The 44852-nt window shown below is 74.1% G+C and carries 38 protein-coding genes; 16 read left to right on the top strand and 22 right to left on the bottom strand.

From position 1 onward, the window contains the following. Nucleotides 1-303: 303 nt before the first annotated feature. The 3 genes from nadE to K7G60_RS27555 form a co-directional block, all read right to left on the bottom strand. The gene (nadE, locus tag K7G60_RS27565; protein ID WP_225803653.1) at nucleotides 304-1134 is read right to left on the bottom strand and encodes an ammonia-dependent NAD(+) synthetase; all 831 of its coding nucleotides are present in this window, start codon (nucleotides 1132-1134) and stop codon (nucleotides 304-306) included. 65 nt (nucleotides 1135-1199) lie between these two features. After that, the gene (locus tag K7G60_RS27560; RefSeq protein ID WP_225803652.1) at nucleotides 1200-2384 is read right to left on the bottom strand and encodes a sulfite oxidase; all 1185 of its coding nucleotides are present in this window, start codon (nucleotides 2382-2384) and stop codon (nucleotides 1200-1202) included. 46 nt (nucleotides 2385-2430) lie between these two features. Next, a complete protein-coding gene (locus tag K7G60_RS27555) occupies nucleotides 2431-4539 on the bottom strand; it encodes a regulator (protein WP_263986389.1) in 2109 nt (702 codons plus the stop codon). A 155-nt stretch (nucleotides 4540-4694) separates the two neighbouring features. Here K7G60_RS27555 and K7G60_RS27550 point away from each other — a divergent pair, with 155 nt between their 5' ends. Next, complete coding sequence (locus tag K7G60_RS27550; protein ID WP_225803650.1) at nucleotides 4695-5918, top strand: GNAT family N-acetyltransferase; 1224 nt, start codon at nucleotides 4695-4697, stop codon at nucleotides 5916-5918. A gap of 21 nt (nucleotides 5919-5939) precedes the next feature. Here K7G60_RS27550 and K7G60_RS27545 read toward each other — a convergent pair whose 3' ends face one another. Genes K7G60_RS27545 through K7G60_RS27525 form a run of 5 tightly spaced genes read right to left on the bottom strand, consistent with a single transcriptional unit; the run spans nucleotide 5940 to nucleotide 10793 of the window. After that, the gene (locus tag K7G60_RS27545) at nucleotides 5940-7529 is read right to left on the bottom strand and encodes a molybdopterin-dependent oxidoreductase (RefSeq protein ID WP_225803649.1); all 1590 of its coding nucleotides are present in this window, start codon (nucleotides 7527-7529) and stop codon (nucleotides 5940-5942) included. A gap of 56 nt (nucleotides 7530-7585) precedes the next feature. Beyond that, the gene (locus tag K7G60_RS27540) at nucleotides 7586-8488 is read right to left on the bottom strand and encodes an amino acid ABC transporter permease (protein ID WP_225803648.1); all 903 of its coding nucleotides are present in this window, start codon (nucleotides 8486-8488) and stop codon (nucleotides 7586-7588) included. After that, a complete protein-coding gene (locus K7G60_RS27535; RefSeq protein WP_225803647.1) occupies nucleotides 8485-9150 on the bottom strand; it encodes an amino acid ABC transporter permease in 666 nt (221 codons plus the stop codon). Before K7G60_RS27535 ends, K7G60_RS27540 begins: the two co-directional genes overlap by 4 nt. Nucleotides 9151-9160: 10 nt before the next feature. Then, a complete protein-coding gene (locus K7G60_RS27530; RefSeq protein ID WP_225803646.1) occupies nucleotides 9161-10009 on the bottom strand; it encodes a glutamate ABC transporter substrate-binding protein in 849 nt (282 codons plus the stop codon). Nucleotides 10010-10037: 28 nt separating this feature from the next. After that, nucleotides 10038-10793: an amino acid ABC transporter ATP-binding protein gene (locus K7G60_RS27525; protein WP_225803645.1), complete on the bottom strand. Its 756-nt coding sequence runs from the start codon at nucleotides 10791-10793 to the stop codon at nucleotides 10038-10040. A gap of 228 nt (nucleotides 10794-11021) precedes the next feature. Between K7G60_RS27525 and K7G60_RS27520 the strand changes: the two genes are divergently transcribed. Next, entirely contained in the window at nucleotides 11022-11480 is a 459-nt protein-coding gene (locus K7G60_RS27520; protein WP_225803644.1) for a Crp/Fnr family transcriptional regulator, read from the top strand. Between the two features lie 87 nt (nucleotides 11481-11567). On the opposite strand, the gene K7G60_RS27515 is transcribed toward K7G60_RS27520, so the two are convergent. Further along, nucleotides 11568-11723 carry a hypothetical protein gene (locus K7G60_RS27515; RefSeq protein WP_225803643.1) on the bottom strand — a complete coding sequence of 52 codons (156 nt, stop codon included), beginning with the start codon at nucleotides 11721-11723 and terminating at the stop codon, nucleotides 11568-11570. A gap of 8 nt (nucleotides 11724-11731) precedes the next feature. Here K7G60_RS27515 and K7G60_RS27510 point away from each other — a divergent pair, with 8 nt between their 5' ends. Next, entirely contained in the window at nucleotides 11732-12184 is a 453-nt protein-coding gene (locus tag K7G60_RS27510; RefSeq protein WP_225803642.1) for a hypothetical protein, read from the top strand. 92 nt (nucleotides 12185-12276) lie between these two features. Then, on the top strand, nucleotides 12277-13638 hold the full coding sequence (locus K7G60_RS27505) for a carboxyl transferase domain-containing protein (RefSeq protein ID WP_225803656.1): 1362 nt from the start codon (nucleotides 12277-12279) through the stop codon (nucleotides 13636-13638). A gap of 37 nt (nucleotides 13639-13675) precedes the next feature. On the opposite strand, the gene K7G60_RS27500 is transcribed toward K7G60_RS27505, so the two are convergent. From K7G60_RS27500 to K7G60_RS27485, 4 genes are all read right to left on the bottom strand, one after another. Beyond that, nucleotides 13676-13999 (bottom strand): plasmid stabilization protein, encoded by a 324-nt coding sequence (locus K7G60_RS27500; protein ID WP_225803641.1) that lies wholly within the window; start codon nucleotides 13997-13999, stop codon nucleotides 13676-13678. Between the two features lie 65 nt (nucleotides 14000-14064). Further along, nucleotides 14065-14532, bottom strand: coding sequence for an ATP-binding protein (locus tag K7G60_RS27495; RefSeq protein ID WP_225803640.1), 468 nt, complete (start codon nucleotides 14530-14532; stop codon nucleotides 14065-14067). Next, nucleotides 14525-14950, bottom strand: a complete 426-nt coding sequence (locus tag K7G60_RS27490; RefSeq protein ID WP_308082363.1) for an STAS domain-containing protein — start codon at nucleotides 14948-14950, stop codon at nucleotides 14525-14527. Before K7G60_RS27490 ends, K7G60_RS27495 begins: the two co-directional genes overlap by 8 nt. Before the next feature lie 77 nt (nucleotides 14951-15027). Then, complete coding sequence (locus K7G60_RS27485) at nucleotides 15028-16236, bottom strand: serine hydrolase (protein ID WP_225803639.1); 1209 nt, start codon at nucleotides 16234-16236, stop codon at nucleotides 15028-15030. 194 nt (nucleotides 16237-16430) lie between these two features. Here K7G60_RS27485 and K7G60_RS27480 point away from each other — a divergent pair, with 194 nt between their 5' ends. Together K7G60_RS27480 and K7G60_RS27475 are read left to right on the top strand one after the other, a co-directional pair. Further along, nucleotides 16431-16820 (top strand): hypothetical protein, encoded by a 390-nt coding sequence (locus K7G60_RS27480; protein WP_225803638.1) that lies wholly within the window; start codon nucleotides 16431-16433, stop codon nucleotides 16818-16820. Between the two features lie 127 nt (nucleotides 16821-16947). Beyond that, on the top strand, nucleotides 16948-18339 hold the full coding sequence (locus tag K7G60_RS27475) for an MFS transporter (RefSeq protein WP_225803637.1): 1392 nt from the start codon (nucleotides 16948-16950) through the stop codon (nucleotides 18337-18339). 221 nt (nucleotides 18340-18560) lie between these two features. Here K7G60_RS27475 and K7G60_RS27470 read toward each other — a convergent pair whose 3' ends face one another. The 3 genes from K7G60_RS27470 to K7G60_RS27460 all read right to left on the bottom strand — a co-directional run bounded on the left by K7G60_RS27470 (nucleotide 18561) and on the right by K7G60_RS27460 (nucleotide 20660). Continuing rightward, nucleotides 18561-19088 carry an SAM-dependent methyltransferase gene (locus K7G60_RS27470; protein WP_225803636.1) on the bottom strand — a complete coding sequence of 176 codons (528 nt, stop codon included), beginning with the start codon at nucleotides 19086-19088 and terminating at the stop codon, nucleotides 18561-18563. A gap of 175 nt (nucleotides 19089-19263) precedes the next feature. Continuing rightward, a complete protein-coding gene (locus tag K7G60_RS27465) occupies nucleotides 19264-19962 on the bottom strand; it encodes a 4'-phosphopantetheinyl transferase (RefSeq protein WP_225803635.1) in 699 nt (232 codons plus the stop codon). Beyond that, nucleotides 19959-20660: a GNAT family N-acetyltransferase gene (locus K7G60_RS27460; RefSeq protein ID WP_225803634.1), complete on the bottom strand. Its 702-nt coding sequence runs from the start codon at nucleotides 20658-20660 to the stop codon at nucleotides 19959-19961. The genes K7G60_RS27465 and K7G60_RS27460 overlap by 4 nt, the downstream gene beginning before the upstream one ends. A gap of 161 nt (nucleotides 20661-20821) precedes the next feature. On the opposite strand from K7G60_RS27460, the gene K7G60_RS27455 reads away from it, so the two are divergent. Next, on the top strand, nucleotides 20822-22546 hold the full coding sequence (locus K7G60_RS27455; protein WP_263986391.1) for an FAD-dependent monooxygenase: 1725 nt from the start codon (nucleotides 20822-20824) through the stop codon (nucleotides 22544-22546). Here K7G60_RS27455 and K7G60_RS27450 read toward each other — a convergent pair. Both K7G60_RS27450 and K7G60_RS27445 read right to left on the bottom strand, forming a co-directional pair. Continuing rightward, nucleotides 22523-24172, bottom strand: a complete 1650-nt coding sequence (locus K7G60_RS27450) for a glycosyl hydrolase family 8 (RefSeq protein WP_225803632.1) — start codon at nucleotides 24170-24172, stop codon at nucleotides 22523-22525. The genes K7G60_RS27455 and K7G60_RS27450 overlap by 24 nt on opposite strands. Nucleotides 24173-24280: 108 nt before the next feature. Next, nucleotides 24281-25333, bottom strand: coding sequence for an AI-2E family transporter (locus tag K7G60_RS27445; RefSeq protein WP_225803654.1), 1053 nt, complete (start codon nucleotides 25331-25333; stop codon nucleotides 24281-24283). A gap of 272 nt (nucleotides 25334-25605) precedes the next feature. On the opposite strand from K7G60_RS27445, the gene K7G60_RS27440 reads away from it, so the two are divergent. The 3 genes from K7G60_RS27440 to K7G60_RS27430 all read left to right on the top strand — a co-directional run bounded on the left by K7G60_RS27440 (nucleotide 25606) and on the right by K7G60_RS27430 (nucleotide 31669). Further along, nucleotides 25606-26583, top strand: coding sequence for a hypothetical protein (locus K7G60_RS27440; RefSeq protein ID WP_225803631.1), 978 nt, complete (start codon nucleotides 25606-25608; stop codon nucleotides 26581-26583). Between the two features lie 119 nt (nucleotides 26584-26702). Further along, nucleotides 26703-28565, top strand: a complete 1863-nt coding sequence (locus tag K7G60_RS27435) for an HSP90 family protein (protein WP_225803630.1) — start codon at nucleotides 26703-26705, stop codon at nucleotides 28563-28565. Between the two features lie 2 nt (nucleotides 28566-28567). Further along, nucleotides 28568-31669 carry a hypothetical protein gene (locus tag K7G60_RS27430; protein ID WP_225803629.1) on the top strand — a complete coding sequence of 1034 codons (3102 nt, stop codon included), beginning with the start codon at nucleotides 28568-28570 and terminating at the stop codon, nucleotides 31667-31669. A 142-nt stretch (nucleotides 31670-31811) separates the two neighbouring features. Here K7G60_RS27430 and K7G60_RS27425 read toward each other — a convergent pair whose 3' ends face one another. Next, a complete protein-coding gene (locus K7G60_RS27425) occupies nucleotides 31812-32627 on the bottom strand; it encodes a sulfite exporter TauE/SafE family protein (RefSeq protein ID WP_225803628.1) in 816 nt (271 codons plus the stop codon). 84 nt (nucleotides 32628-32711) lie between these two features. On the opposite strand from K7G60_RS27425, the gene K7G60_RS27420 reads away from it, so the two are divergent. Further along, a complete protein-coding gene (locus K7G60_RS27420) occupies nucleotides 32712-33479 on the top strand; it encodes a helix-turn-helix domain-containing protein (protein ID WP_225803627.1) in 768 nt (255 codons plus the stop codon). Between the two features lie 145 nt (nucleotides 33480-33624). Here K7G60_RS27420 and K7G60_RS27415 read toward each other — a convergent pair whose 3' ends face one another. Both K7G60_RS27415 and K7G60_RS27410 read right to left on the bottom strand, forming a co-directional pair. Continuing rightward, nucleotides 33625-34899: a glycoside hydrolase family 16 protein gene (locus K7G60_RS27415; RefSeq protein WP_225803626.1), complete on the bottom strand. Its 1275-nt coding sequence runs from the start codon at nucleotides 34897-34899 to the stop codon at nucleotides 33625-33627. 122 nt (nucleotides 34900-35021) lie between these two features. Beyond that, nucleotides 35022-36203 carry an alginate lyase family protein gene (locus tag K7G60_RS27410; protein WP_225803625.1) on the bottom strand — a complete coding sequence of 394 codons (1182 nt, stop codon included), beginning with the start codon at nucleotides 36201-36203 and terminating at the stop codon, nucleotides 35022-35024. A gap of 256 nt (nucleotides 36204-36459) precedes the next feature. Between K7G60_RS27410 and tpx the strand changes: the two genes are divergently transcribed. Further along, on the top strand, nucleotides 36460-36960 hold the full coding sequence (gene tpx, locus K7G60_RS27405; protein ID WP_225803624.1) for a thiol peroxidase: 501 nt from the start codon (nucleotides 36460-36462) through the stop codon (nucleotides 36958-36960). Nucleotides 36961-37093: 133 nt separating this feature from the next. On the opposite strand, the gene K7G60_RS27400 is transcribed toward tpx, so the two are convergent. After that, on the bottom strand, nucleotides 37094-37513 hold the full coding sequence (locus tag K7G60_RS27400; RefSeq protein WP_225803623.1) for a Fur family transcriptional regulator: 420 nt from the start codon (nucleotides 37511-37513) through the stop codon (nucleotides 37094-37096). Nucleotides 37514-37711: 198 nt separating this feature from the next. Here K7G60_RS27400 and katG point away from each other — a divergent pair, with 198 nt between their 5' ends. From katG to K7G60_RS27380, 4 genes are all read left to right on the top strand, one after another. Then, nucleotides 37712-39937 carry a catalase/peroxidase HPI gene (gene katG, locus K7G60_RS27395; RefSeq protein WP_225803622.1) on the top strand — a complete coding sequence of 742 codons (2226 nt, stop codon included), beginning with the start codon at nucleotides 37712-37714 and terminating at the stop codon, nucleotides 39935-39937. A gap of 227 nt (nucleotides 39938-40164) precedes the next feature. Then, the gene (locus K7G60_RS27390; protein WP_225803621.1) at nucleotides 40165-42972 is read left to right on the top strand and encodes a hypothetical protein; all 2808 of its coding nucleotides are present in this window, start codon (nucleotides 40165-40167) and stop codon (nucleotides 42970-42972) included. Nucleotides 42973-43243: 271 nt separating this feature from the next. Then, a complete protein-coding gene (locus K7G60_RS27385; RefSeq protein ID WP_225803620.1) occupies nucleotides 43244-43759 on the top strand; it encodes a toxin-antitoxin system HicB family antitoxin in 516 nt (171 codons plus the stop codon). Nucleotides 43760-43852: 93 nt separating this feature from the next. Beyond that, the gene (locus tag K7G60_RS27380) at nucleotides 43853-44695 is read left to right on the top strand and encodes a DUF4097 family beta strand repeat-containing protein (protein WP_225803619.1); all 843 of its coding nucleotides are present in this window, start codon (nucleotides 43853-43855) and stop codon (nucleotides 44693-44695) included. Nucleotides 44696-44852 lie beyond the last annotated feature (157 nt).

Below are 44852 nucleotides of genomic sequence, written 5' to 3'. Positions count from 1 at the left end.
GTCCGGGCCTTCGACCGGGCGCAGCGCCTGCAGTCGGGGCTCGCCGGGCGGCCGAAGACCTCGATGCGCTCGCCGTCGGGGCGGGCGTGGTCGAGGGGGACGGGGAAGCGGTGGTCCGTGAGGACGAGGCCCGGCTGCCGGTAGGTGGTCACGCTGCTCCTGCTCCTGTTCGGTACGCCCCCGCGCGGACAGTGGATCACACGGCGCGGGTGTTCCGGGACAGGCCCCTTCCCCGTCGCCGGCGCGGTGGAGGTCGCCCCGGGCCGGGCCGTCCGGGGACGGCCCGGCCCCGCCGGCGGGCGCTCAGGGGGCGATGGGCAGCTGCCGCTTGTGCTCGGTGAGCTCGTAGCGGCGGACGATCGTGGCGTAGGCGTCCTCCGCGACCGGCTTGCCCTCCAGGAAGTCGTCGATGTCGTCGTAGGTGACGCCGAGCGCGTCCTCGTCGGCCTTGCCCGGGTCGAGGGTCTCCAGGTCGGCGGTGGGGGTCTTCCACACCAGCTCGGTCGGCGCGCCCAGTTCGTCGGCGATCGCGCGGACGCGCCGCTTGGTCAGGCCGGTCAGCGGGACGACGTCGGCGGCGCCGTCGCCGAACTTGGTGAAGAAGCCGGAGACGGCCTCGGCGGCGTGGTCGGTGCCGACCACGAGACCGTCGTGGGCGCCGGCGACCGCGTACTGGGCGATCATCCGCTGCCGGGCCTTGATGTTGCCCTGCACGAAGTCCTGGTGGTGGGCGTCGCGGAAGGTCGTCCCGCCGGCGAGGCAGGCCTCCAGGGCCGCGTCGCTGGCCGCCTTGACGTCCACGGTGAGGACCCGGTCGGCGCGGATGAAGCCGAGGGCGGTCTGGGCGTCGTGCTCGTCGGCCTGGACGCCGTACGGCAGGCGCATCGCGTAGAAGGTGGCGTCGTGGCCGGCGGCGCGGGCCCGCTCCACGGCGAGCTGGCAGAGCCGGCCGGCGGTCGTGGAGTCGACGCCGCCGCTGATGCCGAGGACCAGCGAGCGCAGTCCGGTGGAGGTGAGCCGCTCGGTGAGGAAGGCCACCCGGCGCTCGATCTCGGCCTTCGGGTCGAAGGTGTCGGCGACCTGGAGGTCCCGGGCGATCTGCTGCTGGAGGGCGGTGGACGCCGGGTCGGTCACGGAAGTCTCCTCGTCAGGGTCGGTCGGCGGTGTACCCGCTGGTACGGGGTGCACCGACGTCGACTCTACGCGCCGCCCGCCGGGGTCATGGACGCGTCCCGGGAGGAGGGGGCGGACGGGGCCGGGCCGTCCGGGGTGCACAGGACCTCGACCCGCTGGACCAGGTTGTTGGCGAAGCCGCCGCGGTTCCACGGGGCGGTGAGCGGCTGGACGTTCCCCTCGGCGTCGGTGGCCCGCACGGTCAGGTGGCGCAGGCCCGGCGTCGCGTTCCAGGTGGTGTGCCAGGCGGACCAGGCCCAGGGGTGCGCAGGGTCCCGTTCGGTCTCGGCGTCGGTCCAGGCCGCCCCGCCGTCCTCGCTGACCTCGACGCGGGCGATCGGGCCGTGCCCGGACCAGGCGCGGCCGGTGAGCGGCACGGGGCCGGGGCGCACGACGCGGGTGCGGGACATGAAGTCGGGGAAGCCCGGCGGCACCATCAGGGCCCGGGGCGCGATGAGCGTGACGGGCTCCCCCGGTTCGTCCGCCTCCTGGCGCAGGCGGTAGGCGACGCTCTGCTGGAAGCCGGTGTACGGGGTGTCGGTGAGCGTGATGTCGTGGAGCCACTTCACGTGCGCCATGCCGTACCAGCCGGGGACGACGAGCCGGAGGGGGCTGCCGTGCTGCGGCGGCAGGGGCGCGCCGTTCATCGCGTACGCCACGAGGACGTCCCGGGCGGGGTCGGCGGCCGTGGCCAGGGGCAGGCTCCGGCGGTAGTCCTGCTCGACGCCCCGCTCGACCCCGTGGTCGGCGCCGGTGAACACCGCGTCGGCCGCGTCCTCCGCGATGCCCGCCTCGGCGAGGAGCGCGGCGAGCGGGACGCCGGTCCAGTCGGCGGTCCCGACGGCCTCGACCAGCCAGGGCTGGCTGACTGGGCGGGGGGTGAGCCGGGCCCGGCCGTTCCCGGCGCACTCCAGGGTGACCCGGCGGGTGACGGCGGGCCGGGCGCGGAGCGCCGCCAGGTCCAGGTCGAGCGGCCGCAGGACCCGGCCGCCGACGGTGAGCCGCCAGCCGTCCGCCTCGGTGGCGGGGATGTCGTAGTGCACGAGGACGTAGTGGAGTCCGGGCGGGGTGACGTCGTACCGCAGGGCTTCGAGGGGCAGCCCGTGGTTGCGGGCGGCGAGGGCGAGCTCCTGCGCGGTGACGCCCTCCTCGGGGCCGGCCACGCGTCCCGGTGTGCTGATGTCGCTCAGACCACTCAGGGATCCGTCCATGCCCCCATGGTGCGCCGGGGCGGGGGGCCCGGCACGTCAAGCCCCGTCAGTCCTGCCGGGGGCCGCCCAGGGCGCGGTCGAGGCCGTCCTGCGGGAGGCCGGTGAGGGCGCGGACGAAGATCTCCTCGTAGGCGGGTTCGCCGATCGTCGCGCGGACGGTGTCCGCGTACTTCTCGTGCAGGGCCCGCAGGCCGAGCAGGCCGCGCCGGGGCTGGCCGGTGGAGCGCCAGTACGCCTCGCCCGTGCCGCTCACGTCGGCGGCGCGCTCGCCGTCCCCGGCGGCCGCGAGGGCGGTGGCGAGGACGTCGAGACCGAGGGCGACGCCGAGGCTGGCGCCGAGGCTGCGGGTGCCTTCGAGCATGGCGCGGGCGTGGCCGGAGGCGGCCGCCGGATCGCCCTCCAGGAGGCCGGTGAGGGCCAGCTGGTACTCGAGGGCGGTGCGGGTCCAGTGCTCGTCGAGCTCCTCGCACCGGGCGCGCAGCCGGAGCGCCCGCTCCCGGGCCTCGGCGAGGCGGCCGAGGCCGGTGAGGGCGAAGACCCGCACGAGCCGGCAGCGGAGCAGGGCGGCGGAGTCGGCGGGGCCGCCCCGGGCGGCGTCGAGGACGTGGTCCACGACGACGTACGCGGCCATGGGCCGGCCGGTGGTCAGGGCGAGGAGTCCGGCGAGGGCGGCGGCGTCGAGGGTGAGGTCGCCGGGCCGGCCGCGGTCGCCGGGCGGAGCCCCCTCGTGGGGCGGGGACTCGACGTGTTCCGTGTACCTGGCCTCGCGGGCGCAGCGCTCGCTCACCTCCTGCGCGGCGCCGGACTCGCCCTGCAGGGTCAGGGTGACGCCGAGGGCCCACAGGGCGCGGGCGCGGGCGCGGCCCCGGGTCCCGCTGCGGAGGAGGGCCCGTTCGAGGCCGTCGCGGGCCTCGTGGAGGCGGCCCCGGCAGGACCAGGCGAAGGCGACGGAGCCGACGAGGTCGAGGGCGGCGTCGGGATCGGTGCGCAGCAGCCGGTCCAGGGCGGTGCGCAGGTCGGTGTGGTGCGCGTCGACGGTCCGGTACCAGCGGAGTTGGCGGGCGCCGTGCCATGCGGTCTCGGCCCGGCGGGCCAGATCCCGGAAGTGGGCGGCGTGCCGTTCGGCGACCGTCGCGGTCTCGCCGGTGCGGTCCAGCCAGGTCGCCCCGTACTCGCGGATGGTGTCGAGCATGCGGAGTCTGCCGGCGGCGTCCGGCGGGCGGACCACGGAGGAGCGGACGAGTCCGTCGAGCGCGTCGGGCAGGGTCGTGCGGTCCAGGGGCCCGCCGGCGCAGACGGCGGTCGCGGAGGCGAGGTCGAAGGGGCCGCGGAAGACGGAGAGCCGGGCCCAGAGGAGGCGTTCGAGGGGGGTGCTCAGCTCGTGGCTCCAGCCGATGGCGGCGCGCAGGGTCTGGTGGCGGCTCGGCCAGACCCGCTCGGGGTGGGCGAGCAGGTCGAAGCGGGCCGCCGGCGGGGCGTCGAGGCGGGTGCCGAGCTGGTCGCGGACGGCTTCGGCGCCCTGGAGGCGGATCTGCGCGGCGGCCAGCTCCAGGGCGAGCGGGATGCCCTCCAGGCGTACGCAGATCTCGCCGGCGGGCCCGGCGGCGGGGAAGTCCTCGCCGGCGGCCCGGCGGAGGAGTTCCAGGGCGTCGCGTCCGGCGGGCGGCAGCGGGTCGAGGGCGACGACCCGCTCCCCCGGGACGCCGAGGGGGCGGCGGCTGGTGGCGAGGACGGTGAGTCCGGGGGCGGCGGCGAGGAGTTCGGTGACGAGCCGGGCGCAGGGTTCGGCGAGGTGCTCGCAGGAGTCGAGGACGAGGAGCAGCCGGTCGTCGGCGAGGCGGCGGCCGAGCCCGGTGCCGGCCATGCCGGGGGTGTGGTCGGCGAGGTCGACGGAGTCGGCGACGAGCGGGACGAGGAGCCGCTCGCCGTCCAGCTGGGCGAGGTCGGTCCACCAGGCGCCGTCCGGGTGTCCGTCGGCGGCGCGGTGCGCGGCGCGCAGCGCGAGCCGGGTCTTCCCGACTCCCCCGACGCCGGTCACGGTGACGAGGCGGTGGTCCGCCAAAGCGGCGGACACGCGCTCCAGTTCCGTGCGGCGTCCCACGAAACCGGGGTTCTCGTCCGGCAGATGTCCACGCACGGGAGCAGTCTCCCTCATGCGCGGCCCGAACGGACGGGCCGAGCCGGTTCGTTACGCTGTCGATCTCCGTTCCGGACCGGCCGTAATTCGTTTGACCCGGTCGCGGGGCGCGGCTGCACTGTGCGGGGGCGCCACGGACGGTGGCGCCGGTGTTCCGGGAGGCAGCAGTACCGATGAAGATCCGCCCCACGACCGACCAGGACCACGAGGTCTTCCTCGACACGCTGCACACCGCGTTCGGGCTCTTCCCCGAGACGCCGGCCGAGGACGGTGGAGGGGTCTGGTGGTCGGCGTTCGAGATGGAGCGCGGCCTGCTCGCCCTGGCGGAGGACGGGCGGCCCGTCGGCACCGCCGCTTCGTACTCCTTCGAGCTCACCCTGCCGGGCGGGGCCCTCGTCCCGGTGGGCGGGGTGACCGCCGTCGGCGTGCTGCCCTCGCACCGACGCCGGGGCGTGCTCGGCGCGATGATGCGGCACCAGCTCACCGAGCTGCGGGCCCGGGGGGACCTCCTCTCCGTACTGCTGGCCTCCGAGGCCACGATCTACGGCAGGTTCGGCTACGGTCCGGCGACCTTCACGCAGCGGCTGACCGTGCCGCGCAGGCGGGCCGCGCTCGCCGTTCCCCGAGCTCGCGGGACGGCGGACGGCGCGGACACGGGCTCGATCGAGGTGCTGCGGCGCGCCGACTGCGCGAAGGTCCTCGAAGAGGTCTACGACCGGTACCGCCGCGCGCAGCCCGGCGCCCTGTCCCGGCCGCACCGCTGGTGGGCCCTGCGGGCGGGGCAGCCCCCGATCGCTCCGGCGCCGCGTCACGTCGCCGTCCACCGGGACGCCGACGGGATCCCGGACGGTTACGTCAGTTACGCCGTCGGCGACGACCGCACCCTGACCGCCGACGAGACGATCGCCACCGACGACGCCGTCTTCACGGCCCTTGCCCGGTTCGTGCTGGAACACGACCTGGTCAGTACGGTCGTGCTGAAGCACGTCCCGCCGGAGCACCCGCTGCGCCTGCAGCTCGCGGACCTCCGCGCCGGCGAAGTGGGCAGCCCCGACGACTGGCTCTGGGTGCGGCTGCTCGACGTCCCGGGGGCGCTGACCGCGCGCGGCTGGTTCTCGGACGGCGAGCTCGTCCTCGACGTGGACGACCCGTTCCTCGGCGAGCACGGCCGGTACCTGCTGACCGTCCGGGACGGCAAGGCCGAGTGCGTCCCGACGGACCGGGAGCCCGATCTCTCCCTGGACGTGCGGGACCTGGGCGCGGTCTACCTCGGCGGCACCGCCCCGAGCACCCTCGTGCGCGCCGGACACGTCCGGGCCCACCGCCCGGGCGCGGCGGTCCTCGCCGACGCCCTGTTCCGCGGTGACCGCACCCCGCACTGCCTGCACTGGTTCTGACCGCGCGCCGCCCGGCCGGCGTCACGCCCCTTCGACCGTGACGTCGACCGAGTGCCACCCCTGGGCTCCGTCGGGCATGGTGCCGGTGCGGTGTTCCGGCTGGGTGGTGCCGGTGCCGTCGGTGGCGCGGACGGTGAGGGTGTGGCGGCCGGGGGTGGCGGTCCAGGGGTGAACCCACTGGCGCCAGGTGTCGGCGCTGTCCTCGGCCGCGAGCCGGGCGTCCTGCCAGGGGCCGTCGTCGATCCGTACCTGGACCCGGTGGATGCCGCGGCGCTGGGCCCAGGCGACCCCGGCGACCATGACGGTGCCGGCGGCGGGTCGGGCGAAGGGGCGGGGGGTGTCGATGCGGGACTGCGTCTTGACGGGGGCCTGCGCCGCCCAGCCCTGCGGGACCCAGTAGGCGTCGTACGCGTCGAAGGTGGTGAGCTCGATCGACTCGATCCACTTGCAGGCCGACACGTAGCCGTACAGGCCGGGGACGAGCATGCGGACGGGGAAGCCGTGGGCGAAGGGCAGGGGTTCGCCGTTCATCCCGAAGGCCAGGAGGGCGTCGCGGCCGTCCATGACGGCTTCGACGGGGGTGCCGATGGTCATGCCGTCGACGGAGCGGGCGACCAGCTGGTCGGCGGGGCCGCCCTCGGAGGGCGGACGGACGCCGGCCTCGCGGAGCAGGGGGGCGAGGGGGACGCCGAGCCAGCGGGCGTTGCCGACGAGTGAGCCGCCGACCTCGTTGGAGACGCAGCAGAGGGTGATGTCCCGTTCCGCCGTCGGCCGGGCCGTGAGCTCCCGCAGGGTGAGGGTGCGTTCCGCGCGGACGCCGCTGCCGTGGAGGCGCAGCCGCCAGCGGTCGGCATCGACCCGGGGGACGACGAGCGCGGTGTCGACGCGGTAGAAGTCGTGGTTCGGGGTGACGAAGGGGCTGATTCCGGGGACGTCGAGCTGTGCTCCGGCGGGCACGGCCGGCGCGGGGGAATCGGGCCGGGGCAGGCGCAGGGCCGCACGGGAGGCTGCGGCGTTCTCCTGTACGGGGCTGCCGGCGGCGCGGCCGAGGGCGGCGGCGCCGGTCGCGGCGAGGCCGGTGGAGGCGGCGACGATCAGGAAGCCGCGCCGGTCCGCCCGGGCGGTGCCGGGCCGGGGGGTGAGGAGCCGGCCGGTCAGGACGTACAGGAGGAGCGCGCCGGCCGCGGCTCCGGCGAGGGAGGGGACGGCGTCCAGGGCGGTGTCGGAGTCGGGGCGGGTGACGGCGGCGAGGGCCCCGAGGAGGCCGAAGGCGGCGACGACGGCCGTGCCGAGCGGGCGGTGGCGCAGTGCGAGCAGTCCGACGGCGAGGGCGAGGAGGGCGAGGACGAGCACGATGCCGAGTTGGAGGACGGTCTTGTCGCTCTCGCCGAAGGCGCGGATGGCCCATTCCTTGACGGCGGCGGGGGTCCGGTCGACGACGGCGCCGCCGACGGCCGGGACGGGGCTCGCCTCGGGGCGTACCCGGGAGGCGACGAGGTCCGCGACGGCCAGGGAGACGTACGCCGAGACCAGGCCGCCGAGCGCGGCGAGGAGGCGGTCGGTGCGGGTGGGTTCGTGGTGCGGCGCGGGCGGGGTGCCGGTGGCGTTCATGGTGGGTGTTTCGGCATGCCCGGCCGCCTGGACGGGCCGCGTCACCCGTACGGGTCTCAGTGCGTGTCGGGGTGCTCGCCCGGTGTCGCCAGTTCCTCCACCGCCTCGGCTCCGACGACGGCGCCGGTGGACTTCTTGCCGCGGCGCAGCCGGCGTTCGAGCCAGGAGGCGAAGGTGGTGAGCGCGAAGTTGAGGGCGATGAAGATCACGGCGACGACGGTGAAGCAGGCGATCGTGTTGGCGCCGTAGTTGGCGCTCATCGGGCGGACGGAGGCGAGGAGTTCGGAGAAGCCGAGCATCGCGCCGCCGAGGGCGGTGTCCTTGACGATGACGACGAGCTGGCTGACGAGGGCGGGCAGCATGGCGGTGACGGACTGCGGCAGGAGGACGTGGGCCATGGTCTGGCCCTTGCGCATGCCGATGGCCTTGGCGGCGTCGGTCTGGCCGGTGGGGAGGGCGAGGATGCCGGCGCGGACGACCTCGGCGAGCACGGAGGCGTTGTAGAGGACGAGGCCGGTGACGACGGCGTACAGGGGGCGGGTGTCCGGGCTGATGTCGGTGAACTCGGAGTAGGCGGCGTTCGCGAAGAGCATCAGGATCAGGACGGGGATGGCCCGGAAGAACTCGACGACGGTGCCGGCCGCGGCGCGGACGGTCCGGTGGTCGGAGAGCCGCAGGATGCCGAGGAGCGCGCCCAGGGGCAGGGCGATGACCATGGCGAGCGCGGCGGCGATCACGGTGTTCTTCAGGGCGGGCAGGATGTACGTCTCCCAGACGCGGGCGTCGGTGAAGAAGGGTGCCCACTTGGACCATTCGAGCTGGTTCTTGTCGGCGAGGCTCGCCACGACCCACCAGATCACGGCGGCGAACGCGAGCAGGAACAGCACGGTCCACAGGATGTTGCGGCGCCGGGCGCGCGGGCCGGGGACGTCGTAGAGGACCGTCGGTGTGTCCTTCACCGCTTCACCGCCACCTTCTTGGCCACCCAGCCGAGGAAGAGGCCGGTGGGCAGGGTGAGGCAGAGGAAGCCGACGGCGAAGATCGCGGAGATCAGGATGAGCTGGGCCTCGTTCTCGATCATCTCGCGCATCAGCAGGGCCGCTTCGGCGACGCCGATGGCGGCGGCGACGGTGGTGTTCTTGGTGAGGGCGATGAGGACGTTGGTGAGGGGGCCGACGACGGAGCGGAAGGCCTGCGGGAGCACGATCAGCCGTAGCACCTGGGTGAAGTTGAGGCCGATGGCGCGGGCGGCCTCGACCTGCCCGAGGGGGACGGTGTTGATGCCGGAGCGCAGGGCCTCGCAGACGAACGCGCTGGTGTAGGCGGTGAGGCCGAGGACGGCGAGCCGGAAGTTGATGGTGGTGAACCGTTCGGCGCCGAGGGTGACGCCGAGGGTCTGGAAGAGGCCGAGCGAGGTGAAGACGATGATGACGGTGAGGGGGATGTTGCGGACGATGTTGACGTAGGCGGTGCCGAAGCCCCGCATGAGGGGGACGGGGCTGACGCGCATCGCGGCCAGCAGCGTCCCCCAGACGAGGGAGCCGATCGCGGAGTAGACGGTGAGCTGCACCGTCACCCAGAAGGCTCCGAGCAGGTCGTACCCCTGGAGGAAGTCGAACACGGCGGCCTGCTCACTGGACGACGACGCCGATCTTCGGGGCGGGCTCGTTCTGGTAGCCGGCGGGGCCGAGGTTCTTCTTGACCGCCGCTTCCCAGGAGCCGTCGGCGACCATCTTCTCCAGGGCCGTGTTGATCTTGCCCTTGAGGTCGCTGCCCTTCTGGACGCCGATGCCGTAGTTCTCGTTGCTCATCTTGAAGCCGCCGAGCTTGAACTTGCCCTTGAACTCGGGCTGCGAGGCGTACCCGGCGAGGATCGAGTCGTCGGTGGTGACGGCGTCGATGACCCCGTTCTCCAGTCCGGTCAGGCACTCGGAGTAGCCGCCGTACTCCTGGAGCTGGGCGTCGGGGGCGATCTTGTCCTTGACGTTCTGCGCGGAGGTCGAGCCGGTGACCGAGCAGAGCTTCTTGTTGTTCAGGTCGGACGGCTTCTTGATCGAGTCGTCGTCCGCCCGGATCAGGACGTCCTGGTGGGCGAGGAGGTAGGGACCCGCGAAGTCGACCTTCTCCGCCCTCTTGTCGTTGATCGAGTACGAGGCCGCGATGAAGTCCACGTCGCCGCGCTGGAGCAGCGTCTCGCGGTCGGCGCTCTTGGCCTCCTTCCACACGATGTCGGACGGCTGGTGGCCGAGCTGCTTGGCCACATAGGTCGCCACGTCGACGTCGAGGCCGGTGTAGGTGCCGTCGGGGGTCTTCAGGCCGATGCCGGGCTGGTCGAACTTGATGCCGACGGTGATCTTGTCGCCGTCGCCGTGGTCTCGGGGCGCGCCGGCCGCGGCGTTCGCGAATCCTGCCGAGGTGACGGAGAGGACGACGGCCGCGGCGGCCGCCACGACGGCCCTGCTGGTCCTGAGCGGGTTCATGAGGATCACCCCTGGGGCTGCTGACAGGTCAGTGGTGGAGGATCTTGGAGAGGAAGTCCTTGGCCCGGTCGCTGCGCGGGTTGCTGAAGAACTCGTCCGGGGTCGTCTCCTCGACGACGCGTCCGTCGGCCATGAAGACCACGCGGTTGGCGGCGGAGCGCGCGAAGCCCATCTCGTGGGTCACGACCACCATCGTCATGCCGTCCCGGGCCAGCTGCTGCATGACCTCCAGGACCTCGTTGATCATCTCCGGGTCGAGGGCCGAGGTCGGCTCGTCGAAGAGCATCACCTTCGGGTCCATGGCGAGCGCGCGGGCGATCGCCACGCGCTGCTGCTGACCACCCGAGAGCTGGGCCGGGTACTTGTCCGCCTGCGAGGCGACGCCGACCCGGTCGAGGAGGGCGCGGGCCCTCTCCTCGGCCTTCTTCCGGTCCTTCTTGCGGACCTTGATCTGCCCGAGGGTCACGTTGTCGAGCACCGTCTTGTGCGCGAAGAGGTTGAAGGACTGGAAGACCATGCCCACGTCGGCCCGCAGGGCCGCCAGTTCGCGTCCTTCGGCGGGCAGCGGCCGCCCGTCGACGACGATCTCGCCCTGGTCGATGGTCTCCAGCCGGTTGATCGCCCGGCACAGCGTCGACTTCCCCGAGCCGGACGGCCCGATGACGACCACGACCTCGCCGCGGTGGATCGTGAGGTCGATGGACCGGAGGACGTGCAGGGTTCCGAAGTGCTTGTCGACCCCGCGCAGTACGACGAGCGCGTCGCCGCCGTCCGGGACGGGCATGGCACCCTCCTGGGTCACGCCCCCCGCTTGCCGCTCCCTCCCAGGTTCATGCTCCGCCCTCCACCCGTCCGGCGCACTCCGGGCGGGGGACGCGCGGAGGGTGAGCGCACGGGCACGCTGCGGGACGCCGGTCCGGGGACGGCTCCGCCGGACGGTCCGGAGCCTGCGCGGGGCGGCGGTCGGGCCCACACTGGGGGTGGGAGCCGAGTGCGCGAGGAGGGACCCGCCATGAGCAGCGCCGCCCCCAAGGTCAGCACGTTGCCGCCGGAGCACCGGGAGCGACTGATGGCCTTCGCCGAGGACGTGTACTTCGAGTCCGGTCACCGCCTGTTCGAGGAGCAGCAGCACGCGGACCGGTTCTGGATCGTGAAGACGGGCGCGGTGACCCTCGACGCGAAGGTGCCGGGCCGGGGAGCGCCCGTGATCGAGACCCTGCGCCACGGCGAGCTGGTCGGGCTCTCCTGGCTGTTCCCGCCGTACCTGTGCCAGTCGGGGGCCGAGGCGATGACGCCGGTCCGGGCGTACGAGTTCGACGCCCCGGCCGTGCGGTCGATGTGCCACTCGGACACGGAGTTCGGCGCCTCGGTCATCTTCTGGGTGGGGTCGATCCTCGCCCACCGCCTCCATGTGACCCGGGTCCGTCTCCTCGACCTGTACGCCCCGCACGGGAGCGGCGTCCTGGCCTGACCGGCGGCGTGCCGTCGGCACGGCGCCGGTCAGGCTCCGGGACGGTCGGGCGCGGTCAGGCGGTCAGGCGGTCAGGCGGTCAGGCGGTCAGGCGAGGAGGTCGTCCGCCAGGTCCGCCCGTCCGACGACGCCGACGCCGACGCCGAGCTTGCGGCAGATCCCGCCGAGGCGGTCCTCCGCGGTCCGCGCGGACAGGACGTACGCCTCGGCGACCTCCCGGCTCGTACGGCCGCGGGCGGCCATCGGGCGCGATGTCCCGCTCCCGGGCGCTGAGCGGCCCCGGCGAGCACGGGGTGGCCGCTTCCTGGCACCGGCCGCACAGCGCGAGGGCCCGGGCGGCGGCCCTCGCGGCGCCCGCCGCGCGGTCCCGGCGCCAGGCTCCGGCTGCCTCGGCCGCGTACAGGTGCGGACCGAGCGCGCCCATCCGCTCGGCGACGGCTTCCAGGGCCGCCGGATCGGGCCCGCCCGCGGAGGCCGGCGCCGCCGCACGGGCGGCGCCGGCCTCCGCGAGGGAGCCCTGGACGAGCGCGGTCGCCGCCGCCAGGTCCGCCGCGACGGCGCCGACGGCCGTACGGGAGCCCCCGGCCCCGGCGCGGACCACACGGGAGTGGGCGGAGGCCATGCGGGTGGTCGGCTTCCGCCTCGGCAGGGAGGCCGACCGACGGCGGATCGCCCGCCGTCCGGGGTTCGTACCGGACGGCTGACGGCTGACGGCTGACGGCTACCGGACGGTAGGGTGGAGGTGCAGCAGCGCACCATCCGTCCGCACACTCCGGCGACGAGCGGCGAGGCCCGCATGAGCGACCCGACGACGGCACGCGAGGCGATCGCCCTCGTCACCGACGACTTCAGCGAACTCCCCTTCGCGGAAGGCCCCCTGACCGATGACGGGCCGATCGGCTGGCCCGGCTACTCCGCCGCGCACGCCCGCGCCGCCGACCGCACCGGCGAGACCGAGTCGGTGGTCTGCGGCACGGGCGTGGTGGGCGGGGTGACGGCGGTGCTGATCTCCTTCGAGTTCCGGTTCCTCGGCGGGTCCCTCGGGGAGCGGACGGGCGCGCGGGCCACCGCCGCCCACGCCCTCGCCCGGGCCCGGCGGCTGCCCGTGGTCGTCCTCCCTGCCACCGGCGGCAGCCGGATGCACGAGGGCATGCGCGCCCTCCTGCAACTCCAGTACCTGGCCCGCGAGTCGGAGGCCACCCGGGCCGCCGGGCTTCCGCAGATCGCCGTCCTGCGGGATCCGACGACGGGCGGCGGCTGGGCCACGCTCGGAGCCGGCTCCGACGTCGTCCTCGCCCTGCCCGGCGCCCAGGTCGGTTTCGCCGGCTCCCGCGTACGGCCGCCGGACGCGGACCCGGCGGCGTACACCGCCGAGGCGCAGCTCGCCCACGGTCACCTCGACGCGATCGTGCCGCCCGCCGCGCTGCGGGAGACCCTGGGGCGCTGGCTGTCGCTGCTCGTCCGGCCCGCCGAGGGGCCCGTTCCGCCGCCGTACGCGCTCGGCGACCCCGGGACGTCGCCCGCCGCGAGCGGCCGGGAGGCGGTGGCGCGCGCCCGGCATCCGGACCGGCCCCGGGCCGCCGCGTACCTCGACGCCCACTTCACCCTGCGCGAGGAGATCTCCGGCGACCGCTGCGGAGGCGTCGACCCGGGCATGCGGTGCGGCTTCGGGCGGCTCCCCGACGGCCGTACCGTCGCCTACGCCGCCCAGGACGGCACCGCGACCCGGCCGGCCGGCTTCCGCACGGCGGCCCGCCTCGTGCGCCTGGCCGACCGGCTCGGCATCCCGGTGCTCACCCTGGTGGACACCCCGGGCGCCGCCAACGACCCGGCGGCGGAGCGCGCGGGCGCGGGGACGGCGATCGCCGACCTGTTCGCCGCCGTCGCCTCCGCCCGCACCCCGCTCACCTCGCTGCTCATCGGCGAGGGCGGCTCCGGCGGCGCCCTGGCCCTCGCCGCCCCGGGCAACACCTGGGCCACGCCGGACGGTTACTTCTCCGTCATCGCGCCCGAGGCCGCCGCCGCCATCCTCAAACGGGTCCCCGAAGAGGCCGCGACCACCGCCGACCAGCTGCGCCTGCGCCCCCAGGACCTGGTGGACCTCGGCGTCGTCCGGGGCGTCGTGGGGCCACCTCCGGGGCGGCCCCGGACCCGATGAGCGGCCGGGAGGTCCGGGCGACCGGCCGGAGCCGCCCCTACTCGCCCAGGGCGCGCTTCAGTCCGGCCTTGTCCATCGAGGACCGGCCGTGGATGTTGCGGCGCTGCGCCTCGGCGTAGAGCTGGTCGTAGGTCGGGCCCTGCGAGCCGGTGTGCGAGCGCTTGCCGCCGCGGCGCGAGGAGGACATGTCCTGCGTCGAGCTCTTGCTCGCGGTCTTCGCCTCGCCGGACCGCGCCCGCTCCTTGTTCACCGTGCGCGCGGCGATCTCCTCGGCGCGCTCCTCGCTCTCGCCCCGGGCCAGAGCGCTCTCCTTGATGTGCTCGTACTGCCGCTCCCGCTTGGCGCTCGATCCGCGCGGCATGACCCGCTCCTCTCCGTCCGGACGCGACTGCCCCCGCGTCCGGCGCCTGCCCGCCCCCGCCGGGTCTAATCCGGCTCGTCCGGCTTCCTCCGGGGAGGGCGGTCGACCTCCAGCCAGACCACCTTGCCCACGGCCCCCAGCCCCTTGTCCCGGCTGCCCCAGTCGCCGGCGAGCAGGTCCAGGAGCATCAGTCCGTGCCCGCCGGGCAGCGCGGGGGACCGGGGCACCCGCACCCGCGGATGCTCCGGGCTGGCGTCGTGCACCTCGACGCGCAGCCGCCCCCGCCCGTGCCGCAGGACGAACTCCTCGGGACCGCCGGCGTGCAGGCAGGCGTTGGTGACGACCTCCGAGACGAGGAGCAGGACGTCCTCGACCCGCTCCCCCGCCTCCTCGCTGTCCGCGGGGAGCCACCCCCAGTCGGCCAGGGCCGTCGCCGTGAAGTCCCGGCAGCGCGAGACGACGCCGCGCGTCCCGTGCAGCACCAGCCTGCGGACCTGGTCCGGGGGGCCGCCCTCGCCGTCACCGTCAGCCATGGGCGTCTCCCCCGCCTTCCGTCCCGGCGTCCTCGTCGGCCAGCGCCTCGGCCGCGTCCGCGTACACCCGGAAGACCGTCCGGGCCCCGGTGATGGCGAACATCCGGTCCACCGGCGGGTGGAGTCCGGCGAGGTCCAGGCGCCCGCCCGTCTCCCGCAGGCGCGCGCGGGCCCGCAACAGCTCGTTCAGACCGGTCGAGTCGCAGAAGGTCAGGCCGGAGCAGCCCACGACGACCCGCGGGGCCCCGGCGCATTCGTCCAGCGCCCGGCGCAGCGGGCCGGCCGTGTCGTGGTCGAGCTCGCCGCCCAGTTCGAGGACGGCCACCGCCGCGGGCGTCCCGGGCCGGCCCCGGACGACGAACCGGGTGCCAGGGGGCGGCGGCCGCTCCCCCGTACTGTCGTCGGCGTCCTTGGACACCGGCCCACCTCCTCGTACCGCTCGACGAGACCACCTCTTCCCCCCAGTCTCGGGCAGGCGGCCGCAATCGACACCCCCTAGCGGGGCTGGACCGCGCCGTCGTAGACGTGGTCCGGGGTGACGATCGCCGTGATCGCGCGGGCGAGCAGCGTGGAGGGCTCCTGGCCCTGGCTGGTGATGTCCGTGTTGATCATGATGACCAGCGTCGCGTCCCGCTCGGGCAGGTGGACGGTCACCGTCTCGTACCCCGGGATCGAGCCGTTGTGCCCGATCCAGCCGTTGGCGTCGAAGATGCCGAGGCCGTAGCTGAGGCCGGGGTGGCCGGTCGGCAGCGTCCTGAGCCGCTGCGCCTGCGTCTCGGGGCTGAGCAGCTCGCCGGTGGCCAGGATCTTCGCCCAGCGGCGCAGGTCGTGCAGGTCGGAGATCATCGCCCCGGCCGCCCAGGCCCAGCTGGGGTTCCAGTCGGTGGAGTCCACGACCGCGCCGCTGAGCGTCTGGTCGGTGTAGCCGCGGGGGTGCGGCTCGGGGAACTCGGGCCCGGCCGGGAGGAACGTGTGGCGCAGGCGGGCCGGGCGGAGCACGCGGTCGCGGAGGAATTCGGTCAGCGGCCGGCCGCTGACCTTCTCGACGACCAGGCCCAGCAGGACGAGATTGCTGTTCGAGTACTCGAACTTCGCCCCCGGCTCGAAGGTGTTCTTGTGCTTGAAGCCGTAGGCGAGCGACTCCTCCGGGGTGAAGTAGCGCTGCGGGTCGCTGAGCAGGTCGTGGATGAAGCCGGGGTCGGAGGTGTACGGGAAGAGGCCGCTGCGCATCTCGGCGAGGTGCCGCAGGGTGATCCGGTGGCCGTTCGGCACTCCGCGGACGTAGCGGGCGATGGGGTCGTCGAGGCGGATCCGGTGCTCGTCGACGAGCTTCAGGAGGGCGGTGACCGTGAAGGTCTTGGTCTCGCTGCCGATGCGGACGAAGCCGTCGGTGGTCATCGGCTCGCGGGTGACCTTGTCGGCGACTCCGGTCGCGCGGACGTAGCTTCCCCTGCCCGGCATCCACAGGCCGACGGCGACGCCGGGGATGCCGGCCTGCTTGCGGACCTCCTCGATGGCGCGGTCGAGCCGGGCCGTGAGTTCGGGGCCGAGTCCGCCCTGCGGGCAGTCGTCCTCGCCGTGCACACCGACGCCGACGGCGCTCACGGCGTGGACGGCCGCGGCGGGCGTGGCCGCCACGGGGGCCAGCACGGACGCCACGAGCAGCGTCGCGGCGAACAGCCGGCGGGAGGGGGTACGTCGCATGTGGGGGTGCCTCTTCCGGGTCACGGGCTCGGGATCACAGCCTCAGGAGGGGCATCATCACCACCGGGAGCGGGGGCGGCGGCGCTCCCGTACGGCGCGTGCGCGGCGAGTCCACCCGTACGGGGCCACGGGGGTAACCGGGACGGCCTCAGGATCGGATAATGGCACCCCGACACCGTGGAGACGAAGGACCGATGACGCTGAAAGAGGGCCTGCGGGTCAAGCTGACGGAGGACCTCAGGCTGGGCCGGGTGGTCCCCGCGGGCGAAGCCCCGGCGGAGGAGGGGGCCGGGGCGGGGTTCCTGGCTCTGGCCGCGGGCGTCGAGGGCACCGTCGAGCGGCTGGACGAGGACCGGCCGCAGAGCCAGGAGGTCCGCGAGTACGAGCGTCTCAAGTCGCTCCTCGACGACTTCGGCCACCAGATGCCTCCGGCCAGCAGGCGGCAACTGGAGGAGCAGGTCGGCTCGCTGGAACCGGCGTGGACCGCCTACCGGGAACGGAAGCTGCGCCTGACGGTCCGCGTCCGCTTCGACAACGGCTTCGTTCTCGACGACGCTCCCGGAGACCTCTTCACCGCCGTCTGAGCAGGCGCCCCTTTCCCTCGGCGCCCGCCGAGCGCTTGGTTTTGCGATATCCGCAAAGTTCTTTGCCACTTCCCCTTCCCCGGTCCGAGTCTGGGCGGCGTCCGGTCTCGTCGAAGGGGGAACTCGCATGTCCACGCAATCCCTGACCGCCGCTCCACCCGCCCCGCTGAGCTCACGCCGCCGCTGGACGGTGCTGGCGGTCTGTGCCCTCAGCATGTTCCTGGTCGGCGTCGACGCCACCATCGTCAACGTGGGACTGCCCGAGATCGGCCGGGGCCTCGACGTGGGCACCCGCGGCCTCGAATGGGTCGTGGACGCGTACACCGTGGTCATGGCCAGTCTGCTCATCGTCTCCGGCGCCCTCGCCGACCGCTTCGGGCGCCGCCGGGTCTTCCGGTGCGGACTGCTCGTCTTCGGCCTGGCCTCCCTCGTGTGCGCCCTCGCCCCGTCGCTCGGCGTGCTGGTGGCGGCCAGGGCCGTGCAGGGGATCGGCGCCTCGATGCTGAGTCCGGTGGCCCTGGCGATCGTGGTGAACGCGATGCCCGACCCTCGCGAACGGGCCCGCGCGATCGGCGTCTGGGCCTCGGTCTTCGGGCTGAGCATGGCGGCGGGCCCGGTCACCGGCGGGGTGCTCATCGCCGCGTTCGGCTGGCGCTCGGTGTTCTGGATCAACGCGCCGGTGGTGGTCCTCGCCCTCGTCCTGGTCGCCCTGTTCGTGCCGGAGTCCCGCGGAGAGCGCGCCCGCCGCCTCGACCTGCCCGGCCAGCTGCTCCTCACCCTGGTGCTCTGCCTCACCGTCGGCCTCCTCATCGAAGGCCCCCGCATCGGCTGGACGTCGCCCGTGGCCCTCGCCGGTTACGCGCTGACCGCGGCGGCCACGGCCGGCTTCGTCCGGGTCGAACTCCGGCGCGAGGAGCCCCTGATGGACCTCGGCCTGTTCCGCCGCCCGCCGTTCGTCACCGCGGTGCTCGGCGCGACGGCGGTCTTCGTCGCCCTCAACATGACCCTGCTGCTCAGCACCCTCTACCTCCAGCAGGGCCGTGGCTGGACACCGCTCGCGACCGGCGCCTCGACCCTGCCCATGGCGCTCGGCGCGACGCTGTGCGCGCCCTGGTCCGGCGTGCTGGTGGGCCGCGTCGGGCCCCGGCGCCCGCTGGTCCTGGCGGGCGGGTTCACCGCGGCCGGCGGTCTCTGCCTCACGGGCCTGGACGGGGACACGAGCGTCTGGCGGATCCTGCTCGCCTTCCTGCTGATCGGCATCGGCTTCGGCTTCGCCAACGCCCCCCTGACGAACACAGCGGTCGGCGGTCTGCCGCCGTCCCGGGCCGGAGTGGCGGGGGCGATCACCTCCACCTCGCGCCAGGTCGGCGTGGCGGTCGGCATCGCCGTCGCCGGCGGGCTGGTCGTGGGCACCGCCCCGGCCGGTCTCGCCGCCGCGACCCGGCCGGGCTGGATCGTCGTGTCGGCGTGCGGGCTCTTCCTCCTGGTCGTGGCCCGCGCCGCGAGACCGAGGAGCTGACGAGCCCGCGGCCCGGACCGGCCGCGCCGCGGCACGCCCTGCCGGGCGGTCCGAACAGGCCGTGGCCGCAGGAAACCCGCCCCGTGGCGGCCGGCCGATCGTCCGGTCCGGGTGGCCGCCGCACGGGCGCCGTGACCGGCCCGCGCCGTTTCCCGGCGGCGCGGACGGTGCCGGGCACGATCGGGCCTCGTGCGCGGCGAGACCGGAGGGCGCGCTCCGGATCAGTAGTAGTGGCGCATGATCTCGTCGGCCCAGGCGGGCTGCGTGGTGGGGCCCTGGGGGCCGAACTCCGTCATGTACGGCTTGATGTCGAGGACCGGCGTGCCGTCGACCGCGTCCAGGCCCCGCACGTGGAGGTCCAGGCCGTCCGTGCGGACCAGGCGGCAGCGGGAGACGCCGAGGCGGTTGGGGCGGTTCTTGCCGCGCTGGGCGAAGATCCCGACCAGCGGCCACTCCTCGTTGCCGCGCGGGTGCCGGGCTCCGGTCTCGACGGCGTCGGGGCTCACCCGGTCGAAGTGGTAGACGACCTCCAGGTGGGAGAAGGCGTCCAGCCCGGCCAGCGCCTCGGGGCCGAAGGCCTCCGCGTCGAGGCGGACGACCGACTCGACGTCCCCCCACTCGTCGTCCCGCACCTCGCCCCGCCCGCCGACGACGCGGCCCACGGGACGGGAGACGATCGCGCCGGGGGCGTTCTCGGGACTCTCCGTGCCTTCCGTGCCTTCCCTGTGCTCCGTGTGCTCCTGCGCCATGGGGTCCTCGTCCTCTCGCCGGTCGCGACCGCGCCTCGGGCGAGGCGGGCCGTGGGCACGCTACCCTCCGGCGAGGGCCCGTCAGATGCCGTCCCCCCGGGCCGGATTCAGGCCCTCCCCTGGCTGCCGCCAGGTCGCGGGGCCTCACCGTACGGGTCCCGCGACGGGTTCCCGTTCATGCCCGGACCAGGGCGATCGCGGTGAGCAGCACCCCCTCGCGCACGAGCCAGCGTCCGGTGAAGTGGTCCCGCCGGACGTTGCCGGTCACCGGGCCGGGGACGAGGAGCCGGGCGGTGAAGGTGCCCGTGTGCGCCGGTGCGTGCGGGTCCGTGCCGGACCGGACCGGGGCCGGCTCGAAGTCGATCGACGCCTCGTCGAATCCGAGCTCCCTGCGGGTCAGCGGGTACCAGGTCTTGAAGACGCTCTCCTTGGCGCTGAACAGCAGCCGGTCCCAGGGGACGTCCGGTGTGCGCGCGGTCAGCGCGTCCAGGTGGCGCCGCTCCCCGGCCAGCGACACGCCTTCCAGGACCCCCTCGGGCAGGGGGGCGGCCGGTTCCGCGTCGATGCCGATCGACAGGACGTCCGCGGTCCTGGCCAGGGCCGCGGCCCTGTATCCCGTGCAGTGCGTCATGCTTCCGGCCACGCCGTGCGGCCAGCTCGGCTCCCCGCGCGTGCCCGGCGTGAGGGGCGTCTCGGGGAGGCCGAGGCGGCGCAGCGCGAGCCGTGCGCACAGCCGCACGGTGGCGAACTCGCGCTGTCGGCCGACGACGGCGCGCGCGACGGCGGCGGCCTCCTCGGGGAAGAGCGTGACGGGCTCCGTGTCGTCACGCCGCCAGGCGGAGGCGACGGCGTCCGGCAGCAGTTCCGCGATCATTCGGCGCGCTCCCCGGCCTCTTCGGTGGCCCGTTCCCACGCGCGCAGGAGCTCGCTCGGCAGCCGGCCGCGATCCGGTACGGCGAAGCCCTGGGCCCGCCCCCACCTCCGGAGTTCGTTCGAGGCGATTCCGCCGGGGCCCATGACCGGGAGCGCCGGGGTCACCGGGGGCGGTGTGATCCAGTACCGGCGCTTCGTCCCGGAGGCGGTCGTCCGGACGTCCTCCAGGACGCCGCCGTTGCGTTCGATCGTCCGGGCGGAACCGGGGTCGTCCTCGTCGCAGGTGACCAGGACGCGGTCGACGCCCGCGTCACTGGCCCGGCGGAGGAGTTCGCCCGGGGCCCGCGACGCCACGCCCCGGCGCCGGGCGGACGGCCGCACGCTGTAGCCGATGTGGCCTCCGGCGTCGAGGAGGAAGTCGTCGAGCGAGTGCCGCAATTCGGCGGCGCCGAGGCAGGTGTCGCCGTCGACGATCCACAGGTGCGTGACGTGGACGCGGCCGGGTGCGACGGGCGCCGTCGCGTCGCCCTGGCCGCGCAGCCTCTCCACCCGGGCGGCGAAGGCGTCCGGTCGGCCGGGACCTCCCTCCGGGGCGAGCCGGAGCACCGCGCCGTCCTGCTGCGCGTCGGCGGGCCACTCGTCGTACGCCTCCCCCCAGGAGGCGTACAGCCGGGCGGTGGGAGTGATCAGTGCCAGCATGGCCGCGACAGTACCGCTCCCGGCCGACACCCCCGCCGGTCGGCCCCGGCCGGGAGACCGCGGACCGCCCCCGTCGGCCCCGCCCGGAAGGCCGCCCCGCCGCGGCTCCTCCTTCGGCCGGGCGCCCGTACCGCTCGCCGACTCGATGCCCGCGGGTGACCATGGGACGCGGGAACCTGTCGGGGGGCCGGCCAGTGCTGGAGGCACGCGTGGCGCACCACCGGACCACCACCGACGTCCTGATCGTGGGCGCGGGCCCGGTCGGCCTGAGCGCGGCCGCCGAGCTGCGCCGGCACGGCGTGCACTGCCGGCTCGTCGACCGGCTGCCCGCCCGTCTTCCGTACGCGAAGGCCGTCGGGATCCAGCCCCGCACCCTGGAACTCTGGGACCGGATGGGCCTGGTCCGGGCCGTGCTCGAGGCCGCCGTGCCGCTGCGCGGCCAACTGACCTACGTGGACGGCCGCGAGCAGGGCCGCGTCGAGCTCGTGATGCCGCCCGAGGTGCCCTACGGCTTCGCCGCGCTGCCGCAGTACGAGACGGAGCGGCTCCTCGAGCAGTACGTCGCCCGCATGGGGACGGTGATCGAGCGCGGCACGGAGCTGGTGTCGTTCACGCAGGACCGGGACGGGGTCACGGCGCGGCTGCGCACGGCGACGGGTGCCGAGGAGGAGCTGCGGGTCCCGTATCTGATCGGCTGCGACGGCGCGCACAGCATCGTCCGGAAGACGCTGGGCCTGTCCTACCGGGGCGGCGCGTTCCAGGAGGAGTACATGCTCGGCGACGTCGTGGCCGACTGGGACATGCCCGCCGGCTACGGCATCCGCTCCAGCCGCCGGGCCGCCGACGGTTCCACCGGCGACGTGCTGGTGTGCATCCCCCTGCCCGGGGCGGGGCGCTACCGGATGTCGATGAGGCTCCCGCCGGACCTCTCCGGGGCGCGGGGCGCGTCCCCGGTCGCGCCGGACGGGGTGGCGCACGGCCCGCAGGGCGGTCGGACCCCCGGGCTCGCCGACCTCCAGGCCGTCGTCGACCGTCTCGCGCCGCGTCCGGTGCGGCTGTCGGGACTGCGCTGGTCCTCCGTCTTCCGCATCAGCCACCGGATCGTCGACCACTACGGCCGGGGCCGGGTCTTCGTGGCGGGAGACGCGGCGCACATCCATCCGCCCACCGGCGCCCAGGGCATGAACACGGGTGTGCAGGACGCCTGCAACCTGGCCTGGAAGCTCGCCCTCGTGGTGCGGCGCGAGGCGGAGCCCGCGCTGCTCGGCACGTACGACGCCGAGCGCCGTCCGGTCGGCGAGGAGGTCGTGGGCCGGACCGTGCGGCACGCCCTACGGGGGATCGAGGCAGACCCGGAGGACCGGAAGACGCTGCTCCTGCGTGAGGCGCAGCTGCTCGTCGGTCATCGGGGCGGTCCGCTCTCCGGTGCCGCGTACGGACCCGAGGAGGCGCCCCAGGCGGGCGACCGGGCCCCGGACTGCGCGGGCCTGACCACGCCGGTCGCCGCCTATCCGCTGCGGCTCCTCGACGTCCTGCGGGGGCGCCCGGGGCACGTGGTGCTGCTGTACGGGTCGGACGGGGCCGAGTTGGCCCGCGCCGCCGCGGCGGCGCGGGCGACGGGCGGTCTCCCGGCCGTCGTGATCCTCGCGGCCGGCGCGGACGAATCCGCCGGGTCCGGCGACCCCTCCGTGCCCGTGTACCGCGACGCCGCCGGGGAGTTCGGGCGGCTCTACCTCCCCGACGGCGCCACCGGTCTCGTCGTCCGTCCCGACGGGCAGCTCGGTGCCCGTTTCCCGCTCGCCGGGACCGCCGCCGCCCTGAGGGGTTATCTCAGGGCCCTGTCCGTGCGGCAGGACACCCTCCTACGGGACCCAGTGGTTGCCTGAGGCCGTGATCATGACCTGGAGCTGGATGCTGGCCGAGAAGTAGCTGCTCGTGTCGACCGGGGTCGCCAGCATCTTGTTCCACAGGGCGTCCAGCCAGGCCTGGCTGCCCGGGTCGGTCATCGCCGCCACCGCGAAGGGGGCGAAGAAGGCGGCCTCGCTGCCCGAGGAGATCTGGGTGCCGTTGAGCTTGTAGCCGATGCCGATCTTGTTCGGGTCGCCGCCGGTCTTCGTCTTGATCCAGCCGTTGAGCTTCCGGGCGGCGGCGAGGGAGGTGGCGTCGCCGCTGGTCACGGCGTCGTCGCCGATGCGCCAGGGCGTACGGCAGGCGTTCCACCAGTAGGAGCCGTCGTTGGGGTCCTCCAGGACCTGGCCCGGGGCGGGCCTGGGCGTGGTGTTCGTGTCGACGACGAAGTCCGGCAGGAGTCCGGTGCCGGAGGCGTAGGTGGACTGGAGGCGGGAGATCTGCGTCTGGTGCGCGCTGCGGACGGCGTCCCAGGTGGTGTCGCCCGAGGCCGCGCGGAAGGCGCGGAAGTGGTCGGTCATCCAGTCCGAGGTGCGGGAGATGTAGTAGTACTGGTCGCCCGAGCTGCTCCAGTCGCCGAGCTTCAGGAGCCTGGTCGTCGGGTTGACCTCGTCCTTCTTGATGGCGGCGATGTGCTTGAGCGCGAGGTCCTTGTAGTTGTACGTGCCGGCGCTGCCCCACTGCTTGTCGGCGAGGAGCAGGCCGTAGGCCACGTCCATGTCGCCGTCGGTGGCGCCGTCGCCGCCGTTGACGCTCCTGCAGGAGGTGTCCTGCTCGGCGGCGAGGAGGTTCGGATTGACGGAGGACGGGTGGTCGATCTTCCACTTGACGAGCCCGTCGAAGATCTTCTTGGCGTCCGGGTCGGCGCCCGCCATGGTGGCGGTGACGACCATGCCGTAGCCCTGGGCTTCGGCGACGTAGGGGTGGTCGGCGTCGGGCGAGATGATCTGGTACCAGCCGTTGCCGCAGTTCTGCCGGACGAAGGCGGCCTTCCACCGGTTGTAGTAGTCGACGACCTTCTGGTCGAGGGCGGACTGCGTGCCGGAGGGCTTCAGGATGCCGGCGGCGTAGGGCTTGAGGTGGCTGCCGAAGGGGACGGCCGGGCCGCCGCCTCCCCCGCCGGTGCCGGTGGGCGCGCCGTACACCTGGAACTCCCAGAGGGAGTAGCCGTACGGCGTGCCGCGGCCCGTGCCGTACATCCGGACGTACCGGCCGCTGCCGGAGACCGTGAGGTCGTCGGTCGCCCCGTCACCGGTGGTGGTGGAGTAGACGTCGGTCCAGGTCGACCCGTCGGCGGAGGTCTGGATGCGGTACGCCTTGCCGTACGCGGCCTCCCAGTCGAGCTTCACCCGGGAGATCGTGTGGTTCGCCCCGAGGTCGATCCGTATCCACTGCGGGTCGACCCCCTCGGCGCTCGCCCAGCGGGTGGCCGTGCTGCCGTCCACCGCGAGGCCGGGCCCGAAGGCCGAGGTCTCGACGGACGAGGCCGTCGCCGTCTTTCCGCCGGACACCAGGCCGTCGGCGGCCTGCGCCTGTGGCATGACCGTCAGGGGCAACACCAGCAGACCCGCGAGCCCGAGAAGCGAGACGCTTCGTCGACGCATGTCAACTCCCTTTCCCTCCATGGCCAATGGTTAGGAAATATTCCTAACCATTGGCGGGGAGAGTAGAGAGGCCGTACCTCCGGCGCAAGACCCCGCGCACGGGCGGACTCAGGTGCGCGCGGCCCGGAGCGCCGTGTGGACCGACCACACCACCGACACCAGCGGCACCGCCACCACCGCGCCCACGACGCCGGCGGCGATCGAGCCCGCGACGACCGAGATGGCCACCACCAGCGGGTGGAGCCGTACCGCCCAGCTCATGACGAGCGGATGCAGCAGGTGTCCCTCGATCTGACCGATGATCACGATCAGGGCGATGACGATGCCCGCCACCAGCGGCCCCTGCGAGGCGAGCGCCACGACGGCGGCGACCGCGAGGGCGATCGGCGAGCCGATCAGCGGGACGAAGGCGGCCAGGAACTCGAGCAGGGCGAGCGGCACCGCGAGCGGGACGCCGAGGGCCCAGAGGGCGATGCCGACGAGCACGGCGTTCACCGCCGCGACCAGGACGATGCCGTGCGTGTAGCCGGTGAAGGTGCGCCAGGCCGCGCGCCCGCCGATGCCCACCCGGCCGCGCACCGACCTCGGCAACTGCTCCTGGAACCAGGACCACTGCCGGTCCCCCGAGTGGATGAAGAAGACCGAGGAGAACAGGCCGAGGGCCAGCGTGGTGAGGACGGCGACCAGGTGGCCGGCTCCGCTCACCGCCTCGCTGAGCAGGGTCGAACGGTGGCTGGAGAGGAACTCCCCGATCCTGGACTGCAGCCCGGAGAGCGCGTCCGGGTCGAGCCGGAACGGCGGCCGTTCCAGCCAGTCCTCGATCCGCCCGATGCCCACCCGGAACTCGCGCACGAGCGTCGTCCGCTCCCCCGCGACCGCCTCGCCGACCAGCGCGAGCACCCCGAGGACGAGCACGATGCCGCCGAGCAGGGTGAGGGCGACGGCCGGCGGGCGGGGCAGCAGCCGGGCGACCACGTCGGCGACGGGCCGGAGCAGCGCGGTGATCACCAGGCCCAGGAAGACGGCCACCCCGATCTCGTGGAAGCGCCCGAGCAGCGCGAACAGGCTGTAGACGAGGAGGCCGACGGCGAGCAGCCGCCACGCGTAGGCGGCGGCCGTACGGAGGAAGGGGGTCACCGTCGGGGGTGTGCCTGGCTGCATGGCCATCGACGTACCACCGCCGGCTCGCGGCACCACCCCCGAGGCGCCCGATTCGCCCGACCCGGGCGTGGCGTTCGGCCGTCCGGCGAGTACCGGCCGGACGGAGCGGAGGGCGACGGCCGGGTCGCCTCCGCCGACGGCGGCCGCGCCCCCGACGGCCCCGGGGACCGCGGGAAACAACTGTGCGATTGTCGGTCGCGCGTGATAGTCACTACGTCCACGGGGCGGGTGATCACTGGCCGTCCCGTTCGGACACAGCAAGGGGTGGGGACATGGCCGGCTTCCGTGAATGGGGGCTCACGCTGGGGAAATGGACGGGCAGGCCCGCGGCGCGGCTGGCGAAGGACTCCGGGGATCCGGACGTTCCCCGCGTCCGGGAGGCCGCGGGGGCGGCGGACTGGGCCACGGTGCGGAAGGTGCTCGAAGCACGTCCCGAGAGCGAGGGCCGCACGGAGCTCCTGTGGGCCGTCGGTGACACCCCCGGGGTGGAGCGGTGGATCACGGGCGTCCTCGAAGCGGAACCGGAGGCGGCGCTGCCCCGGCTCGTGGCTGGAATCCGCCATCTCAGCTGGGCCTGGGAGGCGCGGACCGCGGCCCGCGCCAAGGACGTCTCGCGCGAGCAGTTCGAGGTGTTCCACTCCCGGCTGCGCTCGGCGGAGGAGTGGCTGTACGAGGCGGCCGAGCGCGAACCGCGGTGGACCTCGCCCTGGTACGGCCTCCAGATCAGCGGGCGCGGCCTGGAGGTCGGCCAGGCCACCGCGCGGCGCCGCTTCGAGGCGACGGCGCGCCGCGACCCGTGGCACCTGGAGGCGCACCAGCAGCAGTTGCAGCAGGTCTGCGACAAGTGGGGCGGTTCCCACGAGGAGATGCACGCCTTCGCGCGCGAGGCCGCGTTCGGCGCCCCGGGCGGCAGCCACCTGGGGCAGCTCGTCGCCATCGCGCACCTCGAGGAGTGGCTCTCCCTCGACTCGGGACCGGACGCCGCGTACATGCGCCGGCCGGATGTGACGAAGTCCCTGCGGGAGGCCGCCGAGCACTCCTTCCGGCACCCGGACTTCGTCCGGCGGGGCGCCTGGCTCCAGGTCCTCAACACCTTCGCGATGGCCTTCTCGCTGGCCGGGGAGCGGACCGCCGCCCGGGAGTGCTTCCGGGCCACCGAGGGACGGGTCACCGAGTTCCCCTGGTACTACCTGGACGGCTCCGACCCCGCCGAGGCCTACCGCAAGCTGCGTTCGTCGACGGGACGCTGAGCCGCGGCCCCTCGGGGCCATGAGGCCGCCGGCCCCTTCGTCCCCCGGCGTACCCCTTCCTTCCGCTTCCCGTCCGCGTCCTTCCCGGCGCGGACACACCCACCGAAAGACTCCGCCAGGTGCACCCTTCCGAGTCCGCCCACACGTTCCAGGTCGATCTGCGCGGCCTGGTCGACCTGCTCTCCCACCACCTCTACTCCAGCCCCCGCGTCTACCTGCGCGAGCTGCTGCAGAACGCCGTCGACGCCATCACCGCGCGCCAGGCGTTCACGCCCGGCGCGCCCGGCACCATCACGGTCCGCACCGGTGAGACCCTCACCGTCACGGACACCGGCGTCGGCCTGACCGAGGCCGACGTCCACCGGTTCCTCGCCACCATCGGGCGCAGCTCCAAGCGGACCGCCGACGGCGCCCTGGACGGCGCCGGCCTCGACGCCGCGCGCGGGGAGTTCATCGGCCAGTTCGGCATCGGTCTGCTCGCCTGCTTCGTCGTGGCCGACGAGATCACGGTGGTGAGCCGGTCCGCGGCCGACCCGTCGGCGCCCGCCGTCGAGTGGCGCGGCCACTCCGACGGCCGCTACACCATCCGGACCCTGCCCGCCTCCGCCGCGCCGGAACCCGGCACCACCGTCCGGCTGACGCCGCGCGTCGACAACGCCGAGTGGACGAGCCCGGACCAGGTCGTCTCCCTCGCCCGCCACTACGGCGGTCTGCTGCGGCACGAGGTCACCGTCGTCGGCCCCCGGGGCGAGACCCACCGGATCAACGAGGCGCCGCCGTGGGAGCGGGAGCACCGCTCCCCGCTGGCGCGCCGCGAGGCCCTCGCCGCGTACTGCGGCGACCTCTTCGGCTTCACCCCGCTCGACAGCATCGAACTCGACCTGCCGGCCGCCGGCCTGCGCGGCGTCGCCTACGTCCTTCCCACGTCCGTCAGCCCGGCGCAGCGCGCGGGACACCGGGTGCACCTGAAGGGCATGCTGCTCACCGACCAGGCGCCCGAACTCCTCCCCGAGTGGGCGTTCTTCGTCCGGTGCGTGGTCGACACCACCAGTCTGCGGCCGACCGCGTCCCGGGAGGCGCTGTACGAGGACGGCACGCTGTCCGCCGTACGGGACGCGCTGGGCGACCGGATCCGCGACTGGCTCACCGGGCTCGCGGCGAGCGACCCGTCGCTGCTGCACCGCTTCATCGACACCCACCACCTCGCGGTGAAGGCGCTCGCCCGGTACGACGACGAGCTGCTGCGGATCGTGCTGCCGTGGCTGCCGTTCGAGACCACCGACGGCAACGTCACCCTGGAGGAGTTCGTACGGACGCACCCGACGGTCCTGGTCGCGCCCAGCGTCGAGGAGTTCCGCCAGGTCGCGCCCATCGCCTCGGCCGCCGGTCTGGGCGTCGTCAACGGCGGTTACACCTACGACCGCGACCTGGTGCACCGGCTGCCCGAGATCCGTCCGGGCACGACCGTCACGGACCTCGACCCGGCCACGGTCACCGCTCACCTCGACACCGTGGACCCGACCGCCGAACTGCGCGCCGCGGCCTTCCTCGCGGTCGCCCGGGAGACGATCGGCACGCACGACTGCGACGTCGTCCTGCGCGACTTCCAGCCCGTCACCGCCCCCGCGCTGCTCCTGGACAACCGGGAGGCGCGCCACGAGCGGACCAGGTCGGACCTCGCCGCCGGCAGCGACGGCCTGTGGGCCGACATCCTCGGCTCGCTGCGCCAGGAGACCCCGCGTGCCCAGCTGGTCCTGAACCACCTCAACCCGCTGGTCCGGCAGGCGATCACGATCACCGAGCGCGGCCTCGCCGTGACGACCGCGGAGGCCCTCTACGGTCAGGCGCTGCTGCTCAGCCGCCGCCCGCTCCGCGCGAGCGAGAGCGCCCTGCTCAACCGGGCCTTCATCGGCCTGCTCACCCACGCCATGCACCACTCCGGCACGGACGCCACCGGCACCGAGCCCCGGAAGGAGCTGTAGAGATGCTGGACACCCCCGAGGCCGTCGTCGAGGCGCTGCGCGAGAACCACGACCGGCCCCACGGCCTGCGGCGGACCGTCACCGCCGAGGAGCTCGTCGAGGCCGCCGAGGCCTTCGAGAAGCCGGACACGCTCGTGACGGCCCTCATCGAGCTGATCACGGCGTACGAGTTCACCGGCGAGTCCCGCAAGTCGCCCGTCGCGTTCGCCCGGCTGCTCAAGCTCTGGGACACCGCCCCCGAGTCCTTCAGCCAGTGGGAGGCACACCAGGTCTTCTGGATCTTCAAGTGGGTGACGACCTCCCTGCTCCAGGTGCCCGAACTGCCGCTGGCCACCGTCCGGGGCTGGATCGACCAGATGCGCGAGCGGTACGAGGAGGCCGGGCACGGCATGCAGCCGGTGGCCGCGATGCGCTACCACGTCGCGGCCCACACCGGCGAGGGCGTCGCCGACGCCTACGACCTGTGGGCCACCCGTCCCCGCACCGAGCTCAGCGACTGCGAGGCCTGCGAGACCCGGAAGTTCGCCTGGCACCAGGTGGTGGCCGGCGACGACGAAGCCGCGCTCGGCATCTGGCGGCCGGTCCTCGACGGGACCCAGGGCTGCACCGAGGAGCCGCAGGTCAGCCAGGCGCGGGCGCTGCTGCCCCTGCTGCGCCTCGGCCGCACGGACGAGGCGCGCTCGCACCACCTCGCCGGCTACCGGCGGGTGCGCGGCAACACCGGCACGCAGGAGGAGGTCGGCCTGCACCTGGAGTTCTGCGCGCTCTCCCGCAACGAGGGGCGCGGCCTGGAGATCCTCGCGGAGAACCGCCCGCTGTTCGAGGCGGCCGGAGCCCCGCTGGCCCACCTGGAGTTCCTCACCGGCGTCGAGGTGCTGCTCGCCCGGCTCGTCGGGGACGGGCACACGGACACTCCCGTGGCCGGTCCGCCGGGACGGAACTGGACGGCGGACGGGCTCCTCGCCCATGTCCGCGCCGAGGCGGACCGGCTCGCCGCGGCCTTCGACGCGCGCAACGGCACCACGGCCGTCGGCGACCGCCGTCGTGAGCGCCTCGCCCGCCGGCCGCTGCTCGACGAGCCGCTGCCGCTGGGCCTGCGGACGTCCGTCACCCCGTCCCCCGTGGCCGCGCCCGCGGCGCCCGCTCCGGCCTCCGTGACGGAGGTCCCCGAGGACTTCGTCTCCCTGGTGCGGGAGGCGCGGCGCATGGCGCGCGCGGGTCATCCCGGCGACGGGCGGCTCTGGACCCGCATCGCGGAGCGCCTCGCCGACGGCTCGGCCGCGCACGACGACCGGCTCGGCCCGGAGGACCTGCTGCGGGCGGAGCTCGCCGAGCAGCGCGCGTACACGCTCACGCGGGAGGACCGGGACGCGGAGGGCGTCGCCGAACTCGAACGGGCCGCCGCGCTCTTCGCGGACCTCGGCATGCCGTGGCAGGCGCTCTCCGCCCGGACGCGCGCCCTCGCGTGGTCGACCGCGGCCGCGGTGAAGGCGACGGAGAAGGCGCCGGGGAAGGACGACGCGACGGACCCCGCCGCGGACCACGGAGCCGGTGCCGGCGCGGGCGCGACGGCGGACGCGGGCGCTGGGGCCGGGGCCGGGGCCGGGGCGGGGAACGCGCTGCCGGACGCCGAGGCCGTGCGTTCCGGCCTCGACGAGGCCCTGCGCGAGGTGGAGCGGCTCAAGGCCGAGGCCCCTTTCACGGGCGAGGGGCTCGGGGAGGGCGAGGCGGTGGCCGGCGCCGACGCCGCGGCGGACCGTGCCCTGGAGTACCTCGCGATCCTGTACTCGGTCACCTTCGCCGCGTACCAGGACGTGATACGGCAGCTTCCGGACGTTCCCGGAGCCGCCCTGGAGCGGTTCGAGGAGTCCGCCCGCACGCTGCGCGCCGAGGCGGAGCGCCTGTCCCTTCCCCACCACGTGGCCAACGCCCGCCAGTTCCTCGCCGAGGTGGCCGGCCGGCGCGGTGACGTCACGCGCGCCGAGGCGGAGCTCCGCGCGAGCCTGCGGGACGTGGAGGCCTCGGAACAGCCCTGGCGCGGGTCCCGCCCCCGCGCCCTGCTCGCGCAGCTGCTGCTGGGCAGGCAGGAGCCGGCGGAGGCGGTGGAGCTGCTGCACCAGGCGATCGCGGACGCGGTGCGCTACGACGACGTCGAGTTCCCGCTGGCTCCGACGTACGCGCTGCTCGGCCACGCGGCCTCGCACCTCGGGGACACGACCGCTGCCGTGCGTCACCTCTCGGAGGCGGCCGCACGGTTCGACCGGGACGGGGCGCACGGCGAGGCCACCGAGGCCCGGCTCCAACTGTCCGACGTCCTCGCGCGCGGCGGGCAGCAGGCGGATGCCGTCGCCGTGCTCGAGTCGGTCCTCGCCGACGGGGCGGCCGCCTCGCTGGGCGAACGGCCGCTGGCCCAGGCGCGACTGGACCTGGCGCGCGGACTGCGGGAGCTCGAGGAGCACCTGGCGGCGGCCGAGGAGTTCCTGCGCCTCGCGGACACCGTCGCGGGGTGGGAGGACGGCGGCCGGATCCTGACCCTGGTGGCGGCGGAGGCGGCGACGACGCTGGCGCTCGCGGGCCGCTGGGAGGCGGCGGACACGGCGTACGAGCGGGCCCTCGCCGCGCACGCCGAAGCGCCGCACCCGCCCCTGGTGGCGCACATGACGCGCGAGTTCGCCCGGCTGACCATGGCGGCCAGGGGGGCCGAGGGCGTCGACGCGGCGCTCGGTCACCTGGCCCGGGGGGAGGCGCTGCTCGCCGCCGTGTCGCCGGAGGAGGCCGAGGGCTTCGCGGTCTGGTACGAGAGCGGCGAGGTGCACTACCGCAGGGCGCGCGTCCTGGCGGAGGCGGACCGCTTCCCCGAGGCCCTGGCCGAGGCGGAGGCCGCGATCGCCGCCCACGAACAGGGCGGCGAGGACGGCGAGGTGCCGCGCGCCGAGGCGGTCCGGATCGCCGCGCTGGTCGAGGGCAACGGCCTGGGCCGGCTGAACGAGGCCGTCGTCCGGCTGGCGACGGCGGCCGCGCGCTGCCGGAAGGCGGACCTCCCCGAGGCCGCCCACATCCTCGACGCCCTGCGGCAGGACTACCTGTCCCGCGCCGGGAACTGACAGCCGGACCGGCGCGCGGTCCCGACACCGCCACGCGGTCCGGACACCGGCGCACGGTCCGGACGCCGGCCGGTGTCCGGACCCGACACCGGGTCGGCCCCGACCCGGTGTCAGGCCTGGCCCGGCGCCGGGGCCGTCGGCCTCAGGCCCTGCCCGGCCCCGGGTCCGGGAGCAGCATCGCGAGGGCCACCAGGCCGAGCAGCGCGAGGTACGCGCACGCGTGGATCCGGTCCGGGATCCGGGGCGGGCGGCGGCGGAGGACGGCGATGACCGGCAGGGCTCCCAGGAGCAGCGCCCCCGCCGCGTACGGATCGACCAGGCCGACCAGGCCGGTGCCGGTCGCGGTGGCGGCCGGGAGCGGGGAGGCGGCGAGGGAGACCGTGACGGCCGGGAGCGCCACGACGAGGGTGAGCGGGTTGGCCAGCGCGGTCGCGACCCGCATGGGGTGACCGGCCCGGCGCATGGCGGGGACGGTCATCACGCTGCCTCCGACGCCGAGGAAGGCGGCGAGCGCTCCGATCGGAGCACCCGCGGCGGCCGGCAGCGGCCGCGCCGGCTCCGTGCCCGGCGCGGTCTCGGTGCGGAGGAAGCCGGGGCGGAGCAGCAGGTCGAGGGCGGTGAGGGCGATGTAGGCGACGAACGCCCAGCGGGTGAGGGCCGGCGGGGCGAAGCGGGACGCGTACGCCCCGGCGCAGGCGCCCGCCGCGAGCAGCGGCAACAGCGCACCGCTGCCGCGCAGGGCGAGGAGCACGGGCCGTGGGGTGACGGCCGTGGCGAAGGCGGCGTTCACCACCATCACCAGGGCCGAGGTGGCGGTGGCCACCGGGAGCGCCGCCGTGCCGAGGGCGGCGTCCGCCCACACCACCACCGGGACCGCCACGAAGCCGCCGCCGAACCCGAACAAGACCGTCGTCGCTCCGGTGAGGAGCCCGATCGCCACCAGTGTCACCACGTCCATGGGTCAAGATCACCAGGCGGGACGGGGTTCCCGCATGCGATGGTCGGCAGGATTCCTTCGCGTCCCGGCCAGTACGGTGGCCCGGTGAAGAACATCCCGCTGGACGACGTCGACCACCTCGACCGGGCCGTGCTGCCGATCGGCACCGACTACGCGGTCGGGCAGGTCCTGGACTGGCACGAGCACCGGCGGGCGCAGTTCCTCTACGGGGCGACCGGCGTCATGGTCGTCGAGACCGCCGACGGCACGTGGACGGTGCCGCCCGAGCGGGCGGTCCTGATCCCGGCCGCCACTCCGCACCGGGTCCGGATGCTGGGCGTGAGCACCCGCAGTCTGTACGTGGAGCCGGGCGCCGTTCCGTGGTGGCCGGCCCGCTGCACGGTCGTGGACGTGCCGCCGCTGCTGCGCGAACTGCTGCTCGCGGCGGCCGAGTTCCCGCCCGACTACGGTCCGTCGGGGCGGGAGGGCGCCGTCGCGACGCTGCTGCTGCACGAGATCGCCGCGCGCTCCCCGCTCCCCTTCCACGTCGGGATCCCCGCCTCCGGCGACCTCGCGGCGCTGTGCCGGGAGTACCTGGCCGCCCCGGACGCCGGGGTCACCAACACCGACTGGGCGGCCAGGTCCGCGATGAGCGAGCGGGCGTTCACCCGGCGCTTCCGCGCGGAGACGGGTGAGAGCCCGGCCGTCTGGCGGTCCCGCGCCCGGCTCCTCGCGGCCGTGCCCCTGCTGCGCACCGCGACGGTCAGCGAGGTCTCGGGCCGGCTCGGGTACGCCTCTCCGGCCGCGTTCACGGCCGCGTTCACGCGGGCGTTCGGCACGCCGCCGTCCCGCTTCCCGGCGGTCCGGGGCTGATCGCCGCTCCCGGGCGGATCAGAAGGCGCCGCCCCGCGCGGAGCCCGGCCGGCTCCGCCGGGACCGCTCTCACGCGCAGGGCGGTCGCCGGGGAGCCGGGTGTCGCACTCGGGGGCGTGGGCGCGGGCGCTCGGCCCTCATCCGTTCAACGGGTCACCGTCCACTTCTGGTTGGCGCCGCCCGAGCAGGTCCAGATCTGGAGCCTGGTGCCGTTGGCGGAGCTGTTGCCGGTGGCGTCCAGGCACTTGCCGGACTGCGGGTTCACCACGTCCCGGGCGGCGTTGGCGGTCCAGCGCTGGGCGCCCGTGCCGTTGCACTCCCACAGTTGGACGGGGGTGCCGTCGGCCGTGCCGGCGGAGGTGACGTCCAGGCACTTGCCGAGGGCGCGGACGGTTCCGTCGGCGGCGAGGGTCCACTGCTGGGCGGCGGTCCCGTTGCAGTCGTAGAGCTGGACGGGGGTGCCGTTCGCGGTGTTCGCTCCGGCCACGTCGACGCACTTGCCGCCGATCCCCGTGATCGGCCCCGCGGTGGTGGGCGCGTCGGCGGTGGTGACGCGGACGTGATCGACGACGAGCTGCTTGGGGAAGGTGGTGGAGCCGTCCGGGTCGCCGGGCCAGTAGCCGCCGACGGCGAGGTTGAGGATGAGGAAGAAGGGCTTGTCGAAGACCCAGGTCCGGCCGCCGAGGTCGGCGGGCGTGCGGGTCTGGTAGACCGTCCCGTCCACGGACCAGCTGATCAGGTCGGGCGACCAGTCCACGGCGAAGGTGTGGAAGGCGTCGGCGAAGGCCTGTCCGCCGGGCAGGGTGTACGCGGCGCCGATGCCTCCGGAGCCGGAGTAGCCGGGGCCGTGCAGGGTGCCGTGCACGGTGGACGGTTCGAAGCCGACGTTCTCCATGACGTCGATCTCGCCCGAGTTCGGCCAGCCGACCTGGCCGATGTCGTTGCCGAGCATCCAGAAGGCGGGCCACATGCCCTGGCCGCGCGGCACCTTCATGCGGGCTTCGACGTGCCCGTACCGCGTGGTGAACCGCCCGGCGGTGTTGAGCCGGGCGGAGGTGTACTCGCAGCGGCCGTACCAGCACTGGTAGTTGCCCGGGTTCTCCTTGCGGGCGGTGATCACCAGGTGGCCCTGTCCGTCGAGCGCGGCGTTGGCGTTGCCGGCCGTGTAGTACTGGCGCTCGTGGTTGTTGACGTTGTCGCCGGTCTCGGTCTGCCACCGGGTGCCGTCGACGGCGGCCCCGGCGGGACCGTCGAAGTCGTCGGAGAAGGTGACGGTGGCCGTCCCGGCCACGGGCCGGAGCGCTTCGCGCGGATCCGTGGCCGGGCCGAGCGCCGCGACGGCCAGGGCGAGCGCGAGGGCCGTCACGGCGGAGGACAGGGGGCGCAGTCGTGGGCGCAGTCGTGGGCGGGAGGAGGTCATGGGGGTCTCTTCCGTCGGCTGTGGGGGTGCGGCGGGAGGGGTCCACTTCGCCGCCTCCATGATTTAAGGAGTGAGAGAAGGGGGCGTCAAGACGCCTGACGCCCCTTCCGACTCCCTTCGGATCAGCGGGGGTTGCCCGCGTGGGTGAGGGACTCCCAGGCGACGAAGAGGTTGTTCGTGCCCGCGGGCCGGCTCGCCTCGGTGAGTTTCTGCGTGTTCGTCATGGCGTATCCCATGCGACCGTGCAGCGCGTTGAAGCCGACCTCGGTGACGGGCCCGAGGTGGTCCTTGAGGGTGCCGCCGCAGAGCCAGGACGGAACGGGCTCGCCGAGTTCGTACCTGGCGTGGAACCCGAGCGCGTGGCGCAGCCGGTCGGCGACCTCGGGGTAGAGGTCCTGCCCCTGGATGCGACCGGTCTCGGCGATGTGCGAGATCGCGGACAGTCCGTAGCCGGTGTGGGTGAGGTCGCGGCAGGTCTCCTGGGTGAGGCCGTCGACGAAGGTGGTCTGTCCCTGCCAGTACCGGACGATCTCGTCACGGGTGTCGAGTCCGCTGCCCGGCGCGGCCTTCGGCAGGGCGCCGTCGCCCGTGAGGTAGATGTACGCGGGGACGCGGCCGCGGAACTTGGCGACGGCCCTGTCGTAGGCGGCCCGGTCCTCCAGGAAGACGGCGATGCCGAGGGCGGCCTCCGTCATGCTGAGCTCCCAGTTGCCGTTGGACTGGGAGCCGCCCGCCACCTCGGGGAGGTAGACGGTGCGGAGCATGGTCTTGAAACGGTCGACGCGGTCCTGCGGCCAGCCGGTGTAGGTGTACCGGATGATCTCGGCGGCCCGCGGCCAGGAGGAGCCGGCCCAGCCGGCCTGGAGGGGTGCGTTGGAGTTGGTGTGATCGGTGATCACGCCGGACCAGGCGTCCATGATCTCGACGGCCTTCTCGGCGTACCGGCTGTCGCGCGTGACGTACCAGGCCAGGGAGAGGGTGTACGCGGCGAGGGCGTCCTCGCGTTCGTCGGTGCAGCCGTAGTTGGGGTTCGAGTACGAGCCGCACTCGACGACCGAACGGGGCTTCGGGATCCGGGAGAGCGAGGCGTACCTGCTCGCCGCCATCTGGTCGAAGGCGCCCTTCCAGGGTTGCGCACCGGCGAGGACCTTCTCCCGGGTGAAGTCGAGCTGTCCCCGCGAGACCAGGACGCCGGGGTGGACGAACGTGGCCGGGGCGGCTTCGGCGCGGTCCGCTCCGGGGGTGGCGACGAGTGCGGCCAGGAGGCCGGCGAGGACGAGGGGGGCGGTGAACCATCTGGTCATGCGGTTACCCCTTATTCACGTACGTGAACGAGCGACGGTTGTCGAGGGTGGAACCTAAAGGTCTGAACCAAAGGCGTCAAGAAGGCTCGTTGACGTCGGATCGACCCCGCAGGTCACTCGCGGCACCCGCCGACGAGGACGTGCCGTTCAAGTTCGTGAACGGCCCGAGCGGAGCCACGACGGCCCGTGTCGCCGGGACGGGCCCGCCTTCCGTACGATTCCCCCCGTTGCCACTCATACGTCTGAAGGAGATCCCATGGCCCAGGTCACGCTGAAGGGCAGCCCCGTGCAGGTCAACGGCGCTCTGCCGGCCCCCGGCAGCCAGGCCCCCGACTTCACGCTCGTCGCCGAGGGACTGGCGGACAAGTCGCTCAAGGACTTCGCCGGTCTGCGCAAGGTCCTCAACATCTTCCCGAGCGTCGACACGCCGACGTGCGCCTCCTCCGTCCGCGCCTTCAACGAGAAGGCCGGGCAGCTGGACAACACGGTCGTCCTCTGCATCTCCGCCGACCTGCCCTTCGCCCAGGCCCGCTTCTGCGGCGCCGAGGGCCTGGAGAACGTCAAGAACCTCTCGACGCTCCGCGGCCGCGAGTTCCACACCAACTACGGCGTGGAGATCGCGGACGGGCCGCTCGCCGGTCTGACGGCCCGCGCCGTCGTCGTCCTCGACGAGAACGACACCGTGCTGCACGCGCAGCTCGTGGGCGAGATCGCCGACGAGCCGAGCTACGACGAGGCGCTCGCCGCCCTGAAGTAGTCCCCAGCGGTCCTCGCCGAACCGGCGCGGGACGCGAAGGAGCCCTCCACCGACACCGGTCGGTGGAGGGCTCCTTCGCGTCCCGCGCCCTGTCGCCTCACCGCGCTCCGTCGCCCCATCGCGCCCAGCCTCGTCACCGCGCTCGGGCGCAGCCCGGGCAGAGCCCCCGGTAGACCACGTCCGCCTTCGACACCGCGAAGCCGAAACGTTCCGCCGGCGGCAGGACGGCGAGCGGGTCCCCCGACGGGCGGACGTCTCGGATGATCCCGCAGTCCGAGCAGACCAGGTGCTGGTGCGCGTGGTGCGCGTTCGGGTCGTAGCGCTTGGCCCGCCCGTCCATGGAGAGCTCCACGACCTCCCCGAGGGCGACCAGCTCACCGAGGGTGTTGTAGACCGTCGCCCGCGCGATCTCCGGCAGGCGCTCCACCGCGCGCGCGTGGACCTCGTCCGCCGTGAGGTGCACGTGCTCCCCGGCCAGGACCTCCGCGACGACGCGGCGCTGGGACGTCATCCGCCAGCCACGCGCGCGCAGGCGCTCCAGCAGGTCACTCATGTCTCACCTCGACGGCATAGGCAAACTTGGGGTTCTTCTTGACTTGGACAAGGTCCATCGTAGGATCGGTTTCGTAAATGGCCAAGGGACAGGAAGACTCCAGCACGGCGGGAGAAGCACACGTGACACCCGCGCCAGGCCCGTCCGCCGAAACGCACTTCCTGAGCACAGTGATCCGCCATGTCCGGAAGGATTCCCATGTCTGAGAACCACGACGCAATCGTCACCGACGCGAAGGCGGAGGGCGCAGGCGGCTGCCCCGTCGCGCACGGGCGTGCCGCCCACCCCACCCAGGGCGGCGGCAACAGCCAGTGGTGGCCGAACCGGCTGAACCTGAAGATCCTCGCCAAGAACCCCGCCGTGGCCAACCCGCTCGGTGAGGACTTCGACTACGCGCAGGCCTTCCAGGGCCTCGACCTGCCGGCCGTGAAGCAGGACATCGCCGAGATCCTGACCACCTCGCAGGACTGGTGGCCCGCCGACTTCGGCCACTACGGCCCGTTCATGGTCCGCATGGCCTGGCACAGCGCCGGCACCTACCGCATCAGCGACGGCCGGGGCGGCGCCGGCGCCGGCCAGCAGCGCTTCGCGCCGCTGAACAGCTGGCCGGACAACGGCAACCTGGACAAGGCACGCCGCCTGCTGTGGCCGGTGAAGAAGAAGTACGGCCAGAGCCTCTCCTGGGCCGACCTCATGATCCTCGCGGGCAACGTCGCCCTGGAGTCGATGGGCTTCGAGACCTTCGGCTTCGCCGGTGGCCGCGCGGACGTGTGGGAGCCCGACGAGGACGTCTACTGGGGCCCGGAGACCACCTGGCTCGGCGACGAGCGCTACACCGGCGACCGCGAGCTGGAGAACCCGCTCGGCGCGGTCCAGATGGGCCTCATCTACGTCAACCCCGAGGGTCCCAACGGCAACCCGGACCCGATCGCCGCAGCCCGCGACATCCGCGAGACCTTCCGCCGGATGGCGATGAACGACGAGGAGACCGTCGCCCTCATCGCGGGTGGCCACACCTTCGGCAAGACCCACGGCGCCGGCCCCGCGGACAACGTGGGCGCGGACCCCGAGGCCGCCTCCATCGAGGAGCAGGGCCTCGGCTGGAAGAGCACCTTCCGCTCCGGCAAGGGCCCCGACGCCATCACCAGTGGTCTGGAGGTCACCTGGACCACCACGCCCACCCAGTGGGGCAACGGGTTCTTCAAGAACCTCTTCGAGTACGACTACGAGCTCACCAAGAGCCCGGCCGGCGCCCACCAGTGGGTCGCGAAGGACGCCGAGGCGATCATCCCGGACGCGTACGACCCGGAGAAGAAGCACCTCCCGACGATGCTCACCACCGACCTGTCGCTGCGCTTCGACCCGGTCTACGAGCAGATCTCCCGGCGCTTCTACGAGAACCCGGAGGAGTTCGCGGACGCCTTCGCCCGCGCCTGGTACAAGCTCACCCACCGCGACCTCGGCCCGGTCGCGCGCTACCTCGGCCCCGAGGTCCCGTCCGAGGAGCTCCTCTGGCAGGACCCGCTGCCGGCGCGCTCGGGCGAGCTCGTCGACGCCGCGGACATCGCCTCCCTCAAGGAGAAGATCCTCGGCTCGGACCTGACGGTCACGCAGCTGGTCTCCGCCGCCTGGGCCGCCGCCTCCTCCTTCCGCGGCAGCGACAAGCGCGGTGGCGCCAACGGCGGCCGCATCCGCCTGGAGCCGCAGCGCAACTGGGAGGTCAACAACCCGGACGAGCTGGCCCAGGTGCTGCGCGTCCTGGAAGGCGTCCAGGAGTCCTTCAACTCCGCCCAGAGCGGCGGGAAGCAGGTCTCCCTCGCCGACCTCGTCGTCCTCGCGGGCGTCGCTGCGGTCGAGAAGGCGGCCGCGGACGCCGGTCACGCCGTCGAGGTGCCCTTCACCCCGGGCCGCGTGGACGCCTCCCAGGAGCAGACGGACGTCGAGTCCTTCGCCGCCCTGGAGCCCACCGCGGACGGCTTCCGCAACTACCTGGGCAAGGGCAACCGCCTGCCGGCCGAGTACCTGCTCATCGACAAGGCGAACCTGCTCACCCTGAGCGCGCCCGAGCTGACCGTCCTCGTCGGCGGTCTGCGCGCCCTGGGCGTGACCCAGCCGCAGTCCTCGCTCGGTGTCCTCACCGAGACGCCCGGCAAGCTGACGAACGACTTCTTCGTCAACCTGCTGGACCTGGGCACGGAGTGGAAGTCCACCTCCGCGGACCAGACCACCTTCGAGGGCCGCGACGCCGCCACCGGCGAGGTCAAGTGGACGGGCAGCCGCGCCGACCTGGTCTTCGGCTCCAACAGCGAGCTGCGCGCGCTGGCCGAGGTCTACGCGAGCGACGACGCGAAGGAGAAGTTCGTGAAGGACTTCGTGTCGGCGTGGGACAAGGTGATGAACCTGGACCGGTTCGACATCGCCTGATACTCGGCGCCGGTCACCGGCGCGACTCCGGGGCCGGCCCGGGTGGTTTCCACGCCATCCGGGCCGGCCTCGTTCGACACCCGTCCCGAATCGCCTTCCTGACGTGGTGTGAGACAACCGAAGGGCGTTCAGCACCGTCCTCACGAAACGAGAGGGGCACCGCGGGGAAGCCGGAGATCCGGCTTCCCCGCGGTGCCCCGACGAGATCGATCGTGAGGAAGACCGCTTTGATACGTGTCACACGCGGCATGACCACCGCCGCGGCGTTACTCGCGCTGGCCGCGGCGTCGCCCTGGCCGGCGTCCGCACAGCCGTCGCCCGGATCACCGCGGGCCGGTTCGTCGACGGCCTCCCCGGGCGACCGGCTCGGACCCCTGCCCCTCCCCGAGGGCTGGCAGGTCACCGGAGACGGCGCGGGCGGGCAGCTGGTCTGGACGTCGCCCGAGCGCGTCCCCGCGGGCGACGCCCGGATCGAGTTCCACGCCGGCGAGCGGCTCCTCGGCCGCCCGCTCCCCCGGCCGGACGGCCGCTCCTTCGCGCTTCCCCTCGGCGGCGTCCGGCTCGAAGAGGGCACGGAGCTGCGGGTGACGGCCGGCGGACGACGGCTCGACGCGGCGGGGCGCGCCGACGCCGCACGCGAACGTCCCCCCGCCCCCGCCGCCGTGCCGGAGGCACCGCTCCACGCGAACCCGGTCGACCCGGGGGTGCCGGGCCCCTACCGGACCGTCAGCGGCGAGTACGCCCTCGACTCCGTACGACTGCCGGGCCTCCCCCGGCCCGTCGAGATGCGCGCCACGGTCGTCGGCCCGGCCGGAGCACCGGGGAAGCGGCCGGTGGCCCTCTTCCTGCACGGCCGCCACGACACCTGCTACACCCCGGGGACCGAGGACCTCCGGATCACCTGGCCGTGCCCGGCGGGCACCCGGCCGATACCGAGCGAGCAGGGATACCTGCGCGCCCAGCGGCTCCTGGCCTCCCAGGGGTACGTGACGGTGTCCGTCGCCGCGAACGGCGTCAACGGGCAGGACGACGACCTCGAGGACGCCGGAGCCCAGGCCCGCTCCTCCCTGGTCCGGCTCCACCTCGCCCGCTGGGCGGACTGGTCCGCGCAGCGGGCCTCCGCCCCGGCGGCCGTCCGGAGAACCGCGCCCGCCGACCTCTCGCGGGTCCTCCTCGTGGGGCACTCCCGGGGAGGCGAGGGCGTCAACCGGGCCGCGCTCGACAGCCTGAACCCGCCGCCCGCCGCCCAGGACGGCTACCGGGGGCCCGTACGGTGGAAGATCCGCGGCAACGTCCTGATCGGGCCCACCCTGTTCGGCCAGAACCCGGCCCCGGACGTGCCCTCCACCACCATCCTGCCGGGCTGCGACGGCGACGTGTCCGACCTCCAGGGCCAGATCTACGCCGACGGCACCCGAGGCGTCAGCCGGGGCACCGCCCTGCACAGCGCGGCCTACGTGGTCGGCGCCAACCACAACTTCTTCAACTCCGAGTGGACTCCGGGGCAGGCGAAGGCGCCGGCCATCGACGACTTCTCGTCCGACGACGGGATCGACCCGGTCTGCTCCCCGGGCACGGCGACCCGTCTGACGGCGACCCAGCAGCAGGCCGTCGGCGCCACCTACATCGCCGCGTCCGCCCGGCTGTTCGTCGGGGGCGACGACGCGGTCCGGCCGCTGCTCGACGGCACCGGCCGCCGGGCGCCGTCGGCCGGACCGGCCCGGGTCCTCACCCACGCCGTCGGCGCGCACCGCACGCCCGCCTTCCTGCCGGGCCCCTCGGTCACCGTCTCCGGCGGCGGCCAGCCGTGCGCCCAGGTCGATCCCGAGGCCGCCCGCGCCTGCCTGTCGCCCGAGGAAGGATGGTCGCCGCACTTCGCGTTCTGGGAGACGTCCCCGGAGCCGGGGCGCGACGCCGTCGCGATGAAGTGGTCGGGCGCGGGAAGCCCGGTCGCCGTCCGATCGGCCCGGCCGGTCTCCCTCGCGGGCGCCGAGTCCCTGGCTCTGCGCGTGATCGTCCCGCCCAACAGCACCGGCACCGAGCTGGGCGTCACCGTGGCCGACGCCTCGGGCCGCCGCGCGACCCTGGGCCGCGTCCGCGTCGACGGACTGCCGGGCAGCCCGCGCACCGCCGCGTACTGGAGCCGCGAGCTCCGCGTGCCGCTGGCGGCCGCCGCTCGGGCGGGCCTGGACCTGAAGCGGATCGGCGCACTCGAACTGGCCCCGCGCGGCGGCGCCGGCCGCGCCTGGCTCATGGACGCCTGGGGCTGGCGCCCCGGCACCCCGGCGGCGAGCCCCGCACCGCTCACGCGCGTCGACGTCGGCCGCCTGGCGGTCGCGGAGGGCGACTCCGGGGTCCGGACCTACCGGGTGCCGGTGACGGTCTCCGGACGGGGCAGCGGTCAGGTCCGGCTGTTCGTCCCCGTCCCCGGCACCGACGAGGTCACGTCCCGCACCGTGACGGTGCGTCCGGGACGCCATGACATCGACGTGTCGGTCGAGGTGCGGGGCAACACGCGCTACGGCTACGACGTGACGCACGACGCGTTCGTCAAGGCGGTCCGCGGCGCGGTGGTCGGAGCGCACCGGGGCGGCGTGACCGCGCGGAACGACGACGCCATGCCGGCCGTGCGCCTGACGCCCGTCGCGGACGACGTGACCGAGGGCTCCGCGCTGGGCTGGCGGGTGACACTCTCCGAACCCGCCGACATCGAGATCTCGGGCGGGATCCTCCTCGAACCGGTGACCGACGGCCCGGAACTGTCCACGACGGACGTCGACCGGGCCTGGCTGGAGGCGCAGTTCGGCGAGGTGTCCCAGCCCGCCAGGCCGCTGTCCGCAACGCTGGAGGGCGGCACGCGGCTGTGGTTCTCCGTCCCCGCCGGCCGGACGACCACGGAGGTGACGGTACCCACGGCCCGGGACGGGGTGGTGGAACCGACGGAGTTCCTCCGGGGTTCGTCGTACACGTACGACGGGTCCTGGGAGCCGGTCCCGGGCCCGAAGGTCGCGGGCAGGGTGCGCGACGCGGCGTGAGCCGTCGTGAGACGACGGAAGCGGGGCGGCCGGCGGGTCCCTTCGGGGACGCCGGCCGCCCCTGCGCCACACCGTGGCATCACACTGCACCACATGGCACCGCGTGGCACCACATGGCGCCATCGACCACGACAGCCACCCTTTGACGCCACAGCCACTCCACCGAGCGCCACAAGGTTTCCGCAGGTCAAGGCCGATGCGGGCAGGAAAGGCGCCAGCCGACCTCCCGCGGCGCTTGCACATGGCGCCATAGTGGTGCCATGATGACGTCATGGACCTCACCCCGTATGTCGAGAACCTCCGCCGCGAGCTCGCGGTGGCCGCCGAGGCCGGTGGCGAGGAGGCGCGCGAGCTGGCCGAGCGGCTCACCGCTCCCCTGGAGTCGGCGGCCCGGCTGACCCTGCTCAACGCGCTCTCCGCCGCGACGGACGAGATCACCCGTGAACTCGCGCCCGGCTCGGTCGACGTACGACTCCGGGGCCTCGACCCCGACTTCGTGGTGACGCCCCCGCCCACCGGCGGCGCCCCCGCGGAGCCGGACGTCGCCGCCGAACCGCTCCCCGCCCCGGCTCCCGCCGAGGGCGACGAGGGCGGCACCGCCCGCGTCAACCTGCGCCTGCCGGCCCACCTCAAGACCCGCGCCGAGGAGGCGGCGGCACGCGAGGGCCTGTCGGTCAACGCCTGGCTCGTACGGGCCGTGTCGGCCGCCGTCGGCGGCGGCACCCGGCCGCGTACGCCGGAGAAGCCCCAGAGCGTCGGACAGAGCATCACGGGCTGGGTGCGCTAGCCGCCCCGGCCCCGCCGCTTCACCCGCACCACCTCACCCACACCACGTCCCACCTGCGGGGACGACCTGAAGACTCAAGAGGACGGGACAGCCATGCCTTCTTTCGACACCCCCGAACCGATCTCGGCAACGGCGCGCGTGGAGGCCGGTTCCATCCAGTTCATCGCGGGCGACCGCACCGACACCGTCGTCGAGGTGCGGGCGCGCAACCCGAAGAAGGACCTGGACGTGCGGACCGCGGACCAGACGGAGGTCACGTACGCGAGCGGCGCACTGACCGTCAGGACGCCGAAGTCCAACCTGTTCGGCCGCACCGGCGTCGTCGACGTCACGGTCGAGCTGCCCGCCGGCTCGCGGATCGACCTGACCGGCGCCTGGACCCAGGTGCTCGGCGAGGGCCGGCTCGGCGAGGTCCGTGTGAAGACCTCGTCCGGCGACGCCCGCTTCGACACCACCGGACCGCTGCACCTGACCGCCTCGCACGGTTCGATCACCGTGGACCGGGTCGAGGGCAAGGCCGAGATCACCACGAGCTCCGGCAGCCTGCGCGTCGGCCTCGTCGACGGCCCCGCCGTCCTGAAGAACTCGCACGGCACCACGACCATCGGCGCCGCGACCGGCGACCTGCGGGTGAACGGCGCCCACGGCGACATCGAGATCGGCCGCGCCGAGGCCTCGGTCGCCGCCACGACCGCCCACGGCACCCTGCGCGTCGGCGAGGTGGCGAGCGGCGCGGTCCAGCTGGAGACCTCCTACGGTGCCATCGAGGTCGGCATCCGCGAGGGCGTGGCCGCCTGGCTCGACGCCCACTCGACCTCCGGCCAGGTACGCAACGGGCTCACGGCGTCCGAGACCCCCGGGAAGACGGAGGACACCGTCGAGGTCCGTGCCCGCACCCGCCACGGCAACATCGACATCCGCCGGGCCAAGGCCTGAGCACCGCCTCCGCACCGTTCACACGCATCGCCCCCTTCCTTCCTCTCCCTTCCCCTTCACCCCTCGATCGGAGGGCCTCATGCCTTCTTCTGTCATGCCCATGATCAGTCAAACGAACGGTCACCCGCCGTCGGCCGCCATCACCGCCGTCGGCCTG

The organism is Streptomyces sp. NK15101, from assembly GCF_020400725.1.
Taxonomy (GTDB): Bacteria; Actinomycetota; Actinomycetes; order Streptomycetales; family Streptomycetaceae; genus Streptomyces.
The sequence above is the reverse complement of the archived record's forward strand: the minus strand, read 5'-3'. Positions and strand labels throughout refer to the sequence as shown.

Coding starts and splice junctions, on each gene's coding strand:
- K7G60_RS27560 (WP_225803652.1), bottom strand. CDS start 2,384: ATGGACGGATCCCTGAGTGGTCTGAGCGACATCAGCACACCGGGACGC.
- K7G60_RS27555 (WP_263986389.1), bottom strand. CDS start 4,539: ATGAGGGAGACTGCTCCCGTGCGTGGACATCTGCCGGACGAGAACCCC.
- K7G60_RS27550 (WP_225803650.1), top strand. CDS start 4,695: ATGAAGATCCGCCCCACGACCGACCAGGACCACGAGGTCTTCCTCGAC.
- K7G60_RS27545 (WP_225803649.1), bottom strand. CDS start 7,529: ATGAACGCCACCGGCACCCCGCCCGCGCCGCACCACGAACCCACCCGC.
- K7G60_RS27530 (WP_225803646.1), bottom strand. CDS start 10,009: ATGAACCCGCTCAGGACCAGCAGGGCCGTCGTGGCGGCCGCCGCGGCC.
- K7G60_RS27525 (WP_225803645.1), bottom strand. CDS start 10,793: ATGCCCGTCCCGGACGGCGGCGACGCGCTCGTCGTACTGCGCGGGGTC.
- K7G60_RS27520 (WP_225803644.1), top strand. CDS start 11,022: ATGAGCAGCGCCGCCCCCAAGGTCAGCACGTTGCCGCCGGAGCACCGG.
- K7G60_RS27515 (WP_225803643.1), bottom strand. CDS start 11,723: ATGGCCGCCCGCGGCCGTACGAGCCGGGAGGTCGCCGAGGCGTACGTC.
- K7G60_RS27510 (WP_225803642.1), top strand. CDS start 11,732: ATGTCCCGCTCCCGGGCGCTGAGCGGCCCCGGCGAGCACGGGGTGGCC.
- K7G60_RS27505 (WP_225803656.1), top strand. CDS start 12,277: ATGAGCGACCCGACGACGGCACGCGAGGCGATCGCCCTCGTCACCGAC.
- K7G60_RS27500 (WP_225803641.1), bottom strand. CDS start 13,999: ATGCCGCGCGGATCGAGCGCCAAGCGGGAGCGGCAGTACGAGCACATC.
- K7G60_RS27495 (WP_225803640.1), bottom strand. CDS start 14,532: ATGGCTGACGGTGACGGCGAGGGCGGCCCCCCGGACCAGGTCCGCAGG.
- K7G60_RS27485 (WP_225803639.1), bottom strand. CDS start 16,236: ATGCGACGTACCCCCTCCCGCCGGCTGTTCGCCGCGACGCTGCTCGTG.
- K7G60_RS27480 (WP_225803638.1), top strand. CDS start 16,431: ATGACGCTGAAAGAGGGCCTGCGGGTCAAGCTGACGGAGGACCTCAGG.
- K7G60_RS27475 (WP_225803637.1), top strand. CDS start 16,948: ATGTCCACGCAATCCCTGACCGCCGCTCCACCCGCCCCGCTGAGCTCA.
- K7G60_RS27470 (WP_225803636.1), bottom strand. CDS start 19,088: ATGGCGCAGGAGCACACGGAGCACAGGGAAGGCACGGAAGGCACGGAG.
- K7G60_RS27465 (WP_225803635.1), bottom strand. CDS start 19,962: ATGATCGCGGAACTGCTGCCGGACGCCGTCGCCTCCGCCTGGCGGCGT.
- K7G60_RS27460 (WP_225803634.1), bottom strand. CDS start 20,660: ATGCTGGCACTGATCACTCCCACCGCCCGGCTGTACGCCTCCTGGGGG.
- K7G60_RS27455 (WP_263986391.1), top strand. CDS start 20,822: ATGGGACGCGGGAACCTGTCGGGGGGCCGGCCAGTGCTGGAGGCACGC.
- K7G60_RS27450 (WP_225803632.1), bottom strand. CDS start 24,172: ATGCGTCGACGAAGCGTCTCGCTTCTCGGGCTCGCGGGTCTGCTGGTG.
- K7G60_RS27445 (WP_225803654.1), bottom strand. CDS start 25,333: ATGCAGCCAGGCACACCCCCGACGGTGACCCCCTTCCTCCGTACGGCC.
- K7G60_RS27440 (WP_225803631.1), top strand. CDS start 25,606: ATGGCCGGCTTCCGTGAATGGGGGCTCACGCTGGGGAAATGGACGGGC.
- K7G60_RS27430 (WP_225803629.1), top strand. CDS start 28,568: ATGCTGGACACCCCCGAGGCCGTCGTCGAGGCGCTGCGCGAGAACCAC.
- K7G60_RS27425 (WP_225803628.1), bottom strand. CDS start 32,627: ATGGACGTGGTGACACTGGTGGCGATCGGGCTCCTCACCGGAGCGACG.
- K7G60_RS27415 (WP_225803626.1), bottom strand. CDS start 34,899: ATGACCTCCTCCCGCCCACGACTGCGCCCACGACTGCGCCCCCTGTCC.
- K7G60_RS27410 (WP_225803625.1), bottom strand. CDS start 36,203: ATGACCAGATGGTTCACCGCCCCCCTCGTCCTCGCCGGCCTCCTGGCC.
- tpx (WP_225803624.1), top strand. CDS start 36,460: ATGGCCCAGGTCACGCTGAAGGGCAGCCCCGTGCAGGTCAACGGCGCT.
- K7G60_RS27400 (WP_225803623.1), bottom strand. CDS start 37,513: ATGAGTGACCTGCTGGAGCGCCTGCGCGCGCGTGGCTGGCGGATGACG.
- katG (WP_225803622.1), top strand. CDS start 37,712: ATGTCTGAGAACCACGACGCAATCGTCACCGACGCGAAGGCGGAGGGC.
- K7G60_RS27385 (WP_225803620.1), top strand. CDS start 43,244: ATGGACCTCACCCCGTATGTCGAGAACCTCCGCCGCGAGCTCGCGGTG.
- K7G60_RS27380 (WP_225803619.1), top strand. CDS start 43,853: ATGCCTTCTTTCGACACCCCCGAACCGATCTCGGCAACGGCGCGCGTG.